41 protein-coding genes (2 of these 41 running past the window's edge) are annotated in these 57,671 nt (G+C 35.7%); 14 read left to right on the top strand and 27 right to left on the bottom strand.

Translation table 11 applies throughout. The annotated features are described in order from the left end of the window. From AACW45_RS12385 to AACW45_RS12335, 11 genes are all read right to left on the bottom strand, one after another. Positions 1 to 666 carry the 5' portion of an acyl-CoA dehydrogenase family protein gene (locus AACW45_RS12385; protein ID WP_190628133.1) on the bottom strand. The gene continues 519 nt to the left of window position 1, outside the view, so only the first 666 of its 1,185 coding nucleotides appear in the window; its start codon is at positions 664 to 666; its stop codon lies beyond the left edge, outside the window. After that, complete coding sequence (locus AACW45_RS12380) at positions 663 to 911, bottom strand: acyl carrier protein (protein WP_190628132.1); 249 nt, start codon at positions 909 to 911, stop codon at positions 663 to 665. Before AACW45_RS12380 ends, AACW45_RS12385 begins: the two co-directional genes overlap by 4 nt. A gap of 22 nt (positions 912 to 933) precedes the next feature. Next, positions 934 to 1,788, bottom strand: coding sequence for a 3-hydroxyacyl-CoA dehydrogenase family protein (locus tag AACW45_RS12375; protein WP_190628131.1), 855 nt, complete (start codon positions 1,786 to 1,788; stop codon positions 934 to 936). A 188-nt stretch (positions 1,789 to 1,976) separates the two neighbouring features. After that, a complete protein-coding gene (locus AACW45_RS12370; RefSeq protein WP_190628130.1) occupies positions 1,977 to 6,227 on the bottom strand; it encodes a type I polyketide synthase in 4,251 nt (1,416 codons plus the stop codon). After that, positions 6,224 to 10,909, bottom strand: a complete 4,686-nt coding sequence (locus tag AACW45_RS12365) for a type I polyketide synthase (protein WP_190628129.1) — start codon at positions 10,907 to 10,909, stop codon at positions 6,224 to 6,226. Before AACW45_RS12365 ends, AACW45_RS12370 begins: the two co-directional genes overlap by 4 nt. Further along, positions 10,902 to 16,250, bottom strand: coding sequence for a non-ribosomal peptide synthetase (locus AACW45_RS12360; RefSeq protein ID WP_190628128.1), 5,349 nt, complete (start codon positions 16,248 to 16,250; stop codon positions 10,902 to 10,904). Before AACW45_RS12360 ends, AACW45_RS12365 begins: the two co-directional genes overlap by 8 nt. A 774-nt stretch (positions 16,251 to 17,024) precedes the next feature. After that, positions 17,025 to 18,365 carry an MFS transporter gene (locus tag AACW45_RS12355; RefSeq protein WP_190628127.1) on the bottom strand — a complete coding sequence of 447 codons (1,341 nt, stop codon included), beginning with the start codon at positions 18,363 to 18,365 and terminating at the stop codon, positions 17,025 to 17,027. 259 nt (positions 18,366 to 18,624) lie between these two features. Further along, a complete protein-coding gene (locus AACW45_RS12350) occupies positions 18,625 to 19,005 on the bottom strand; it encodes a DUF1636 family protein (RefSeq protein WP_190628126.1) in 381 nt (126 codons plus the stop codon). 4 nt (positions 19,006 to 19,009) lie between these two features. Further along, positions 19,010 to 20,056 carry an iron-siderophore ABC transporter substrate-binding protein gene (locus tag AACW45_RS12345; protein ID WP_190628125.1) on the bottom strand — a complete coding sequence of 349 codons (1,047 nt, stop codon included), beginning with the start codon at positions 20,054 to 20,056 and terminating at the stop codon, positions 19,010 to 19,012. Between the two features lie 163 nt (positions 20,057 to 20,219). Next, positions 20,220 to 22,859, bottom strand: a complete 2,640-nt coding sequence (locus AACW45_RS12340; protein WP_190628123.1) for a TonB-dependent siderophore receptor — start codon at positions 22,857 to 22,859, stop codon at positions 20,220 to 20,222. A gap of 821 nt (positions 22,860 to 23,680) precedes the next feature. Next, complete coding sequence (locus AACW45_RS12335; RefSeq protein WP_190628224.1) at positions 23,681 to 26,137, bottom strand: tetratricopeptide repeat protein; 2,457 nt, start codon at positions 26,135 to 26,137, stop codon at positions 23,681 to 23,683. A 27-nt stretch (positions 26,138 to 26,164) separates the two neighbouring features. On the opposite strand from AACW45_RS12335, the gene xisF reads away from it, so the two are divergent. Next, the gene (xisF, locus tag AACW45_RS12330; RefSeq protein ID WP_190628122.1) at positions 26,165 to 27,511 is read left to right on the top strand and encodes a fdxN element excision recombinase XisF; all 1,347 of its coding nucleotides are present in this window, start codon (positions 26,165 to 26,167) and stop codon (positions 27,509 to 27,511) included. A gap of 132 nt (positions 27,512 to 27,643) precedes the next feature. On the opposite strand, the gene AACW45_RS12325 is transcribed toward xisF, so the two are convergent. The 7 genes from AACW45_RS12325 to AACW45_RS12295 form a co-directional block, all read right to left on the bottom strand. Beyond that, positions 27,644 to 28,030, bottom strand: coding sequence for a hypothetical protein (locus AACW45_RS12325; RefSeq protein ID WP_190628121.1), 387 nt, complete (start codon positions 28,028 to 28,030; stop codon positions 27,644 to 27,646). A gap of 7 nt (positions 28,031 to 28,037) precedes the next feature. After that, positions 28,038 to 28,295 (bottom strand): hypothetical protein, encoded by a 258-nt coding sequence (locus tag AACW45_RS12320; protein WP_190628120.1) that lies wholly within the window; start codon positions 28,293 to 28,295, stop codon positions 28,038 to 28,040. Positions 28,296 to 28,299: 4 nt separating this feature from the next. After that, the gene (locus tag AACW45_RS12315; RefSeq protein WP_190628119.1) at positions 28,300 to 29,511 is read right to left on the bottom strand and encodes an AAA family ATPase; all 1,212 of its coding nucleotides are present in this window, start codon (positions 29,509 to 29,511) and stop codon (positions 28,300 to 28,302) included. Next, positions 29,504 to 29,794, bottom strand: coding sequence for a hypothetical protein (locus tag AACW45_RS12310; protein WP_190628117.1), 291 nt, complete (start codon positions 29,792 to 29,794; stop codon positions 29,504 to 29,506). Before AACW45_RS12310 ends, AACW45_RS12315 begins: the two co-directional genes overlap by 8 nt. Positions 29,795 to 29,855: 61 nt before the next feature. Then, positions 29,856 to 30,275, bottom strand: coding sequence for a hypothetical protein (locus AACW45_RS12305; RefSeq protein ID WP_190628115.1), 420 nt, complete (start codon positions 30,273 to 30,275; stop codon positions 29,856 to 29,858). Between the two features lies 1 nt (position 30,276). After that, positions 30,277 to 30,708 (bottom strand): hypothetical protein, encoded by a 432-nt coding sequence (locus AACW45_RS12300; RefSeq protein WP_190628113.1) that lies wholly within the window; start codon positions 30,706 to 30,708, stop codon positions 30,277 to 30,279. Next, positions 30,705 to 31,793, bottom strand: coding sequence for an RNA ligase (locus AACW45_RS12295; RefSeq protein WP_190628111.1), 1,089 nt, complete (start codon positions 31,791 to 31,793; stop codon positions 30,705 to 30,707). The genes AACW45_RS12300 and AACW45_RS12295 overlap by 4 nt, the downstream gene beginning before the upstream one ends. Positions 31,794 to 31,864: 71 nt before the next feature. On the opposite strand from AACW45_RS12295, the gene AACW45_RS12290 reads away from it, so the two are divergent. The 5 genes from AACW45_RS12290 to AACW45_RS12270 are packed head-to-tail and all read left to right on the top strand — an operon-like array spanning position 31,865 to position 40,484. Beyond that, complete coding sequence (locus AACW45_RS12290) at positions 31,865 to 32,308, top strand: hypothetical protein (RefSeq protein WP_190628109.1); 444 nt, start codon at positions 31,865 to 31,867, stop codon at positions 32,306 to 32,308. Position 32,309: 1 nt separating this feature from the next. Then, positions 32,310 to 38,042: a hypothetical protein gene (locus tag AACW45_RS12285; RefSeq protein ID WP_190628107.1), complete on the top strand. Its 5,733-nt coding sequence runs from the start codon at positions 32,310 to 32,312 to the stop codon at positions 38,040 to 38,042. Next, the gene (locus AACW45_RS12280; RefSeq protein ID WP_190628105.1) at positions 38,039 to 39,043 is read left to right on the top strand and encodes a hypothetical protein; all 1,005 of its coding nucleotides are present in this window, start codon (positions 38,039 to 38,041) and stop codon (positions 39,041 to 39,043) included. The genes AACW45_RS12285 and AACW45_RS12280 overlap by 4 nt, the downstream gene beginning before the upstream one ends. Next, positions 39,040 to 39,537, top strand: a complete 498-nt coding sequence (locus tag AACW45_RS12275; protein ID WP_190628103.1) for a hypothetical protein — start codon at positions 39,040 to 39,042, stop codon at positions 39,535 to 39,537. The genes AACW45_RS12280 and AACW45_RS12275 overlap by 4 nt, the downstream gene beginning before the upstream one ends. After that, positions 39,537 to 40,484, top strand: a complete 948-nt coding sequence (locus AACW45_RS12270; protein WP_190628101.1) for a hypothetical protein — start codon at positions 39,537 to 39,539, stop codon at positions 40,482 to 40,484. The genes AACW45_RS12275 and AACW45_RS12270 overlap by 1 nt, the downstream gene beginning before the upstream one ends. On the opposite strand, the gene AACW45_RS12265 is transcribed toward AACW45_RS12270, so the two are convergent. The 9 genes from AACW45_RS12265 to AACW45_RS12225 all read right to left on the bottom strand — a co-directional run bounded on the left by AACW45_RS12265 (position 40,467) and on the right by AACW45_RS12225 (position 45,271). Then, positions 40,467 to 41,018 (bottom strand): hypothetical protein, encoded by a 552-nt coding sequence (locus AACW45_RS12265; RefSeq protein ID WP_190628098.1) that lies wholly within the window; start codon positions 41,016 to 41,018, stop codon positions 40,467 to 40,469. The genes AACW45_RS12270 and AACW45_RS12265 overlap by 18 nt on opposite strands. A gap of 61 nt (positions 41,019 to 41,079) precedes the next feature. Further along, positions 41,080 to 41,487: a hypothetical protein gene (locus tag AACW45_RS12260; RefSeq protein WP_190628096.1), complete on the bottom strand. Its 408-nt coding sequence runs from the start codon at positions 41,485 to 41,487 to the stop codon at positions 41,080 to 41,082. Next, on the bottom strand, positions 41,471 to 41,737 hold the full coding sequence (locus AACW45_RS12255) for a hypothetical protein (RefSeq protein WP_190628094.1): 267 nt from the start codon (positions 41,735 to 41,737) through the stop codon (positions 41,471 to 41,473). Before AACW45_RS12255 ends, AACW45_RS12260 begins: the two co-directional genes overlap by 17 nt. A gap of 48 nt (positions 41,738 to 41,785) precedes the next feature. Continuing rightward, a complete protein-coding gene (locus AACW45_RS12250; protein ID WP_190628092.1) occupies positions 41,786 to 42,868 on the bottom strand; it encodes an RNA ligase family protein in 1,083 nt (360 codons plus the stop codon). Beyond that, complete coding sequence (locus AACW45_RS12245) at positions 42,861 to 43,334, bottom strand: hypothetical protein (RefSeq protein ID WP_190628090.1); 474 nt, start codon at positions 43,332 to 43,334, stop codon at positions 42,861 to 42,863. The genes AACW45_RS12250 and AACW45_RS12245 overlap by 8 nt, the downstream gene beginning before the upstream one ends. Continuing rightward, on the bottom strand, positions 43,327 to 43,884 hold the full coding sequence (locus AACW45_RS12240) for a hypothetical protein (protein ID WP_190628087.1): 558 nt from the start codon (positions 43,882 to 43,884) through the stop codon (positions 43,327 to 43,329). Before AACW45_RS12240 ends, AACW45_RS12245 begins: the two co-directional genes overlap by 8 nt. Before the next feature lie 114 nt (positions 43,885 to 43,998). Continuing rightward, complete coding sequence (locus tag AACW45_RS12235; RefSeq protein ID WP_199330923.1) at positions 43,999 to 44,352, bottom strand: DUF6915 family protein; 354 nt, start codon at positions 44,350 to 44,352, stop codon at positions 43,999 to 44,001. Positions 44,353 to 44,550: 198 nt separating this feature from the next. Beyond that, positions 44,551 to 44,991 (bottom strand): hypothetical protein, encoded by a 441-nt coding sequence (locus AACW45_RS12230; protein WP_190628085.1) that lies wholly within the window; start codon positions 44,989 to 44,991, stop codon positions 44,551 to 44,553. After that, entirely contained in the window at positions 44,984 to 45,271 is a 288-nt protein-coding gene (locus AACW45_RS12225) for a hypothetical protein (RefSeq protein ID WP_190628083.1), read from the bottom strand. The genes AACW45_RS12230 and AACW45_RS12225 overlap by 8 nt, the downstream gene beginning before the upstream one ends. Positions 45,272 to 45,339: 68 nt before the next feature. On the opposite strand from AACW45_RS12225, the gene AACW45_RS12220 reads away from it, so the two are divergent. The 8 genes from AACW45_RS12220 to AACW45_RS12185 all read left to right on the top strand — a co-directional run. Continuing rightward, on the top strand, positions 45,340 to 48,402 hold the full coding sequence (locus tag AACW45_RS12220; RefSeq protein WP_190628081.1) for an LAGLIDADG family homing endonuclease: 3,063 nt from the start codon (positions 45,340 to 45,342) through the stop codon (positions 48,400 to 48,402). Positions 48,403 to 48,475: 73 nt separating this feature from the next. Then, entirely contained in the window at positions 48,476 to 49,222 is a 747-nt protein-coding gene (locus tag AACW45_RS12215) for a LamG domain-containing protein (protein WP_190628079.1), read from the top strand. A 77-nt stretch (positions 49,223 to 49,299) separates the two neighbouring features. Beyond that, positions 49,300 to 50,835, top strand: coding sequence for a hypothetical protein (locus tag AACW45_RS12210; protein ID WP_190628077.1), 1,536 nt, complete (start codon positions 49,300 to 49,302; stop codon positions 50,833 to 50,835). 2 nt (positions 50,836 to 50,837) lie between these two features. After that, complete coding sequence (locus AACW45_RS12205) at positions 50,838 to 52,889, top strand: hypothetical protein (protein ID WP_190628076.1); 2,052 nt, start codon at positions 50,838 to 50,840, stop codon at positions 52,887 to 52,889. A 5-nt stretch (positions 52,890 to 52,894) separates the two neighbouring features. Next, on the top strand, positions 52,895 to 53,470 hold the full coding sequence (locus AACW45_RS12200; RefSeq protein WP_190628074.1) for a hypothetical protein: 576 nt from the start codon (positions 52,895 to 52,897) through the stop codon (positions 53,468 to 53,470). Beyond that, positions 53,471 to 53,971 (top strand): hypothetical protein, encoded by a 501-nt coding sequence (locus AACW45_RS12195; protein ID WP_190628072.1) that lies wholly within the window; start codon positions 53,471 to 53,473, stop codon positions 53,969 to 53,971. Between the two features lie 61 nt (positions 53,972 to 54,032). Beyond that, positions 54,033 to 54,854, top strand: coding sequence for a hypothetical protein (locus AACW45_RS12190; protein ID WP_190628069.1), 822 nt, complete (start codon positions 54,033 to 54,035; stop codon positions 54,852 to 54,854). 14 nt (positions 54,855 to 54,868) lie between these two features. Continuing rightward, positions 54,869 to 57,671: the 5' portion of a phospholipase D family protein gene (locus tag AACW45_RS12185; protein ID WP_190628067.1), read on the top strand. The gene runs 5,954 nt beyond the window's last position; the window shows 2,803 of its 8,757 coding nt (coding positions 1–2,803); its start codon is at positions 54,869 to 54,871; its stop codon lies off the right edge, out of view.

Here is a 57,671-nt window from a genome sequence, read left to right as displayed (position 1 = left end):
TAATTTACCTACTAAATTTTCTGCTGCTACCTCACAGTTATTCAACTGCAATTCTGCTAGCATTGATGCTCTAGTACCTAAAATACCAGACATCGGTTTTATCAAAAGACCTGGATTATTTTTTTCAACTAAAAAAGCAGTTTGTTTACCTTCACACTTAGCAAATACTAAAAATATATCTGCTATTTGTCCATAGGTAATCCATTTTTTTCGCCCATTTAAAATATAAGCATTACCTGTAAATGTTGCTGTTGTTTCTACATTTTTAGCATCGCTACCTACATTCGGCTCGCTTAATGCAAAAGCACCTATAATTTCTCCCAATGCTAGTTTAGGGAGCCAATAATCTTTTTGAGATTTACTTCCCCATTTGCATAAAGCCTGAGAAACCATATTATGAACTGTTAGCAAACTCCGTATAGAAGAACATCCCCGGCCAATTTCTTCGTTGAGAATACCGTAACTAATCATATCCATTCCTTCACCGCCATATTCTTGTGGTAATACAGCCCCAAGAAAACCACGTTGAGCAATTTTTTTGATTAGTTCAGGGGGAGTAAATTCTTTCCTATCCCATTCACCAGCTTCAGGAAATATTTCCTCATTTACCAAAGCTCTAATTTCAGCTTGATAACTTTTTTGTTGCGGAGTTAGTTCTAGTTTCATAAGACTATTTGTGCTGTTTTCCGCTCAACTAGATTGGCGAGAGAATTAATAGTACGAAAATTATCAAATTCCAAGTCTTCGTTTTCAATATTAATTTGAAATTCTTGCTCTATAAATAAAACAAGCTGCATCGCAAACATGGAATTAACAAAGCCTAGCGTAAAAATATCCTCGTCAACTTGCAAATCATGATTACCAAAAAATTTTGAAAGAAATGCTTTAATTTGAGTTTGAATTTTATTCATTTTGCTGATTGATTCCTATTTATTATTGATAGACATAAAAGCCTTTGCCATTTTTTCTTCCATATAGTCCTGCATCTACCATTTTTTTGAGTAAAGGACATGGTCTATATTTACTATCGTTAAAGTTTTCGTACAACACTTCAATAGAAAATAAAATTGTGTCTAAACCAATTAAATCTGCTGTTTCTAAAGGCCCCATTTTATGACCAAAACAGCCTTTAAAGATTTTATCTATATCTGCTGCTGTTGCAACTTGGTCTTGTAATAAGAAAACAGCTTCGTTAATAGTTAACATTAATACACGATTAGAAACAAAGCCGGGTGAATCATTAACAATTACCCATTCTTTACCCATCTGAGCTAGCATTTTTTGGGCTATCTCAATTGTGGTTTCTGAAGTATGGTAGCCGCGAATCATCTCTACCATTGGCTTCATTGGTACGGGGTTCATGAAGTGAATACCAAGCACTTTATCGGCACGTTTTGTAGCCGAAGCAATGCGGGTAATGGGAATTGCGGAGGTATTAGCAGCAAATACACAATCTGCTGGACAGATGGCATCTATTAAGGAATATACTTGTTTTTTATTATCCCATTTTTCGGTGACATTTTCTATAACAAAGTCAGCATTTTCTAAAAGTTTATAGTCGGTTGAAAATTCTATTCTGTTAATGACTTCTTCTAGATTAGTTGTTTTGTCTGTTTTTTGAAATAAAGACTGGAAGCGAATATTGTTTTTAATTTCTTGTTGAGCTTTAGCGAGAATTTCTGCTTTAATATCTACCAAAATTACATCATGGCCTGTTTGCGCAAGGTTTTGGGCGACTCCTATACCCATGACACCTGCACCAACCACACCGACAGTTTGAATTTTCATAATTGTTATCCTGAATAGATTGACATTTTTGGAATTTATTAAATTTAGATAATGCGGTGCGTTATAACGCCTAAAATGTTGCAATATAATTTTCTTGTGGGGTGGACATCTTGTCCGCCCAGGACGGGCGAGACGCCCATCCCACAAGAGTTTTATTAATGCACCATTTTAGCTTTGCGATGCCACTGCTATGTTGACAGTTGCATATCGGATGTTTCTTCTAATTCTTCTAATTCTTCGATGAGAATTTCTTCAATTACTAAGGCGAATTCAGCAATAGTTGGAGCTTCAAACAAAAGGCGTACTGGGAAGTCAATTTGAAAAATTGTGCGCAGTTGCGAAATTAAGACTGTTCCTGTTAGTGAGTCGCCACCTAATGCAAAGAAGCTATCATGAATACCTATTTGTTCAATACCGAGAAACTGTTGATAAACTTCAACTAGTTTTTGCTCTAGTTCGTTGGTAGGTGGAGCATAAGCATTTTTTAATTTTGGTCGGGAATGGTGAGTAGATATATTAGCTTTGGGAATAGTATTTTTCTCGGTAAATGCGGCTGAGGTAGTTGCTTGAGCTAAAATTATATGGTCTGTAAAAGATGCAAATTCTGAGAATGCTATTACTTGTTCAAAACCATGAGATTTGAGTTCTTGTTCCCATTTTTCTTGTGATAAAAAGGGATTGCACATATTACGCTGGCTTTGCGCATCTGCTATTGGATTCATTAGCAGCGCGTCTATAAATTCAAATTCTATCCGGGGTTGAGTTGTTTCCCAAAATAGTAGTAAACCGCCAGGTGCAAGTAAAGAACGAAGTCGTTCGAGAGTTTCGCCAATATTGTTAGAAACATGCAGCACTTGAAAAGCTACGATAATATCAAAGCTGTAACTTGAATATCCTTGTGCTTGTGGCGATCGCTCAATATCTAATAATCCATATTCTACAAATGGATAATCGCTAAATTTCTTTTTGGCTGCGTTGAGAAAAAACCCACTCACATCAGTAAAGGTATATTTTGTTTTCTCTTGTGGCAGCATCGGTAATAATTCAGCAGTCCCCGTACCAGTTCCACCACCAATTTCTAGAATTCGCAAATTGATATCTGCTGGTAGTACTTTTAACAACTGTTTTAAGCATACCCCCATAATGGAGTTATAGTACTGTTGTTGCGGTAATTGTTGAACAGAAAATTCTCCTTCTTTAAATAAGGTGGAAACATGAAACTCTAATGGTTCTTTGTCTCCAGTTAACAACGCCACCATATTTTCACCATAAAGTTGTAGTAGCTCTATTTGTTGTGGCGTATCTGTCCATTTAGCTTTAACTTCTCGCAATAGCTGATTAACAACTTCTGCGGAAATTGGGGATAAATTAGCAAACAATTCTTGGGCTTTATTTAACTTACCTTGCTCTACTAATATTTCCAGCCATCGATTTAATAATTCTTTGTAGGTAGGAACAATTTGAGATTCTGCAATCAATTCCTCTAAAGAATACTGGCGTTCGGGATTTTGGAAAATTCCTAATTGTGATATTGCCAGATGAATATAAGCAATGCAAAGGCGATCGCACCATTGTTTCTTTTCTTGTAAAATTTGCGCATCCAAGTTTGCCGCACCCATAGCAGCTTGGCGTTTCCCTGCTGCTACTAGAGATTCCCAGAGCAATGATGTAGATTGGGTTTGAGGCGTTATTTCTCCAGATGATAATTTTTGTGGTTCAATCCAATATCGTTGTCGCTCAAAGGGATAGGTTGGTAAGGGAAGGCGAGATCGATGCTCATGACGATGAAATTTTGACCAATCTATGTTGACTCCCTCTAGCCATAGTTGCCCTAATGTATTCAATATAAAAGCAATATCTGACTGTTGCTCATAGGCATAGCGGAGGGAAGATAAGACTATCAAATCATCGCCAGCAATATTATCTAAACATTGCTTTGCCAAACTGCTTAATGCTTGTCCTGCGCCTACCTCTAATAAAATCGGGTGGTGCTGTTGCCATAATTGCTGTAATCCATCCGCAAAGCGTACTGGTTGACATAGATGCTGTGTCCAATAGGCGGGATTTGTGGCTTGCTCGGCTGTAATCCAGGTTCCCGTGACGTTGGATAGATAAGGGATTTGCGGTGGTTGGAGATTGATGGTTTGTACTAGTTGGGTGAAAGAATCAGCGATCGCGCTCATCATGAAAGAATGAAAAGCGTGTGATGTTTGCAATTGACGACAAGCTAAACCCTGGGCGCGTAACTTTTGAGATAATTCCTCTACAGCTTGGGTAGTTCCCGCTACTACACATTGAAATTCGCCATTAACTGCTGACAGAGAAAGGTTTTCATTTAAGTAAGGTTGGACTTGTTGCTCTGTTAAGGGAACCGCTAACATCGCGCCCCCTGGTAACTTTTGGATCGCTTGCGCCCTAGCAGCCACCAGAGCGATCGCATTTTCTAAAGATAATACCCCTGCTAAGGTTGCTGCTACATATTCACCAATGCTATAACCAATCATCGCTACGGGACGAATTCCCCAAGACATCCATAATTGAGCTAAAGCATACTCCACCGCAAATAACGCCGGTTGAGTCAAATAAGTTTGATTAAGTTTCTCTGTAGCCGGGTTGATTGCTTGAGTATCGCGCCCCAACATTTGACGTAAATTAATACCCGGCTTCTCATTGCTTGCGGCTTGAGGTGCTGAAGAAGGAGGATAAATAACTTGTTTGAGGTCAACACCTAAAAGAGGTTGGAATAAAGTAAAACAACGGTCAAGATGTTCGCGAAAAGTTGGTTCTACTTGATACAGTTCCCCAGCCATATTAATATACTGAGTTCCTAACCCAGTAAACATAAAAGCGATGGGGCGTTGATTTGGTTCTTGATTGTTCGTCAAGACTCTTTGGGGACTCTGGAGAGCAATTATGGCATCTTCAATATCTCGACAAACAACCGCACGCCGATGGGTAAACGGATGACGACCAACTTGTAATGTATAGGCTACATCTGCAAGGTTCAATTCTGGATGCTGTTGCAGATGCTTAACTAAATTTACAGTCGCCGTCTCTAAAGCCGATTCAGTTTTGGCAGAAAGTACCAATAATTCCTGGTTTCTCCCCTGCTCCCTGCTCCCTGCTCCCTGCTTTAAAAATGGTGCTTCTTCCAAAACCACATGAGCATTAGTCCCCCCAAGACCAAAAGAACTGACTCCAGCACGGCGGGGTGTGTCATTTGTTTCCCATTTACGGAGTTGTGTATTTACGTAAAAAGGGCTATTGGCAAAGTCTATCTCTGGATTGGGTTCCTCAAAATACAAACTTGGTGGTATTTTTTGATACTTAAGAGCTAGAGCAGTTTTCATTAAGCCTGCTACCCCAGCTGCTGTATTTAAATGGCTGACATTCGGTTTAACTGAACCAATCGCACAGTAACTTTTTTGATCAGTTTTGGCACGAAATACCTTTTCTAAGGCGCGAATTTCAATCGGATCGCCAAGGGCTGTACCTGTACCATGAGTTTCAATGTAAGTAATTGTATCAGGTTCAAAAGATGCGATCGCTTGAGCTTCGGCGATTACTTCTGCTTGTCCGGCGACACTTGGAGCTGTATAACTGACTTTTACTGCTCCATCATTATTAATCGCAGAACCTTTAATTACTCCATAAATATAGTCACCATCTGCAACAGCATCTTCTAATCTCTTGAGAACTACAATACCTGCGCCTCTACCAAAAGGGCCACCAGTAGCTTTAGCATCAAAAGCACGAGTGTGTCCATCACAAGAAGCCATTCCTCCAGCTTGATAGAAATAACCCTCTACTTGGGGAAGGTGAATTGCAATACCTCCAGCTAGTGCCATGTCACATTGGTAACTCAGCAATCCCCGACAAGCTAAATGAACAGCGACTAAGGAAGTAGAACAAGCTGTACCAACATTCACGCTGGGCCCTTTTAAATTCAGTTTGTAGGAAACTCGTGTAGGAATAAAATCTTTATCATTACCAAGGGTAACTTGCAGATTTAGCGATTTTAGAAGCTCAGGGTGTGAAGCAAGATTGTTGAATAAGTAAGTACTTAAGTTTCCCCCAGCATATAAACCGGTTAAGTTGTTGTCAGATTTCGGATTATAACCAGCATTTTCTAATGCTTCCCAAGCACATTCTAAAAAAATTCGCTGCTGAGGATCGAGAATTTCAGCTTCTCTAGGAGAAAAACCAAAAAATGCAGCATCAAACATCTCAATATCTTCTAGCACAAACCCAGCTTTTACATAGTGAGGATTTTGCAAATCAGCAGGGTCTACACCTGAAGCTAATAACTCTTCATCATTAAAGTAGGAAATAGACTCAACACCATCACACAAGTTTTGCCAAAATTGAGCGACGTTTTTAGCACCAGGAAATCGGCCAGCCATCCCAATAATAGCTATACCTTTTAATTTATTGTTCATGTATATCTCCTTCTTTGCTTAATTAACTGTGCTTCTTCTTCAATTGCGGCTTCTTGCTTCTTGGCGCGGTCTTGTGCTTGCTCAAAAGCTGGTTGTTTGTTTTGTGTCTGACTGAGATATTCTGCTAAGGCCTGGATGGTGGGATATTCAAATAAGTCAGATGTTGAGATATTGCAGTTTAAAATAGCTTGCAATTTACTGCGTACCTGTACCATGAGCAGCGAATCGCCACCCAACTCAAAAAAGTTATCGTAAATACCAACTTGTTCTGTAGCAATCAATTTTTGCCATACCACTGCTATTTTTTGCTCGGTTTCATTTCTTGGAGCAACATAAGGATTTTGTAAATTAGGTCGAGGATGAAGTGATAAATTAGGTTTTTGGCTAATATTTTCTTCTGGGACATTAGCTAAATTTACCCATTGATTAATTCTAGTTTGTAGGTCTGCGGTAGATACAACAACTTGATTGATTTTTTGACTACAATGCAAAATTCTGGGAAAAGCTTCTACACCTTCATTTGGTTTAATAGCTAAATTTGCTAGTCCAGTAGCAAAGTATGATTGATTTTCTGACTCTGTTTTGACAGTTTGCCAAGCATCCCAATTAACAGTTATCCACGAGTTAGGATGACTTTGATTATATTGATGTACAAAAGCATCCATATAACTATTAGCAGCAGAGTAGGCAATATATCCTAATCCTCCTAATACTGAAGATAAGGAAGACATTAATACACAAAAATCAAGTTTTTTATCGCTACAGATTTTTTTTAATACTAATAATCCATATACTTTGGGGATAAATTGCCGTTCGCAGTCGATTTTCTGGGTCTGTTCAATAAATGAAAATGATTTTTCTTCAGTGATACCGGCAGCATGAATTACACCATTAATTTGACCATATAGTAATTCTGCTTTCACCCATGCTGCTTGCATTTGTTCCAGGTTCGCAACATCAGCAGCGATTGTCAAAACCTCAGCACCTAGCTTTTCTAATTCCTGCAATTTCTGAATCTTGCAGCTAGTTAAATTTTGTGCATCATGATTCTCTAGCCATGCAGACCAATCATCTTTAGGAGGAATGACTGTACGTCCTATTAATATTAGTTTAGCTTGGAAATTTTTGGCTAAATATTCTGCTAATATTAGTCCAATTCCTCCCAAACCACCTGTAATTAGATAAACTCCTTTTTCTCTTAATTTTGGTGCTTCTTTTGGCGATTGTTGTAATCGGATTGGTGCAAAGGTTTGTACCCATCGATGATTACCGCGATAAGCAATGATTGAATCAGTACCAGGACTAATAATTTCTGCTAAAAGTAGATTTGTCAGCTTATCTTCTTGTAAACTTCCTGGTAAGGGAATGACAATATCAATGTGCCGACATTGGATTTGGGAATACTCTTGAGGGATAACTTTAATTGCTCCGCATAAAGTAGCTTTTTCTGGAGAGATATTTTCCTCTCCGGTTACTGCTTGGATGCTATGAGAAATTATTGTGATTTGTAATGGCTGTGAAATATTGAGTTTATTGATAGCCTGGACTATAAATAGTAAACTATAAAATCCTTGGTATTGGCTTTCTTTGAGTAATGCTAATTCGTCATCTGTGGAATTAGTCGTATTAATGTTCCACAAATGCACAATTTTTGTAGGTAGCTTATTTTCTGCTTTTAGTTGTTGAAATAAAATATCGTAGTCACTGCTATGTTGAGGATTGATACTGTATTGGTTAGCATTCAATTTAGCAAATTTTGTACCCGCTTGCACCAAAATCACATCTTGATTGTGAATTTCTAGTTGCTTGATTAATTGAAAACTTAAGCTTAACTCGTTTGTAAATACTAAAATGCTAGATTTTTGTAACTTTAATTCAAATTGTGATATGGGAGGTGGAGATTGTTGCCATAAAGGTAGATAAAACCAATCTGTAATATCTGACTTTTTACTAATAGAGGAAGGTGCATATTTATGTTTATAGTCTTCCAACCAATAACGCTGGCGTTCAAAGGGATATGTTGGTAGGGGAAGACGATAACGTTGCTCGTTAGCATAAAATCCCGACCAATTTATCTTTACTCCATAGAGCCAAAGTTTACCTAATGTATTTAGTAAGAATGCTACATCTGATTGCTTTTCTTGAGGATGGCGTAGGGAACACAGCCCAAGAAAATCGGCATGTTTTTTCGCCAAGGTACACAAACTACGTCCCGGCCCTACTTCTAATAAGATAGGATTTGCTTGTTGTTGTAATGTAGAGATACCTAATGCAAACTGCACGGTTTGTAGTAGATGTTTTGCCCAGTATTGAGGATCTGTGGCTTGCTGTGGAGTTATCCAAGTTCCTGTGACATTGGAAATAAAAGGAATTGCTGGCGGATTGAGTTTAACTTTTTTAACTTCTTGGATAAATGGCTCGATCATCGGTTCCATCATTGCTGAATGGAAAGCATGGGAAGTATGCAGACGGCGAGATTCGACACCTAATGCTGTAAGTTTTTGATGAATTGCATCTATAGCTTCGTGAGTCCCAGAAACAACGCATAAAGAAGGTGCATTATTAGCAGCTAGAGATATATTTTCCTTGAGTATTTCTTCATTGAGTAAAGTTTTTATTTCTGCTTGCGATCGCGAAATCGAAAGCATTGCACCTGGGGGAAGTTGTTGCATCAGTCGCCCACGCATAGCAACTACAGCCAAAGCATCTTTCAGGGAAAATACACCAGCAAGACAAGCGGCGACATATTCGCCAATACTATGACCAATCATGGCGCTGGGTGAAATTCCCCAAGACAGCCATAATTTAGCTAAAGCATATTCAACTACAAATAATGCAGGTTGGGTAATAGCAGTTTGTTGTAATTTTTCAGATGCGGTTTTAGCTTCAGATTCCTGGGGATAAATAATTGTGCGCAAATCTAGCCCTAAATGAGGTTGCAGCAATTGACAACATAAATCAACCTGTTGCTGAAAGATTAGCTCAGTTTGGTAAAGTTCTTTACCCATATCTACATACTGAGCGCCTTGTCCGGGGAACATAAAGACGATAGAGGAATCGCTATTTTCAACTAAGCTCGTAGCAATTCTTTCGGGATCTCGGAGTTGCAAGGCTTTAGCTGCATCCTCGATATTTTGACAAAATAATAGGCGACGATGATTAAATTCAGCACGCCCAACTTGTAGGGTATAGGCAATATCTCCTAAGTTCTCATCGGGATGTAGTTGCAGGTAATTAGCTAAATTTTCTGTCGCCGTTTCAAGCGCTGATGCGGTTTTGGCAGAAAGTACCAATAATTTATGCTTTCTCCCCTGCTCCCTGCTCCCGTTCGGCTGACGCTCACGGCGGAAGCCTGCTCCCTGCTTGAAAAAGGGTGCTTCTTCTAAAATCACATGAGCATTAGTCCCACCAATCCCCAAAGAACTCACACCGGCGCGTCGGGGTGTATTCCCAGATTTCCATTCTCTGAGCTTGGTATTTACCTCAAAGGGGCTATTGGCAAAATCAATTTGCGGATTGGGTTGGTTAAAATTTAAGCTGGGTGGTATTTGCTTGTGTTTCAAAGACAAAACTGTTTTGATCAATCCCGCAACCCCAGCTGCTGCATCTAAATGACCGATATTTGTCTTGACTGAACCGATCGCACAAAAGCCTTTTTTCTGGGTACTGCTACGAAATACTTGCGAAAGTGCGGCGATTTCAATGGGATCACCTAAGGTTGTACCAGTACCATGAGCTTCGATATAGTTGATTGTCTCTGGTTCCACAGCTGCAAGCATCATCGCCTCGGCTATTACTTGAGCTTGACCATTGACGCTAGGCGCTGTGTAGCCCACTTTCAGGGAACCATCATTATTAATGGCGCAACCTTTAATTACTGCATAAATGCGATCGCCATCTGCTAAAGCCTCGCTCAATCGTTTGAGAAGCACAACTCCCACACCGTTACCAATAGTTGTACCTTGGGCTTGAGCATCAAAAGCACGACAGCGACCATCCGGTGAAAGGGTTCCTCCCTGTTCGTACAAGTAACCTGTTTTTTGGGGTATGCGAATAGATACCCCACCAGCCAAAGCCATATCGCATTGATAGTTTAACAAGCTTTGACAAGCCAATGTCACGGCTACTAATGAGGTGGAACAAGCTGTTTGAACTGTAATACTAGGGCCTGTGAGATTTAATTTATAGGAAACACGAGTTGTTAGGAAATCTTTATCGTTACCTATGAGAGTCTGATAACACTGTGCCGAGCCGATGCGATCGCGGTTTAAATCTACAGCATAATAGTTATTTAGGCTAGCACCAGCATAAACTCCAATCCGACCTTTATATCGATGGGAATCATAGCCAGCATTTTCTAAGGCTTCCCAAGCACATTCTAAAAAAAGACGGTGCTGGGGGTCAGTAACCTCTGCTTCGCGATGGGAAAAATTAAAAAATGCGGCGTCAAATAAATCAATATCTTCTAATATGGCACTGGCTTTGACATAATCGCGATCGCCAATAGCTTCCGGATTTATCCCCTCTGCTACCATCTCTTCATCGCTGAAGGTGGAAATTGACTCTATTCCATTGGATAAATTCTGCCAAAATTCTGCGAGATTTTTCGCTCCTGGAAAACGCCCTGACATCCCAACTATGGCAATTCCTTCGAGAGCATCATTATCTATATTGCTAACCATGATTTTTTCTACCTTGTTTGCTCAATAATTGCTTTTGGCGATTGATAGCCTCAATTTGCTTTTGAGCGCGATCGCTAGTTCCGCTAAAAGAAATTTGTTGTTCTTGGCTTAAATATTGCGCTAGCGAGTAAATAGTTGGGTTTTGAAACATTGTCACTACTGATAAATCGCGCTGCAAAATCGCGCTGAGTTTTTGATTAACTTTCAACATCAGTAGAGAATGTCCGCCTAAATCAAAAAAGTTATCATGAATACCCACTTGTTCAATATGGAGTAATTCTTGCCAAACTTTGGCTATTTTTTGTTCTATTTGTGACTGGGGTAGTTGATAATTAGTTGTTAATTGTGGACGCAAGCTCTGAGGAACAGGTAAAGCCCGACGATCTACTTTTCCGTTAGCTGTCAAAGGTAAAGCATCTAATAAAATAAAGCTGTGAGGAAGCATATAGTCGGGTAGTTTGGCTTGGATAAATCCCCGTAGTTCATTAATAGAAGGTTGAGTATTTCCCCGAACTACTAGATATGCAACTAAACGCCAATCATCTAATATATCTTCTCTCGCTATAACTACCGCCTCTCTTACCTGGGGATGCTGCATTAATACAGCTTCAATTTCTCCTAGCTCAAGGCGATTTCCCCGAATTTTTACTTGATAATCTATTCTGCCTAAAAACTCAATGTTACCATTTGAACGGTAGCGGGCTAAATCTCCCGTTTTGTAAAGTCGGTCAAATCTATTATTAGATTGTAACTCTTTAAATGGATGATTAATAAACTTTTCTTGAGTTAATTCTGCTCTATTTAAATAACCTCGCGCCAATCCTAAACCACCAATATATAATTCCCCCGGAACGCCAACGGGAACGGGTTGTAAATGTCGATCTAAAATAAATATTTGTGTATTGGCAATGGGACGACCTATGGGTACAATCTTTTCATCATTCACAGATTCACATCGCCATGCTGTCACATCAATAGATGCTTCTGTCGGGCCGTAAAGATTATGTAATTCCGCAGCAAAACTCTGAAAAAATCTTTGCTGTAAATCGTAATTTAAAGCTTCGCCGCTACAAATTACATGTTTGATACTTTGACATTTTTGATGTTCTGTTTCTTCAAGAAAAACTTGCAGCATGGAAGGTACAAAATGCAGTACAGTTACTTGCTGCTGTGATATCAATTCAACTAAATAGCGTGGCTGTTGATGACCGCCTGGTTTAGCAATAACTAAGGTAGCACCAGTTAGCAAAGTCCAGAAAAATTCCCAAACGGAAACATCAAAACTAAAGGGGGTTTTTTGTAAGACTCGGTCGGTTGATGTTAATTGATAAGTATCTTGCATCCACAATAAACGATTACACAAACCCCGATGAATATTCATTACACCTTTAGGTTTGCCTGTAGAACCAGATGTATAAATTACATATACTAAATTTTCTGGTTTAACATCGCTATGGGGATTGTTGTAACTATAATTTTTATCTCCTAAATCTTTAATATCTACAGATATAAATTGGGCTGGATGTTGTGGTAATTGATTGCTTAAATCTGCTTGAGTTAATACTAATGAAACTTGCGCATCTTCTAGCATAAAAGCTAACCGCTCTTTGGGGTAGGATGGCTCAAGGGGTAAATAAGCTCCACCAGCTTTCAGGACTGCGATTAACGCTACCACCATCAAGAGCGATCGCTCCATGTAAATACCCACAATCGTCTCTGGTTTAACACCTAATTCTTGTAGGTAATGTGCTAGCTGATTTGCTTGGCTGTTTAACTCTCTATAGGTTAATTGTTGATTTTCAAAAATTACTGCAATTGCATCTGGTGTTTTCTCTACCTGTTCCTCAAATAACTGATGAATGCATTTATCTTCAGGGTAATCAGTCTGGGTATTATTCCATTCCACTAATAACTGCTGAGTTTCCGGTGGCGTTAATAGTTGTAATTGAGAAATACTTTGTTTGGGATTGCTAACTATACTTTCTATCAACGTCTGGAAATGTCCCAGCATCCGGTTAATAGTATCTGCATGAAATAAATCTCTGTTGTATTCACAAGTTGCAACTAAGCCTGCTGGAGAATCCTCCATAAATAATGTCAAATCAAACTTAGATGTACCATTATCACCCTCTTCATAACTTACAGCTACATCAGATAAACTTAAATTTGGTTTGGGAATATTTTGCAGCACAAACATCACTTGAAATAGTGGATTGTAACTTAAATCTCTGCTGGGCTGTAGTTCTTCTACTAATTTTTCTAAGGGTAAATCTTGATGAACATAAGCTTCTAAAGTTGTTGATTTGACTCGCATTAACAAATCCTGAAAACTCAGGTTATCAGCAAGCTCTGTACGCAAGACCAAAACATTGACAAAAAATCCTATTAATGATTGAGTTTCTGCTCTATGGCGATTAGCAATGGGTGAACCAACTAAAATATCAGTTTGACCAGTGTATCGATAGAGTAATATTTTGAAGGCTGTCAACAAGGTCATAAATAAAGTGACTTCCTGCTGACTGCTAAAATGCTTCAGTTGTTGTGTCAAGGCTGGAGAAATCACTAATTTAGCTTGACTACCTTGGAAAGTTTGCACTGGCGGGCGTGGATAGTCTGTAGGTAAATTGAGTACAGGTAGCTCACCCTGCAACTTTTGTTTCCAATAAGTCAATAATGGTTGAATGCGTTGAGAATCGAGCCATTTTCGTTGCCAATTGACAAAATCTCCATACTGAATTGGTAATTCAAGCAGTGGTGAAGCTTTGCCAGTAGAAAATGCTGCGTATATTGCAGTTAGCTCTTGGATCAGGACACCTACAGACCAACCATCTGCAATTATATGATGGATAGTCAGAGCTAAATAATAATTTTTGTCATTAATTTGCCAAATTTTAGCCCGTAATAGTGAATGATTAGAGAGGTCAAAAGGCTGCTGTGCAAACTCTCTAGCTAAACTTTGCAAAGTGCGATCGCGTTCTGTTTCTGGTAGCTCTCGCAAATCCTCAACTATCAAATTTATCGGTTGAGCTTGGTGGATGACTTGCACTGGTTGTTCATCTACTACTGTCAAACTTGTGCGTAATACTTGGTGTCGTTGAATAATCTCGTTCAGACTGTCCTCTAAGGCTATTAAGTTAACCCAACCTTGGAGGCGAATAATTAGGGGAATATTATATGTAGGACTATTGGGATTTAGCTGATTGATAAACCATAATCCCTGTTGAGCAAAAGATAAGGGATAAGTAGATGTATGAGATCTATTTATCTGTTGTTGGGTAAGGGATGGGGAACTAATTTGAGCCAATATCTGAGTCACGAGCGATCGCAAGCTCATTCCTGCAAAAAAATCGGCTATAGATATATCTACTTCTAAGTCAACTTCAATCCGATTCTTGATTTCAAATACTTTTAACGAATCAAGCCCCAGCCTACTCAATGGTTCTTGAGGTGCGATCGCATCTGATGAAATGAACAATACTCTTGCTAAGAGTTCAATTAAATATGCTTCTAGAGCCGTTTGACATTCCTTGGGAGAGAGCGCCAACAGTTGAGAACGTTGTAAGTTAGTTTCTGTACTGACGCGATCGCTAATTTTGAGAATATCACTGGCAATTATATTCAGTTCGCCATTCTGGAATTGAGAGCTTGTTGCCCGTCGTTGAATTTTACCACTAGAAGTTTTGGGTATACTTCCCGGTTTAATTAAAACCACTGCATAAACTTGTACTTCATGTTCTTCAGTCACTCCTTGACGAATAGCATTGACTACCTCTGCTAAATTCGGTTTGGCGCGAAATTCTAATTCTTGGACGATGACTAGCTTTTCTTCATTGTCAATTTCAACTGTAAATGCAGCGCTAGCACCAGCACGTAAGGATGGATGACTGCGTTCGCAGGTTAATTCTATATCTTGTGGGTAAAGATTGCGACCTCTAATAATAATTAAATCTTTAGCTCTACCTGTAATAAACAGCTCTCCATCCTGCAAAAAACCTAAATCTCCCGTTCGCAGAAAAGGCCCTTCTCCTGTATCTGCTAAATAAGCTTGGAATGTCTCTTTTGTCTCTTGCTCTCGATCCCAATAACCTTGCCCTACACTTAAACCAGATACCCAAATTTCCCCAATTTCATCGGGTTGACAAGTTTTCAGCGTCTCCGGATTGGTAATGACTACTTTCTGTTGTGGGATCACTCGACCACAACTAACAAATTGAGAGAAATTCTCATCTGTAACAGATGCTTCGACGAAGCGATTACATTCTAATGCAGATTTCTCAAGCGCTTTGACTAATGGTGCGGTAGCCTTATCTACACCTGACACCATGAGGGTAGTTTCCGCCATACCGTAACATGGATAAAACGCCTCTTTCCGGAACCTACATTCTGCAAACGCCTCTGCAAAACGTTGTAAGGTATCGTAACGAATAGGTTCCGCACCATTAAAAGCTACATTCCAACTACTCAAATCGAGAGTTGCTTTTTGTTCGGGAGTGATTTTCTGGACGCATAAATCATAAGCAAAATTAGGGCCGCCACTGGTTGTCCCTTGATATTGCGAAATTGCTTGCAACCAACGATATGGACGTTGAAGAAAGGCAGCAGGAGCCATGATAATGCAAGGAAAACCGCCATATAAAGGTTGCAATATCCCACCGATGAGACCCATATCATGATACATAGGCAACCAGGTAACAAATTTACTGTCTGCGGAATGCTCCATAAATTGACAAGTTGTCTGGGCATTGTGCAGCAGGTTACCATGACTAATCATCACACCCTTGGGCGTACCTGTAGAACCAGAAGTATATTGCAGAAAAGCGAGGGTATCTCTATCAATATGTGGTTTTTGCCAATTATCTTCTAAACCCTCCGTCAGATTATCAGTAGTTAGCCATTGCAATGATTTACTGTCAGTCTTTGCTGTCATTAGAGACTGGACTGTTGAGAAAAGTTCTTTTGTTGTCAGTGCGATCGCAGCTTGTGCATCATTAGCTATTGCGGTGATTCTGGGTGTATTGCGTTGATTTCGCGGAGGATATGCAGTTACCGCCACAACTCCTGCATATAAGCACCCAAAAAAGGCAATTAAAAAATCTAAACCCGCCGGATACAGCAGTAAAGCCCGTTCGCCTGTTAAGCCTAACCCTTGTAACCGAGCCGCAACTCTACGCGCTAGCCGATCTAATTCTTGATAGCTGAGGGTTGCTTGTTCTGTTTCCCCATCTAACAGAAATGTAAAAGCATCTCGATTTGGTTGTGTAGAACTTCTCAAACCTAATAGTTCTACAACAGTAGAACAGTTAGGTTGGTAGGAAACAGAGGAACGATCGTATTTACTCATGTTGATTAGGGGTTAGGGGTTAGGTACTTCCATACTTTTAGAACTTAGGCACAATCTAGTGCTTTGTCTGATTAATTATGTAGGGTAAGTTTCTTCTTCTTTTCTCTTCCTTCGCGCACTTCGCGTCTTCGCGGTTCGTTTTTTACCCCTTAAAATTAATGGGACAGACCACTAGTAATTCTTCTCCTAAGGGGAGACGCTGCGCGAAAGCGTTCTTGGCGTTCTTGGCGTCTTCTCTGCGAGACGCTACGCGAAGGCGGTTCAATAAATAAAGCTTTTTGGCAATGCGTAAGTCCATACTTTGTCTGGCGTTGCTTATTGGTGGGTTTGTCTCACGCAGAGGAGGCAGCGCGTTGTGGGGGTTTCCCCTGTTGTAGCGACTGCCGTCGCGCAGAGGCGCAGAGAAGAAAGTGAGAATAAAGATTTTTGCCAGAGACTCCATAAAAATCAATCTTTCTATGCCCAATGCCCAATGCCCATTTGTCTATTATTAGTTGAGCTAACTACCGATTTGGCGACAGTTAAGATAGTGAAGCTTCTCTATGCAAGTTATTCTCATTATTATTGAGAGTTATTTTTAATAAGCTGAAATTACTTTACCGAGAATTAATACACTGAAGCAATAGCTAATACATTAGTAGATGTTATGAATTAAATTTAGTGAAATAGGATATACATATACTAAATATAAGCAATGTATTATATTTGACGCTAATTATAATGGCGATTCATTAATGTTGTATTCGGGTTTAACAAGAAGCGATCGCTAAATTTCTATTTTTCACCCGTAATCGCTGCATATTCAGTATCATGATCGGGCAAAATTCTCTCAATATCCCGCAATTGGCGAATATAAAATCCAGCACACCCAATCACTAGCATACATACAGCACAGATGACATAAAGTAGGGCTATCCCCGCACCTGCTCCCGTACCAAATATTGTTGTCAGAGTTCCCGCACGACTATTACTTGCGGTTAATGCAGGAGCAAATATTTTATCTGCTAAAGGCCCGGCAATTAAATAAGCTACTGCCGACCCAGATTGTAAAATTAATGTATGGGCAGCAAATACCCTTCCTTGAATATTAGGAGCAACTTTAGCTAACCAAATGGCGCTCTCAGAGCTACCGTTGAACGGGAAATTGAAAGAAGAACAAAACTGTGTAGGTATCCAAATCCAAGGCGTTCGAGCCAAACCAAAGATAATTTTGCTCAATCCTGCGCCAATCATTCCCAATAAAACACCGTTGATTTTCTTTTTAAAACCACCCCAGGTACTAATAATGATGGCTCCAGTCACACCGCCAAAACCAGCCGCAGCCGCTAAACTGCCCAAAATCACGGTATTATTATCGGTTCGAGCTAAAATCATCGGTGTATAGAGAGAATCCCCAACGTCATGGGCAAACCAAAACACAGATGTGACGATTAAAAGCGCGATTAAGCTTTTGCGTTCCAGAATGTAGCGAAAACCAAAGCCTAAATCTTGCCAAATCTTGGTGGGAGTTTCATCTACATCGCTTGGGGATAGTTGAGGAATGCGAGTCAATAGTAAACTAGTCATGGCGATCGCAAAAGTAGAAATATCAATCAGCCAAATTCCTAATAAACCAATAACTTGATAAAGATATCCGGCTAAAGCGGGAGCAACAATATTACTGCCATAACTTGATAAAAATTCGAGACTGCTAGCACGGGTATAATGTTGCTTAGGGACTAATAACGATACTGTTGCCGAATAAGCTAAAGATTGAAACTGGTTAAATGTCCCAACTAAAGCACTAGCTATATACAAATGCCAGATTTCTAGGTGATTTGTGAGATACAGTAGCATCATCGTTATCGTCGTTAGCACTGCAACAGTATCGCCCACCATCATCAGTAATTTACGATTAAAGCGGTCTATAATTACACCACTGATAGCCGCGATCGCAATTCCTGGTAACAAGCTAAAAAAACCAACAAGGGTGAGAGTTGTAGCTTTACCTGTAATTTCCCAAGCCCAAATTGCGATCGCAAAGTTACTCATATTACTACCAATGGTAGAAACCAATTTACCTACCCAAATCGTCAAAAAATTACCCATACTGCTGGGATTTGGTGATTGTGTCATTTAACTTCCTATTACCGAAATTTTTAGCTTAAAAATGAGTATGGGCATGGGGCATTGGGCATGGGGCATGGGAAAGACAGCTTTTCGGTTGTGTCAAAACCTGGCGTGAATAGTTAAGGATAAACGTAGGTTGGGTTGAGGAACGAAACCCAACATTTTCGGCGATTTGTTGGGTTTACACACGGTAAGCCCAACCTACGCGGTTTAAGGTTTTTGACGCTAACTGAACGGTATTGATCTATAATCAAGACTCCAGAATTTATTGATTAATTACCGAAGGAATACAGCCAGAAAATGCAGAGTCTAACTCTTGCGGAAGCTCATCCCAGTTAACTGCTCCTAGAGGATCGTTAATATACATTTTTGTAAATTCTAATAATGCAGAGGCATTTTCTTCATCAGCAGGTAAATTGATTAACATATATGTCGGTTTATCTGGGTGCGCAATAGCAACAACACAACCACGACAATTCCACAAACATTCTACAGGCTGAATTTTTAATTCTTCTAAAGCGTATTTTTCAGCAGATAAAGCGGTAATTTTGTCAAGTAAAATATTACCGTCATTAGGCTGATTTTCTGCTAATTCTGTTGAGGAATGGTTACAGGATTCGCAAACGAATAGCGTATATTTATTCATTGGTTTATGTGTGTGACAGTAATAAAGAAGGCAATTGTTTTAATATCAAAGAATTCGCTATAGGTGCGCCGATTACGTCGCTCCAGAGGGTGTAGTCTACAAAGTAAACTTTTCCTTCTTTCCATGCTTTTGAATTGTGTAAAATAGGACTTTCAGCCCATTTTTGCCTAAGTTCTTTAAAGGGAACAGTATAATTAGATTCACCATTCCAATTGTCTAACCAGGTATTAATAAGGATAATATCTGCATCTATTTGACCAAGGGTTTCTAGATTAATTTGTGGTCTTAACCCTAGTTTTTGGACTAAATCGGCAAGAAATACAGGCTGAAAACCTATTTTTTTCAGAAGTTCATTTGTATTTCCTTGGGATATCACCTCTATGTAATTCATCGAGAGGCTGCAAGCAATATTTAGCACTCGCGGATGAGTGCTGGCGAGTTGGGCTAATTGAGTCCGAACTTGAGCTATTTGTTGCTGTTGGGAAGTAATGATTGGGGAAATATTTTTCTGAGTATTTAGTGCTTTGGCAACAATTTTAATGTTGTCCTGCCACTTCTGCTCGCTATCTATGAAAACAGACGGTGCGATCGCCGATAATAATTGATTGTCCTGATAATTTAAGCCCAAAATTAAATCGGGTTTCATCAGAGTCAGAGTTTCCAAAGAAGGGCTAGAGCGATCGCCTAAATTAATCGGCTGACTAGTGACAAATTTACCCAGGTAGGGAATCTGTTGGCTAGGGTTGTCAAATTGGCGCGATCGCACTAAAAAAGCATCAGCGTAAGCCGCAGGTTGCACATCCAGCGCTAACATCAGACTCAACATCTTCGGATCGAGAACCGCGATTTTTTCAGGTTTACCGCAAATCTTGGTTTTTCCGGTTGCATGTTCCACAATGCGACAATCAGCAGATAGCGATCGCCCATTTTCTAGCTTAGGGTTTTGCGGACTCCCACTATGACAAGCTGTAATGACAATAGCTGTCAACAAAACCAAAGCCATGTATTTATATAAAATAGCGATCGCTTTGCAGCAAGTTTCCAAAAACATAATTGTGGATTCCCCAAAAATCAAGATGAGCAATCAAAAGGCTTTTATGGCAAACCCATAAGTAAATTTAGGGGCTAAAAACTGCTGGAAAACAAGGTAATACATGGCAAAAATATATTTTATTCCTTCTGCCTTCTGCCTTCTGCCCCCTGCCTTTCTTCATCTAGAACTGAATTGAAAACGAGCCAATAACAGTAAAAGGTGCGCCAGGATAGATGATGTTTCTGCTTTGCGCCGTCTCATAATAAGTCTCGTTGAAAAGATTGCGGAAATTCAGTGCTAACTTCCAGTTATCCTGTTTGTAATAAATGGCTGAGTCTGTGCGGAAATAGCTAGGTAAAACGCTGGTATTGTCCAAATCGGCGTATCTATCGCCCACATAATAAAGCCCTAAACCAAAGCCTAACCCTTTTAAATTACCGCTTTGCAGTTCATAGGTTGTCCAAAAACTAGCTGCATGTTCGGGAACATTAATTAAGCGATTACCCACAGCAATACTGTTGTCTTTCGAGGTAATTGCATCGGTATAGGTGTAGGAGGCAATGATATTCCAACCAGGGAGAATTTCGCCGCCAATATCGAATTCAATACCTCTGCTTCTCTGTTCTCCTACCTGGATGGAGAGATCCGGATCGTTGGGATCGGAGGTGATCACGTTAGTTTTGGTAATCTCGAAGGCGGCTAGGGTAGCCGAAAGTTTTTCACTAATATCTGCTTTGATACCTACTTCATATTGTGTTCCTTGTGTTGGTTTAAAAGGTTCGTTTGTTGCTGCTGAACGACTGAAAAATCTATCAGGTTGAAACGATTGAGTGTAACTGGCGTAGAGGGAAATCGGTTTAATTGGCTGGTAAACAATCCCAACACGAGGACTAAACGCAGTGAGGGATTCTTCATTCGTTGTTTGTGCGATAAAATCTTCTTCTTTTCGTTGGAAGGCATCAAAGCGCCCACCAACCAAGACTTTGAGATTATCTGCAAAAGTAATTTGATCCTGGATATAAATCCCTAGAGTATCTCTTTGAGTTGTGTAAGCAGTGGTGCTTTCATCAGGTGTAGCCGGGAGTTCCACATCATAATTGGGATTAAAAATATCTAGCAGTATGGGATCTGCCACCTCGAATGAAGTATATTTCCAGGTGTTGCGTCTTAACTCCACCCCAATTAAAGGTTGATGGACAATCGAGCCTGTTGTGAACCGTCCAACTAATTCTGTTTGCAGGGTATAGATGTCTCGTTTGAATTCCTCACGACTCACATAGATTGGCGCAAACCTATCGTCAACTAAATCATAGCCACCAATAGCAGAAGTACCAGATGATTTACCAGAGACAAAGGAAAACGCATTACGTATTTGCCAATCATTGCTAAATTTATGCTCTAGTCTATAGCCAACCCGAAGATTACTATCGTTATAAACGTGAGGTAAACCAATAAAGCGACTAATAGGGACAGGCGCAGGGCGATCGCCAATTGAAGGAATCCCGCGATCAAACAGATAATCATTGTCCTGGTATTCCAAGTCAATACTTAAGGTAGTGCGATCGCTAATATTCCAGGTAAAGACAGGCGCAATAAATGTACGTTCTAGAAAGTTATAGTCTCGAAAACTGCCAGAATTTTGATAAGCCACGTTCAACCGATACAACACCGAACCATCATCGCTAACAGGCCCTGATAAATCAACGCTGGAGCGATAAAAGGAATAATTGCCAACATTAAATTCTGCTGAATAATATGGGCTACTCAGGGGTTGTTTTGTGACAACATTGATGATTCCTCCCGGTTCAGACTGACCAAATAGAACAGAAGCCGGCCCTTTGAGAACTTCAATGCGATCGATATTTGCTGTATCTACCGAAGAGTAAAAGTCATTGTCAGAAAATCCATTGCGAAAATTTCCATCCTGACCAAAGCCACGAATATTATATCCACCAGCATCTGTACCCCCATAGTTACCCTCTTTGCGTACACCACTGATATTCTCTAAGGCTTCTTGTATGCGCGTCGTCTTTTGATCTTCTAGAATTCGACGCGGGATTACTTGAATTGAACCCGGAATATCGCGCAAAGGTGTATCAGTTTTCGTCGCAGTAGTTGCACTCGGTACCCGATATCCGTCTTCTTCTCCCGTCACCACCAATTCAATCGGCTCATCCTGCTGCGCTGCGGGTTGTTCTGGGGTTGTTTGAGTTACTGGTGGTTCCTCTGTTTGTGGCGTTTGTGGTGTTTGAGGTGTTTCTGGATCTTGTGCGGCTGTTGTTGCTGATGCTACTTCAAAAATCAATCCTGCATTATCATCAAATAACTCAACCACAGGTAAAGATTTCTCACCTACCACCGTTAAACGCACAGTGTTTGCGTCACTATTCGCGACTGTTATCTCAGTAATTCCCGATACTGGGTTTTCTGAACGATAGGTGAAACTATCACCATTAGGCAACTTTAACTGCCCACCAGTAATATCTGCAATAAAATTATTACCCGTACTGCGATTGTTAACTTGCAGTTGCTCCCCTTGATTGGTTTCTAAAATTACTTCCACCCCTTTTTCGGTGGCCTTGGCTTTTACTCCTGTAATGATGACAGTATTCCCTGGAGTGGGTAGCTGTACTAAATGACTGGCATTTGTCGTCGGACTTTCAATATCGCTCAGTTGAGAAAGACTTTTAGTAACTTCTTCCTTTCCCAATTCCTCAGCTGTTGCCGGAGTAGAGAGTAAACAGGCGAGACTAGCAAAGCTAACTGCTAAAGGTATCGTACTTTTGGGCAACAAGCTTTGAAATAATTTATATGGCTTCATTGTTGACTTTTAGCTTCTTACCAATTGCGACGGCAATTGTTGATTGTTTCCAGGTATCGATCAGTTTGATAGGTCGATGGTGATATTTGCACCCATAAACCATTTTCATCTACTTATGAAAAATAGATGAAATATATTTTTGATTATCACGATAGGTTACGTTTTTATTAATACAAGTTAGTATCAGTAAAATCGCCGTTTCCTATTTGAGATTATATTCTGGATGATGAAACTCCAAGCAATGCCAGTAAAGTTTGCACCATCAATTTTTCCTTGCAAGTATAATTATTTACTTTTTACATGCAATGAACTTTATTGCTAACTATTCTCAGGATGATTATTACACGATCGCAACTTTTAAATCAATCATCAGACAAAGATAATAGTATTTATTGTCAATAAATTTCTACTTAGCGATCGCCTCAAATCGTAGAGAATCTATAAGAGCGAGGCTTTAGAGCCAGATTTTTGGTAACTGGGGAAGTTTTGGCTTTCGATAAAACTGGGGTGGGGTAAGGTGGATGTTGATGGTAGGTAATTTGATTGCAAATCAAGTCCTGATAAGGTTTTCACCCTAAGTTGAGCGAATGTCCCCTTGGCTTGAGCATATTAAATATTGGTAAATTTGTCTTCATCCCCAAAAACTCTACCCACGAGGGGATGAAGTTTGTCTCAGGGAACTCCAAAAAATAAATTATGCCAATTTGTAGGGGCGGGGTTAGCCATTGGTGTCAACTTAAGCTAAAAGCTATATACGGCGCGTGTTGTACAAAAACCCTCGCCCTCATCCCCTCTCCCCTTCTCCTGAGCGAGAAGGGGAATTAAATCTCTTGCTCCCCTCTCCCGGTGGGAGAGGGGTTGGGGGTGAGGGCAAAAACCTGGCTACAAAGCGGGTTTCGCGTTAAGTTGACACCATTAGCAGTTATCAAAATTTTGGCAACTTGTTTTGGAGCATTGATTTCTGTGAATAACTGAATTGCTTGCTGAAAATAAATTTGACTAGCACTATCTTTAGCTAATTTTTGATCAGTCAAGCCCAATTGAAAATAAGCTTCTGCTAAGTCACATTTAGCGCCTATCTTATCAAAAAGCTCGATAGCTTCTGTATGATGCGCCAAAGCTAATTGATAATCTGCTTGCTGGCGATAAATTTCTGCTAGCCCATTTAATGTTTTAGCTTTTACCTGCATGTAATGACTTGCTTCTGCAAAAGTCAATACTTGATGAAACATTTGCGTAGCTTTAGAAAAGTCACCTAAATTCACATAAGTTTGTCCCAAAATTTGCATAAAATAAGCAAAGCTGCCATTATCTAGCAGTTTTTCATTTTTCATATTTTCATATGCTGCATTTGCTAAATCCTTGGCAGCATCAAACAACCCTAAATAGGAATTAACTAACGCTAAACATACAGAAGCTTTTTCTGCCCAGCGATGATGTGCGGTATTTTGAGCCAGGTAAATTACTTGTTGAAATAACTCGCCAGCCGTTTCTAATTCCCACAAATCTATTTTGTAAAGACCTATACTTAAAAGGGAATCTACCTCTAACATTCGCAGATAGTAGACTTTATGCTTATTTTCTGGCTGAGGTACCAGTGATTTAAGTGCTTGCTTGGCTAAAGCGATCGTTTTCTCTTGACAAGTTAACGCCTGCTCAATATTCCCGGCAATCCAATATAAATCACCCAAAATATTGTATATTTCAATAATGTTTTGTTCAGATTCAACATGATTTAATACTCGCTCAATGGCTGTGAGTATGGGCTGAATTAAACCCATGCGATATAAGGTACTACCAAGAGGTAAAAACTGCTGCCATTGATTATGACGACTCTGAAGAATAACTTTACCCGCTAACTCAAATTCATTAATTTCTATGTAGTGATAATATGCTTCTAGAGCTTGTAAAGCATCTTGAAAAGTGGCAATTTGGGTAACGCTAGCTGTCCAAAATTCTGCGGTTTTGTGGTTAGTAATTTGCCATTCATCACTCATGCGTAAACGCGCGATCGCTTCAGCTTGAATTACCGGATGCAGCCAATATTCACCGCGATCGCATTCTACTAAGGAGCGGTTTCTCAAAGAAGCGACAATCTGCCGATGTTCAGCCGGGGGAACATCCCATAATAAACAAAATACTCCTGATGCTGGAATAGTCGGTATATCTTGATAACGATAGCAACCCAAACGGCAAAGCAGACGATAAGCTTGGGGATCGAGAGTTTGCAGCCGATTAATTTGACTCACAGCTAAATTTTTTAAATCCGTGGCGGCTAAAGGATCGCCATGATTTTGTTGCCAATATAACGCCATATCACCGCCAAAATCTGCTTGCATTGCACCGCAGAGAATACCCATCGCTTTAGCATTACCGCCGTAGGTATGATGTATTTGTTGCAAGGTAGGAAGGTTAATAGTTAACCCCCGCATACTAAAAAACTTCAGCCATGCATCTCGATCTAAACCTGGAAGGCGATAATGATGTACATTCAGTTCTGGTTCACACAGGCGATCGCGACTAGTAATCAGGGTGACAGATTTTACCCTAACATCAGCCAAAATCCGCAACAATTCTAAATAGTTACGGTGGGGAGCAATTAACCTTCCTTGTTGATCTAAAGCAGGTTCCAGATTATCAATTAATACCCCAATCCGCCGATGATGGAGTAGGCGCTTGAGTCGTCCCAAAGTTACACCAAATTCTACCCCTGGTTCCTCACCAAAGTCTTGTTTGAGCCATTCTTCTATCACCCGTTGCGCTGAGGTGATGTTGTGAGTTTCTTTCGCCATCAACAATTCTAAAACCAAATCAAAACCTTGAGTTTGGAGATATTGCTGTGCGAGAGTAGTTTTCCCTAAACCCCCTTCGCCTTGGATGACAATTACTTTCGATCCCTGATTTACCAAAGTATTCAGGTGTGCGATCGCTTCTTCTCTACCCAAAAAATTGCTATCCTCTAGTTGATGTGGGGAAACTTGAGGTATTTTTGGGTAATCAATTAGACTAGAGATAACCGCAGTTTTTCTGAGAACCCGTTCTAAAGTAGCGCGACAATTACTTTTAGTAATCTTCTGTCGCAGGACTCGCGATAGCAACTTCCACAACTGCGAACCTACATCCTTAACGTGTCCTTCCGTACAACCGTAAGCATAGGCAATATCTAAGTACTTTCTACCCAACCAAACCTGCACAAGAATAACTTTTTGCAAATCGCTCAACCGTTCCCCGGTTTGAGCAGGAATTATGGTATCTAACCATGCTAAAGTATGATATATAAAGTGGACATAGTAAGGGAGAGATATATGAAGGTAGGGTATGTAAGAGTTTCTAATAGAGAGCAAGCTTTAACTGATGCGCTTAATCAGCAAACTAATAGAGTGGAGAAAGAAGGAGTAATAGAGATATTCTCTGATATAGAATCAGGTAAATCTTCTGATAGAAAGAATTTTAATAGGATGATTAATTTAGTTAAGAAAAGGAAGATAACTGAAGTAGTAGTAACTAGAATAGATAGATTAGGTAGAAGTGTTATTGGTATTAATAAGGTTATAAGTTTATTTGAAACTTACGGAGTTAAATTAACTATAATAGATGCACCTGTAGATCCTTCTTCTCCCTTTGGTTGGTTCCAGGTTAATCAGATGGCAGGATTAGCTGAGTTTGAATCTAGATTATTAAGCGATAGAATAAAGCATGGACTAGATTACTTCAGAGAACAACATAAAGCTTGTCCTCAAATCCCTTTTGGTTATATGAGAGTAGATGAGAAATACTCACCTGATAGGAACAATTGGGAAATAGCAATAGATATAATTAACTATTTTATATATGAAAATGTTTCTCTTAGAAAGGCAGCAATATACTCTTTAGAGAAACATAATAAAAAGTGGACTCCTACTGGATTAAGAAAATGGATGACTAATCCAGTATTAAGAGGACATACGGTATATTACAGACGTAGTCGATCTGATAATCCTGATGATTGGAAAGTTATATCTAATACACATACTCCTTTAATATCTGAAGCTAATTACAAACTCATACTAGATAAACTAAAAGATAATAAGCATAAGTATGCGTATGGAAATAATAAATCTAATAAAGATCCGCTTCCACTATCAGGATTAATATTGTGTGGAGATTGTGGATTCCATTGTAGATTTAAAACTCCTCATGGTAATACCTATAGACTTAGATGTATTAAGAGAGATACTCTAGGAGAGTTAAATTGTTCTAATGGTAGAAGTACTAGATTAGCTTATGTTATTCAGAAAGTAGACGAAGCACTTGTATCTAGATATGAAAAGTTAATAGCATATACTCTAGATAATATAGAAGTTAAGATTCAAAGCCATCCAGAGATTATTAAAAATGAAGCTACCCTAGCTGGTCTTAGAAATCTTCAAGGAAATCCTTTTGTAGATGAAGCTATCCAAGGAATTCTAGAAAGTATTGAGCAAATAAAACATTCTATTATTAAAGAAACTCAAGTAGATAAAGAACTATTTAATATCCTGGAATCTTCTTATAGTAATATAGAATTCTTCCAGGATATTAGTTGGTTAGATAAGGTAGTTATCTATAAACAACTTGTTAGAGAAGTTAGAGTACTTAATGGTGAAGTATTAGAAGTTAAGCTACTAGTTTAGTTAATTTATCTATCTCTAATCTAAACTCATCTTCTGATAATCTCATTAATCTTTTTCTATCTTCTTTATTAAGATGCTTAATCTTATTCCATCTTATGGCGCATCTTAATAAAACTTGTGCGGCGGTCTCTGTCATCTTTCTAATACTTCTTTATAACTATTGTTTAATGCCTTATTCACTTCTTCTTCTCCATACATCCTTTCTAAATCATGTTGAGAGAATATATCTAAATGTATTGCTTCTTCTAGAGGAACTACGCATTTAATTTTATTTAGAGCATTCATCTCTAACTCATTCCTTTTATTCTCTCTTGTAGCTATTCTTCTTAGAAGAATCTCTACTGTTTCATAATCTTTCTCAGAAGATGTTAGTTGTAATTCACTAGTTTCTAAAGCAGTAGAGTAATACTTAAATAGAAATCTAACTTTAATATTACTCCCAGTAGTAATAACTCTAGTTGTTACAGTAGCTTCTTCTGCTAGAGCTAAAAGGAATAGTAATCTTTCAGCATTAGTCATACTCTATTCACCTATTGAATTTCTTTAGCACCATTTCAGCTTTTAGTTTCTCTTTTGAGATAATCTCTTTTAGAGCAAAACTTACTTCTTTTATATCTTCAGGACTGCTATCTATATCTAAATGCATAGATGACAATCTTATATCTACTTCAGTAAATAGAAAATCTATTGAGATATCTATACCTCTAGTAGTAACAGATGTTCTTACGCCTGCTTCTTGTGCAATTGCTATTAGAAACAGTAATTCGTAATAGATGTTATTCATGTATTTATACCTGAATAGTCTGATTAGTTACTGGTAAATAACCAGTTAATAAGCCGCCGTCATTACCGCATTCACTATCTATAATCTTCACCCAATCAGTAGAATAGTAAGTATGATAATGACCTGATATCTGGACGGCTCCCTCAATTCTATTAGTCTCATCTAACCACCAATGTATTCTAGGATCTTTACCCCCTGGAACATATTTGATGTTCTTATCTACAGGCCCATATAAAGCATTCTGTATCTCATTACCTGTAGGAATATATTGCTTCATTCCCACTGTATACTTTGCATGAGTACAGATAAATAACTTTCTACCACAATAGAATTTATAGAAGTAAGGTTGATTAGATAACCAATCTGCTATTCCTCTATAAGGAACATAATCTACCAGATCTTCTTCCCTCATCTCTTCCATAGTATATTCCAATCCATAGGAATATCTAGTCCTCTCTCCTCTAATAGCTTGTATTAGGTTCTTCTGGTGATTACTCTGTATTAGAGTAGCCCATCCTAAATCTACTAGCTTCTTAACTATATAGATACATCTAAGAGAAGAAGAGTAAGGTGGCAGATTAAGTTTAGGATCACTTAATCTAGGATCATTTAAATCTCCTAGAAATACACAGTAATAATTATTACTATTAACCCACTCAAAAGAGTCTATGTAGATACCTACTCTAAGTAATAGATTAGTTAACTTTTCATGTTGACCATGAATATCGCCTATAACTATTACATTATCTAATCCACTAGGATGGTTTCCATACTTCCCGAATTTATAGATAGGATCATCTGGTCTTAGGTATTGGTTATAGAATCTTCTAATAACTGCTTCACCTACTGATCTATCCCTAGCACTATCTCTTCTAATACATTCTTCTAAAGAAACATCAGTTAGAGATATATATTCAACAGTTGATCTACTTTGGGCGGCTATCTCTTCTAGTCTCTTAGTAGTATCTTGTTTCAGATTAGTGTCACTTGATATAACTATCTTTCCATCTTTTAGATACTTTCTAATTCTAGAATCTCTTATCTGTTTAACCTGGGTCTCTTTCTCTTTATTAAAAGGGAGATTAAGAATTCCCATCTCTTTTCTAATTTCATCCATCTCTACTACCACACTATTAATAAGAGAGGCGGCTAACTCCGCCGCCTTTGTACTCTTACCACTAGCAGGTAGACCTTGAATAATAATCAGTCTACTCAACTACATACTCCTTTAAACTAAGTTCCCATTTATTAGTATCGATACCCACTAGTTCTAATTCCTCTTGAGTAGCAATATCAGTAATCTTCTTAATCACTTCTAGCTTTCTCTTAATAAAAGGTATCATTAGAGAATTGTATACTTCTACATATTTCTCGTAAGTGTCGCTAGAACTGATAATACAATCTACTGCTGGCTTTATTGTCATTAAGCAGAAGGCTATATGATGTTCTCCATCTATTGTCTTACTAACACAATTAAAGACTCCGTTACTCTGAGCCATAGATAATAAGTCTAATAAAGCAGTTGCTCTATTAGATTCATAATCACTCTTACTTAATAAACTAATATTCTCCTTCATCTTTAGACTCCTTTCTTAAATAGTTATAGATTGTTTGTTGTATTGGAATAATTTCATTCAGAGCCTTTAACTCTTCAGGAGAAAGATTATCTCTAATAGTTCCTAAGGCGCTAAGTAATTGTTCATATTTTAATTCCTTCTCTATCCTTTCATCTCTTATCCTTTCTAATTGCCTCTTAATATCTACTGGATAAGCTAGTGTAGTATGGCTACTAATTATACCTAAATTCTTTCCTTCATGTTCAAATCTCACACATATAATGTCTTTATCTTCTTTCTTATATGGATTCTCTTCTTTGCTATTCATAACAATAGCTTTTACATCTTCTTTCTGAGCCATAGCTATTAGATCTAACATCGCCGCCAATCTTAGATCTAAGTCTTGATATCTTTCTAATGCCATACTAATTAATTACTCCTGTTTCTTTTACATATCTAACTAAGGCTTCTAATTGATCTTCAGTTAGCGCCTCCTTTGCTTTCTGTCTAGCTTCTTTAGATATCTCTTTTAGATAATTATCCCTTTCCAACTCTCTCTTGTAGGACTGAACCTTATCTACTACATTTTGTAACTCCCATTCCTCACTAGCAGTATTTAAGTAGTACTTCTGAGTAGTATTAGATAAGTCATACCACTTAAACTCAATTTCTATCTCACTTGATTTAGTTAGCTCATGGAAATCTATAGAAGTAACTTTATAAGAGCCTCCTATACTTTCCACTTCCAACATTAACTCTAGTAGCTTTCTAGGTAAGCTATTCAAGAACATTCTTCTATTCTGTGTTCTAGTTAATTCTTCTCTCTCTTGGATAATTCTCTTACTTTCTCTACTCATTCTTTAACTCCTAACCAAGAGGCTAATTTATCTATATGAGTGGTTCTTAAGCCTTCTCTAATAGAAGATGTATGTCCATCTACTAGAGCAAATATTATTCCACTATAAGGTAAATGTTTTATCTCCATAGCTAATTCCTTTCTGCCCTTTATATCTTTAACTTTCTGATAGACGATATCTATATCTTCTACTAGCTGTTTGTATTTATCTAGATAATCTATATAGATATCTTTGAAGGCGGGGAAATAAGCTAGAAACTCAGACCCCTCATTAGTTCTAACTATCTCTAATATTCTTCTAGAAGTAATACCCTCTTTAAGATGAGAGAGGGCTACATATTGAGGACTCTTTACTTTTACTCTTCTGAATTCTTTATCTACTACTACATATCCTTCTGATTTACTACCATCTATATCTACTATGGCGGCTTGAATATCCGCCCATGTAGTAAATGGATATGTCTTTATAGGTTCCCAGCCTATTTCTTTAGCTATCTTTAAGGGATCTAATTCTTCCAGAGTATCTAATCTACGCGCTCCATGTAAAATTAATCTACTAGTATCATGTCTAACTATGACTTGATTATATGGAGTTAATAACTCAAACATAAAACATACCTGCTCATTTAAATTTAATAAACAAGATATGTCGTATAGTTCATCAAAAGTCTTCCAGAATAAATCCTCAAAGGTAAAGTTAAAATCTCCTACTGAACCACTAGCATCTGGAGATCCACTAGTAGAAACAAACCATCTATTCTTATATTTAGCAATTGTACAAAGAGAGCCGTCTAGTTTCTCATAGCAAGTAGCATTACTCCAATCTATTTCATCAGCTCCATATTCTTCTGCATTATAAAAGCGTTTATAAGGATAGCTAATTACTTTCCAATTATCTTCTTCATCTAAAATAATACCTCTACATTGTTTTACTACTTCATGAGTTCTTGGAGAATCAATTTGAGAATATTTCAATAGGACTAGATTAGGAAATAATTTATGTCTCTTAGAACTAATAGCTAACTCTTTCTCTAAAGATTCTAAAGAACCTTTATCTCTTAAATATTTCTGAACTTCTAATTCCATTTATATTTCTCCTACATATCTGCATTAGATATCTCTTTAAATTAATTAATTAATAAATTGCCTCATCTCTTATGGATGAACTATTACAATCATTCCTATCTAAATTACCTACTGAAGATTATGGGCACCCTTTAGAATTAAGGGGCTCTAGAGTAAACACTAAATTAAAAGAGCTTAGACTTAGAAGCTTAAATGTAGAAAGCTCTAAACTAATAGGTCTAGCTATTCTTTTACAGAATATTAATTCTTCCTTATTTACCAATGAGGAATTAGAAATGGTTTCTAGATTAAGATTAGATTACTTTGATACTCTTCAATTACCTTCTGCATCAATAGTCTATAATCTATCTCCTTATAAATCCTTTCATGATACTGGCAGCTATAGAATTTATTCTCTATTAGATCCTCAAGATATATCTACTGCAAGTCTTCAATTAGGATTTGCTTCTTTTAATCAATATAATGTTACTTCTCTTAGAGAGATAGTAATAGCACTTATCAATAGAGGAGTTTAATATGACTGATACTAGAGAATCACTAATTAATGAAGCTAAGAAATGGGATGCTTACACTAATAAAGAAGGAATAATAGGAAGAATAAGAAAACTATATGAAGGTTCAATAGATAACACTTCTTTAGATTATCAAAGATATGGGAATCTTCCTACAGCTTTAGACTCTGTTTACTCAGCTTTGTTAAATAGCCTATCATACTTCCCTTTAGCTAATACTCTAGGAGAAAGCGAGGTATCAGATAATTTATTTGATATAAATAATATTCTAAATACCTATAATAATTTCAACTTAGTATATGCAAGAGTTAAAGGTAATCAGGATTTTAATTCTTCACTATTTCAGAAAGATATAGCTGTATTACCTAAAGCTATATCAGAGTTGCAGTCTATTACTAGTAGATGGTTAAAGTTAAATAAGGCTTCAACTAAACCTTTACTTAATGTAGATACTAAGAGAACTCCTTCTATTGATTTAGGTCAGAGCGGCAATCCTAATAAACCAGATAAATCTGAACTTCCTAAAGAAGTAAAAGATACACCAGAAAAACCTAGAGATACTTGGGGTGTTAGATTTAGAACTCTAAAGAAAGCTGATGATCCTAATTTTAATAACCCAAGTGCGGGCCCAGTTAATAATACTCAAATAACTGATAAAGAGTTTTACTTAACTTTACTACCAGCTATTAACTCTACCTTACCTATGCAAGGTAGTAGAGATGTTCCTAATGTAATGCCTGGATTATCTTTTAAAATAATTCCTAATCTAGCTAAGTTTAAAACTGTAGGCTTCCAACCTGTATTTCAGAATCTAGGTATGGATACTTTATTAGTTACTATGGTCGGCGCTTTTGCTGGTGGAGATGGAGCTAAACCATATGCAGATCCAGATAAAGCTCCTTGGGAACAGGTTGGTAATAGAAGTATATTTGATAATACTGCATCTTCTTTAGCTGAATTAAATAGTCTAGCTACTTTAGTAGATTCTTATAGAGATTTACAAGAGTTTTATAACTTTGCAATTCTACAAGGTGTAGAAATGGAAGTAGAAATCAACTCAAGTAAATATAGAACATTAACTAGTCCTAGTAAAGAAGATTCAGTAATAAGAGCTGCTAATGGTAATCCTAAATTCAAAGCCATAGTCAAATCTATGGAAGTATATCAACAACGTTCTGATAGAACTTGGTATACACTTCAATTAGAAGTATCTGATATGGGATTAGTTAGTAAGATTCCTATTAATCTAAATAATGATCTAACTGCTGCTATTCAGTTACAGAAAGAAGAGAATGCGGCATTAGATAAAAAGAATAGGATTAAAGCTGATGTAGCTTTAATGAAAAGATTAGGTGAGATTATAGCTTTAGCTGAAGGAAAAGATGGTAACGGTAAAGCTTTAGGTAAGGTAGAAGAGTTTGCTGCTGTTGATGCTAATGGTAGAGAAGTATTAGTTAATAAAATTACTTATGTAGATCCTAATACTGGACAAACTATAACAGAGTATTTTGTTAGGGGTACTTCTGATGGTTCTACTTATATAGATAGGATTAGTGAAAAGGAATTTAAGAATCTATCTGGAAGAAAGTATGGTGATGCGGCCACTGCTATTAAAAATCATGTAGTACTTGTTGGATCAGCAATAGGTTGCGCTACTACAATAGGAGCTAGTGGAGCCACTTTAGGTTTAACTGCTGGTTTAGCTGCTCTTATTTGTTTTGACACTGGGACTAGAATTAAACGCCTTATAGATCAAGGTCAAGGAAATGATCTAGGTAATAATGCTAGCGACCTAGAGTTACTATTAACTGTTCTTCCTGCTGCTAGTTTAGCTAAGTATCCTGCTAGAGCTTTAGGTATAAGTAAAGCTCTAACGACTGCTGCTCAAGGGACTGGTGCTTCTGCTAAGTTAGCTAGTGGTGTGTTAAAAGTTGGGGGCTTTGTAGCAGACCCTATATCAGGAGTATTAAAAGCTGTTGGTACTGTAGGTAAAGCTCCAGGAGCCGAATTAAATGCTTTAGGTGGAGCTGTTAAAGCTTTTGATGAATCTTTCTTTAGTCCCCTTACTACAGGTATAGTTAATAAAGTTACTTTAGGAAGATTATATAAAAATAGACCAGCTCCTATAACTTTTGGACAAGCTCTTAGTAAATATACTTCTGTTAAAGTATCTGGATCAGGAGTTAGTCAGGCAGCTAAGTTTGCAGATATAGAAGCAGATGTATCTACTGATGTTAGTTTTGATAAAGATATAAGTATTAAAGGAGTAGATGGAGTTGAGTATACTATTCCAGCTAATAATAACATTAAGGTTTCTAGAAACAGTGAAGGTAAAGCTGTCATTAAATTTGAAGATTATGCACCTGCTACTCCTGAATCAGTAGAAATAGTTCTACCTCCTGATGATGAATCTATTAAAGAGATTATAGAAAAGGTAGTAGCTATTAGAACACCACCCCCTCCAACTCCAGTAGAAAGAACTACTACTCCAGACCCAGAAGTTAAATCTCCCTCTACTTCTACACCTTCATCTCCTCCTAAAACATCTACCACTAGTTCTACTAGTAGTAGTACAAGTACTATTCCTAAAGGAACTAGTAGTAGGGCTATTACTGAAGTTGATACTGGTGGTAATTTCAAATATACTTTCGAGGGTACTCTACAAGAAGATATGGCTTCCTCAGTTGGAAGGATAGATAAGTTTCCTGCTGGTACTAAATTCACATATGAGGTATCTGGTAATAATTCAGGTGGTTCTATTTCAGGAAGTTCTGTTAAGAGAAAGATTACTTACCAAACCCCTGATAATAAAACTGGTTCTATCAATACTATAAAACCTGATTCACAAGAGAAAGACTTTCTTGATAACTTCTTCTATCAGAATAGTGAATCTACAGATGTTGTTGGTAGTTTTAAGAATAGTCTTTATTCACAGAGTCCTCCTGCTCCATATAAACCAGGTACAGCTAAACCAACTAACCCTACACCTCCTAGTGCAACTCTTAAATCAGATATTCCAGAAGGAGTAGGAAAAGCTTCAGGAACTCCTGCTAGAACTTATGAGTTTGAATTACAGAAAGATTCAACTGGTGTTATATCCGGTAAGAAAGGAGATATAGTTCAGATTCAATATGAAGATAGTGTTAATGGTATAAATGTATTTAATAAAAGAACTAATACTAATACTAGCTATCCTAATTATAAAACTGGAGGATCTACTTCTAATAAAGCAGAAGTAGATTTTATAGATAGTTTTGTAGCTAAGAATACAACTTCGAGTTCAAGTGCTCCTAAACCTCCATCTACACCTCCGCCAGATCCAGTAAAGGAAATTGTAGCCACTATTCCTCCAGATGTAGTACCCGATGTTGCTGTTGTACCATCAACAGCATCAACTACACCTACTTATAGATATTCTTATAAAGATACCTCTGGTAATTTAAAAGCAGTAGATCTAAGTGCAGAAGAGTCTGTAAGGATAAATAAAGTACTTCAATCAGGAGAGTTAGATTTCATTCCATCTGACTCAGATATAGTAGGCTTTTCTACTAGTTCTGATGATAATGTACTAATTACATATAAAAACTCTGCTGGTAAAGAATTTAAGCAGTCTATTACTAATGCGGAATTTCAGGAAATAGTAGAACAAGGAACTACTACTAGATATGCTTCTAGAAGAACTATAGAGAATGAAGTAGATTCTAGAACTTCTGATCTAGAACAATCTTTAGATGAAGCATTAGCTAAGAAACAAGCCAGGGAAGAAAGATTAGAGCAGTTTAAATTACAAGATCTTAATTATAGAAAGACTATACAAGAAAAAGCTGGTACACCTTATCAACCATCTGAAGCTAACTTTAGAGAAGTTAGGGTAGTTAAGAAAAAGGGTAAAGAAGTTAAAGAGTATGTTCCTATTAATAATAAAGTTAAAGAAGAAATACTAGCAATTAATGAAGATATATCTATAATAAATGATGCCATTAATCCAACAAAGATAGTTCCAGACAGAAAGGTTATAGCGAGAAATGCTATAGGGAGTCCTATAAAATATGAAGCAACAGGTAAATATAGAGTAACTTATACAAATAATAAAGGAGACGTAGTTGAGAAGATAGTTAGTAAACAAGTAGCAGATGGATTAGATAATGTTCTTGCAGAAAGAAGATTATTATTAGAGACTGGACAGATTGATGGCGATGGTCTATATACTCTTACTCCTACTAACTCTTCATTAGATATAGATCCTGTTATACAGACAGATGAGTTCCAGAAAGCTATAGATGAATTTATAATTCAACCAGAAGAAGTACCTAAACCTTCTGAGTTATTGCCTCCTGCTCCTAAACCACCCTGGGAAATAAATCCCGAAGCGCCTAATCCTAATCCAATTGATACTTCTGTTCCTGTAGAAGAACCTCCTATCCCTGTAGTAAATGAAGATGCAGTACCTAAAGTAATCGATGAACCACCTAAAGTTAATTCAGAAGAAGTATTAGCTGAGTATAAACAAGAATCAGATGCTATACAGGAGACTACTCCAGTAATTAATGAGACGGAAGCTTCAGTAGCAGTTCAAGAAACACCTACTACTACAACATTTGAGGATTTTACTCCACCTGAAGTTACACCTGTAATAGAGGAACCTATTGTTATACAGCAGCCAGTAGTTGCTCAAGATCCAGAACTAGTAGAGTTAGGAAATATTTCTGATGACTTAGATAATATCTATGAGGCGGCTAAGGAGGCAAATGGTATTAAACCTACACCTGCTATTGATCAGCCAGCAGAATTAGATATATGGAACTCTCCTATTGAAGAAGCTGCTCCTGATGTTAATCCTGACCCCACTCCCATAGAGACTACTAATACTACAGTTAACAAAGTTGAGCCACCTCTCCCACCTCCTATTCCACCTCCAGCTCCACCTCCTTCTATAGTAGTTCCTAATAAAACTTATGATTTAACTAACTCAGTTAATAGTACTAGTGAAAAAGTAGTAGGAGGATTAGTTTCTAATAGGGTTCAATTAAATCCAATTAGGTTATTAAGTAATCCTTTACTTCAATTAGCAGGAGCAGCTTCTCTTTCATTAGGTGTAGGATATGGATCTTTTCAATATGTTAGATCAGTTATCCTTTATGATAAGAAAGAGGAAGAAGAAAAGAAAAAGAATCCTAATACAACATATATACCTCCATCTCCTAAGAGTTCTCCTGGGCCTACTCCATTACAAAAAGCTATATCTGCTATTAGAGTTTCTAAACCTAATACTGTAGATCAAGTAGTAATAAGAACTGGATTTGCAGAAGAGTTTAGTAAAACAGTTAAATTAGAATTGCAGTTAATAGAGAACAAAAGAAGAATAGCAGAAGTTCATGCTAGATTTGCTGGGTTCAGTGGAATTCCTTTTCCCTCTGAAGGTAGAGCAGCTTTTAATAATAGTTCTTTTACTGGACAAGCACAAACTAACCAAACTATTAATAGTATAAATAATCTTCATCCGGTAACTAACTTTATATTAGAATCTGGTTACGCTGGTATTTTCATACCTAGAGGTCAATTTAATATAACTACTAATACTGAAACTATTATTGCTAAGGCTATTAACGTTAATATCCATGATCCTACTCTTACTTTTAGACCTTTTGATGATAGATTAGATGATAGAGAAATACCTTTAGATTCTATAGAAGAGATTAGATTACCTAATGGTAAATTCTGGAGAAAACCTAAATGACATATGATATAGCTACTGAGTTACAACTTAATATAGATGACTTAGCTAGTAGGGGGATAAATAACTTTATTCCTATTGAGTTAGATAATCTGACTCCTTATCTAAGAATAGTAAGAAAACAGAATCTTAAATATTTAGAGTATCCTAAAAGGGATAGATTTACTTTTGTAGAGCCTGTTAAGTTATTTCTTGGGGAGAAAGCTATTGAAATAATATTGAATGAGGATTATAGATATGTAGGTATCGTTCCTTTAGAGGGCCAATTAAACTATGAGTTCTATAAATCTATTACTGGTAAGAATACTATTACAGATAGTAAATTTCTATATGTGCCAGTTAATATAGGAACTACTACTAAACTAAGTTCTAAATTACCTAAAGTATATTCCTGGGATGTTAATACTAATTCTATTAATATTAATTATCCAGATAAGTTTTATATATATAACAGTCGAATAGAAGAATGGAATACTAATTTAGTAGTGATATCTGATAGATATACTCATAATTTTCTACCGGGTTTTTATTTTACTGGTAGATTAGTCACTCGCAAGGAACTAATTTTATATGAGTACCAGGACTTATTAGGATTATATGGGCCCTATACTAAGCTCTATACATCTCCTTTGCCTCCTATGCAATTAGATTTCCCTTTGGGATTTCCTTTAGAAGGGGAAATAGAGATAGAAGAATGTATATTAGATTCTATAGGTTATTATCCTGCTAGTGGATATCTCCATCAGATAGGAACCTTTACTGGATATAAGACTAATAATAATTACTTTCCATATCTTACTTTTTATATGTATGAGAGAAGTAATGGTACTGCTTTTCTATCTCCTATAAAGCCTCATGAATATGGACTGTCGTTAATTCAGCAGTTAATTCCCTATGCTAAATTATTAGATCCTTCTATAACTCTAATAGGATATAGAGGAGTACAAACATATACTATTAATACTTCAACAAGTAGTACAGAAGAAACAATTCACATATCATGATAAGTATATATACAAATCAATTTAGAACTAGATTAGTAGAAGATTATATAAAGATAAATCTAGTATCTTTTCTAATTCAGATGCCTTCTTTAGGCATTACTGATAGTCCTACTCCTACTGAACTGAATAATAGATTAAGTCTTACTATGAGTAATGCAGTTGCTCAGGAAATAGGAGCCACTAATTTATATGGATATAAAAGAAATATCATTACTACTTCTACTTCTAGTGAAGATCTTATAAATAGAGTTATTACTGTTACAGTAACTAGTACATTTACAGCAAATGGTGGAAGTATAGGGCCCGCCTCACATATTTGTTATGCAAGAGGAGCAGATGTATTAGGAGCTAGTGCATCTAATGGTAATAATAGAGGTTCTACTATAGGCACACTTATTAAAGTAGAACCTTTAGTACTTGCTCCTTATACAATTGCTAATGGGGTTACATTTACCCACAATACTAGCTTCATTGTTTCTACTAGGATTCTCTAATGACAGATTTATATGACAAAGTAGGTTTTACTTTAAGTAAAAGATTTCCTAACCTAATACAATCTTTTGGTAATTTAAATAATTTCTTATCTTTAGTTATATATAAAGAATTAGATCCTTCTATATATATACATAGAATATTAAATCATCCAGATAAGATAGTAGTAATAACTCCAACTGATTTATCATTTAATATTACTGAAGGAGATAATTCATTTAGGGAATCTTCTTCTATTAACTTAGACCATCCTTACTCTGTATATGATAAGGATGGGTTGTTGTTATATAAAGTATCTAATCATTCAGGGGTGTATGGTAATTCTATTCTAGATAGAACTTTAGTATTGCAATCTAAAGTATTAGATTATTATTATTTACAATATGATACTTACTCTTCTACTAAGACATTACTAATATTGATAGGTTTATATAGTGTTGGCATTAATAAACTTTTATTTAATAAAGATAAAGATTATAGTGCTAATAGAGTATCTACTTTAGAAGATCAGTCTTTAATTACTATTAATGTTAGTTCTCTAGAAAGAGATGTATCTAAAGAAGGAACTCCTTTCTATCCTCTTAGGGTTCATACTTTAAGATCATCTCCTTCATTAATCCCTAATAGAGAGCAGTTATTAATAAATGGAGCCACTTCAGAAGAAGACTATGATTTAGATATAACTGACTATTTCTTTCTCTATCCAATTAGTTCAGGATTCTATTCATTTTCTCAAGTAAAGGGAAACTTAATAATTCCTGTTGCTCCTAGTCTTATAGATGGAGAAGGATCTAATAGATTTATACTTTCAAGTCCATATGTTTATTATTTAGGAATGCACAAAGATATAAATATAGATATACTTAGACAAGCTTTTAATCTATTAGATATAGAAGATTTACCTGGTGTAGAACTAGATAAGAGAATTAATTTAACTCTTACTTTCTAATAAACTATCAGCCACTACTACTTTGACAATAGCTATTAGAGCATTAGGATAAATATCATATTGACCTTTAGGTAAAGATAATATTCTTTCTACTTGATAAACAGTACTATAGATACGAATAATATCTCCTTTACTATATCTGGCTTTACTTTTTATTTCTCCTTTTAATATCTTAGCTATATTAGGGGCCCCATCAGAATGATCATTATAGCTACCTAGAAGATCATTAGTGACATCTAATGGTTTTAAATAATAAACCGCTTCTATATCTCTAATAATCGTATCTTCTACTTTTACCACCTGACATTCTTCAATGTTAATAAACTTACTGTGCTGGGGATATTCTTTAGTAGATGATAAATAAACTGGACTTTCTAATAAACTTCTATAAGCTATTTCAAAAGTGTCAACTCGATATAGCTCATAATCTTTATTAGTAGAGAATATATAACCTCCTCCGTATTGCTTTTCTATAGTAAGAAGAGAACCTTTATATTCAATAGAGTAATATGTCTTTTTAATAGTCTCACTCATATTAGTTAATTAAACTATTGTCTTTAAATTAATTAGGCGGCTAGTTAAGCCGCCTATACTTTTATCTATCTAATATAAATCTATAGTTATATCCACCTTTTACAGGCTTACACTTCTCTATCTTTCCTACTACCTTATGAGTCTCTCTTCTAGAAGTAATAGTAATCGTTATAGGTTCGTAATTACTTATTAATTTATTAACTCCTGATAGATAAAGATAATTACCTTGTAGTTTAAATGAATTAGCTTTAAATTCTTCTTCTAAGAGAAAGACAGATATATCTTCTGTATTATTAATATCTAATCCTTTATTAAAAGTAGAATCATATTCTGCTAATACTTCTCCAAATAAATCTAGATTCTCTAATGCTAAATATAGAGTTTCTAAGTAGCCGCCACCTTCTTCATTTAATTTATCTAGCAAACAATTAAAGAGAAACTTAGCTTGTTCTCTATTCTCCTTCTTCATTTAGTCCATGCTCCTCTGCGTAGATTTCTATATATAGTTCGTATTCTTCCTGTGTCTGTTGCAATACATTATCAGGGTCAAAGTATGGTTCAGGAGGACTTACTCTATGTAATTCGTCTTGTTCTAGCCAATCATCAATACATTCTAATAAATCAGTTCTTTTGTTAAATAATGTTAATAGTCCAGTATCCTGAGGATGATCAAAGAAATAAGAATACCAGCCATTAACCCATCTTAATACCCATTTCATTTATCTATCTCCTAACTAATTAGGCGGCTAGTTAAGCCGCCTATCCAATTAATGTAGTTCAGTGCCTTCTTTTCTTAGAGAATATCTATCAGAGATAGACTTCAGACACACTCTACCTATCTCTAAACTACTTCTCTCTTCCTTAGGAACTATTACTACTCCTTCCTGTATCTGCCCTGGACATAGATAACTATCAGCATTATTAAAAGACTGAACTATCTCATCTGAATAAGGCCCCTCATATAGAACTGGTACCATTGGTAGTTCCCATTGTCTACATAAATCAGATACCTCATTCATATTTAGTATCTTTCTTTTATATGCGATCGCAAAGACAGCAATCCTAATCTGTCCATTCTTTAGTCCGTACTTTAAATCTTGTACCCCACTACCATATACCTCTCCATAGAGACAGTATCCTTTAGGTACTTTAGCTAGATTAGGATTCTCCTTATAAGCTCTCACATATATATTGTTAGTATTCTCTTCTGCATCTATCTTCCAGAAGTAATTGTGACTGCCTATATGTGGTATTCCTTCTTCGTCTAGTACATAAAGAAGGTGGCTACCATGAACTTTTTCGGTTAGGAATATATACTCACCTTTCTCTAATAGATGACTATATCTCTTATAGTTCTCAGGACTAGGGAATTTATATTGACCTACAGGCATCTCTGCTATCCCACCCATTTGAGTTGGTAAGGGATATTCATACTTAGTAATTCCTAAAGAATGAGATAGATCTGTTCCTATGCTAAGTTCATAAGCAGTATTATCGCTATTTAAGTAATACTCTTTTTCATCAGGAGTAGATACTAATCTTCCTTTGCTAGATAATATAGCTTTGATTATATCAATAGGAATTAGTAATCCTTCTGAGAATATACCTCTTAACTTAGCCGCCCTAATTTTCCCATTATAGTAGGCTCTAATACCAAAGACTTCAACTAAGTCGTCAGGTATTACTGAATCAATAGGAAAGTAAATAGCTAAGTCGCCACTTTTGTAATTACCCATCTTACTGATTACTTGATATCCCATATTCTTTATAGAGATAATCTCTAATGAATCAGCATCAGGATGTTTAACTACTTGATCTATCTCTACTATCTCTACTAGAAATTTACTCATGGTCGTATCTCTCTACTCTCAAGTTATCTGCTGTTATTGATACTCTTGCATGATCTCCAAATACTATCTGGAAATAACTTTCATTCTTATGGAGAAGTTCTTGTAATAACTTAAGGCGGCTCTCTAATTCAGCATCCTTATGTTCATCATCAGTAATAGGATTAGGATTAAACCTAGGATTAAAATCATCTATTCCTATATTCTCATAGCCACCATATTCATTTCTCAATAGATAATAAACATCTCCTATTGAGAATACACATTCTTCTCCGTCGTTAAAGTAAGGAGTATATTGAGTCCAAGTGATACCTTCTATACTTGTTTCATCATTAACTTCGAGGAAATAAAGCTTTAGTAAATTAGCTACTTCTGTCCTAACTTTTGCTAAAAGCTCACTCCAATTCTTATCTATAACTCCACAGAGTTCTTCATGGTACTCTTCAATTGAATTAAATCCTTCAATCATGATTAAGATATTCCTCTACTACTATCTTGTCTTTGAATATGTAAATTTCCGAATGCCCGCCCATCTCATCTTCTAGATAGCTTTCTATTCTAGATAAAGCAGCTTCTATATCTTGGAGAATATTAAATAACTGTTCTTTATCTGGAGAGAAGAACATCCTTTCGTTATTTAAGTATTGATAGAAACAGCTCCAGGTATCAAGAAGTATATATTGCTCTACTATTCCTTCTACTTGGATAACATCTTCTCCATATTTATCTATAGTTTCTAGTACCCATTCATTGAAGATATTATTTATATTCTCTTCAGCTTTAGTAATCCATTGAGGATCATTAACTCTAAAAGTGCATGGATCTCCATCATTAAAGAATGGGGTATATTGTGTCCATGTAATACCTACTATTGAGTCAGGCAAATACTCTATTACATCTCTAACTTGTTTTACTACTAACTCAAGAACTGATTTACCTATTGCTTCTTGAGCTAACTTAATTTCATTTAAAGACTTGTCTATTGTGTTGTCTAACTCATGTCTCAATACTCTTTGCATTCTATTCTCCTAATTTATACTCAAAAGTAATTTTAGTTGGGGCACCATGCCAACTACTTTGTTTCATTTCATTTAACCAATCACTTAAAGTGGGTATCTTTCCTAGATCTTCTATTACTCTCCCAACTTATATTCGTAAACAACTTTAGTAGGTTGACCCATCCAAGGCTTAAGTTCCATTTCTTTCATCCAATCATCTAGAGAAGGAATTTTTCCTAAGTCACTTAAAACGTGAAGCTCTGCTATTTCTCTTACAGAAACTAACTTTCCATTGCTATTAGTTATGTTAATCCCAAATATTCTTTCAATAAGATATATGCCAAATGAATTATGAAATACACATCTATGTTTCATAGTTGCATGAGCTGATTTAGAGCTATCTATCATTTGATGAATCTCAAAATAATCCTCTGGTTTGCCTCCAAATTTGCGAGAGGATTCTATTGCATGATCCCAAGGTTTAGCCATTAATATCTACTCCTTTCTACGCTTAAGTAATCAGTTAATTTTTTCTTTTTACGATCTAGATACAAGGTGCAGTCATTATATAAATGCTCTGCTAATTTAATGCCGTATAGGAGTAAATTCTTTAATTAGATCTAAGTATATTTCGTAATTCATTTTATTTCTCCTAACTAAATAGGCGGCTAGTTAGGCCGCCTATTCTTAAATTTCTTTGACAATAATATAACTGTCCCCATTCTCTGAATCATTTAAGAATACTCTTATTATTTCTGCTTCTAGAGAACATAGTTCACCTTCACTATTACTTATTTCAATACTTACTTTATCTCCCTCTAAAAGAGAATCATTATAAGTATCTCTATAATAGATACCGAATATGTTTCCAGTAAGGTCTTTAAATTTACTTCTTTTAATCCATTGAGTACAATCAAGAGGTTGATTATTGATTGCAGCCTTGTAAGTTACTTTAACTCTTTCAGGTTTTCCTTCTCTATCTACTTCAAATAGAACTTCGAGAAACTTTTCTTTATCCATAACTATGCCAGCTATAACTAAGTTTAGTATCTCTTCCTCTTTAAGAAAATTTGCTACTTCCTTGTAATGTTCTCTATATAACTGGATTAATGTCTTAGGTTTATTCATCTTCTAACTCCTTCCATTTAAACATTTCTTGTTCCCACTCTAAATTCTCTTCATAAGTTCTATCTACAAACTCTTCATATGGATATACATTATCTGGATATATATTAGATGCATATCCTTCAGGATTATTGTCTATATACTCATACCATTCTTCTACTGCCTCATGCTCTTCTTTTGGTTTAGTAGACATCCCTGTAGGATCATTGTATCTTCTCCAAGTTATGAAGTACCAAAGAGCATTACCTAATGCACCTAAACTATTAATTATCAATCTCGCCATATATTTCGCTTACCTTTACTAACTACTAAATTCATATAAATAGATAGCAGCTATCTAACTACTATCTAATGGCAAATTATAAGAAAGACTTTTCTCTAGACTCATTATTTAATGACCTTATTAGTGAAGGCATATCTTCATTAGAAAGCTCCGCAGATATATCAATAGTAGAGTTTGCAGAAGAGATACTATTCAACAGTAAAGTAAAACTCTATCCTACTCAAAGAGCTATATTGAAGGCTTTCTATGGAGAACCTTTAGAAGAAGATGAAATATTAATATTAAATAGCTGGGGAGATAATGATAGAACTACTTGGCTTCCTGGTAGAAAATATAGAAATCTAGTGCTAGAAGCAGGCAGAAGAAGCGGGAAGACGGTATTGGTATCTATCATAGTATTATTAGAATTTTATAAGCTAATTACGTTAAATAATCCAGCAGAATACTATAAACTTTTACCTGGTTCTCCTATAGCTGTATTTGTAATATCTCAATCAGCCGAGCAAGTTAAAGAAACTCTATTTGCTTCTATTAGAGGGTATGCAGAAGGTTCTGATTATTTCAAATCTCTAGAGAAAGCTGGCAAGATAGAAATATTAACTGACGAAATAAGATGCCGCCATAAGAATATTGGTATATATGCAAAGCATACTAACTCTAAATCTCTAGTAGGTTATTCTCTTAAATGTTTAATACTAGATGAGGTGGCTCGTTTTGAATATGATGAGTTTGGTAATAGTAAAGCTGACCACCTTTGGGAAAATATTGGCCGTGGGTGTCAGTATAAAGATGACCTTATTTATACTTCTATATGCTCTATTACCCATAAAGAGCTATTAGAAAGATATGGAGAAGGAATAGATATATTAACTTTAGACCCTAATACATATACTCCTTATTTTACTAGTAATTATTCTATAAAGAGTAATGGAATACAAGATATATATACCCTTAAAACTAGAACGGGTTTAGAAGGTAATTATACAGATAATCACCCTTTCTTAGTTTGGAGACAAGATAATAATCAACCTCAATGGATAGAACTTAAAGATATACAAATAGGAGATAGGTTAGCTATTTTAACTACTGTTCCTTATCAAGGAACAAATAATTCTATTTCTAAAGAGAAAGCTAGATTATTGGGATATTTAATAGGAGACGGGGGAATATCTCAGAACCATATTAAATTTACTAATGTATCTAAAGAAATAATAGATGATTTTCAATCTATCTTAGATAAAGAATATCCGGGATATAAATTAGTAAATTACTCTAAGTCTAAGAGCTATGATTATACAGTTAAATCATTAGGTACTTCTCAACCTAACCTTCTCAAACAATGGCTTAGAGAATTAGGATTAATGGGAAAGACTTCCTATACAAAGTTTATTCCCCCTGATATAATTTCTTCTTCTAATGACGTATTAGCAGAATTTATAAAAGGATTATTTGCTACTGATGGTTATATAACTAATTCCAAGAATATTGGTATTGGACTTACTAATAAAAATTTAATAATCTCTCTACAAAGAGAACTATTAAGATTTAATGTTTTCTCTAATGTTAGACTAAAGAATAATAAATACTTTAGTACTAATACTTTTAATGGAAAAGTTAGTTACGTATTAGAAATTAGAGATAAAGAGAATATACTTAACTTTTATACAAATATAGGATTAATACCTTCTAAAGAACAGAGACAGCTTGATTTACTTGAGATTGTATTAGAGAGAAAAGATAAATCTAAGAATGGATTATCTTTATTACCTTTAGGATTAACTAAAAGATTTAAAGAATATAAAATTAATAATGATTTATCTTGGTCTGATTTATTAGGTAGAGGTTATGGAGGCATAAGAGATAATCATTGTATGTCTTTATCTTTATTAAAGGGTATAGATATAAAAGATGATCTTATAAAATATTTAGTTAATTCATCTATAAGATGGGATGAAGTTAAATCTGTAGACTATTTTAAACAAGATGAAACTATAGCTTTATCTATCCCAGATACTAACATCATAGGTAATCCCATAATCTCTCATAATACAATTACATTTGGAGCAGAAGGGCATAAGATAGCTATTTCCTCTGCATGGGAACCAGGAGATTATATAGAGAAATTATATGAAGAAGTTGCTATTAGAGATTCTTCTACTCTAGGTTTAAGACTACGTACTTGGGATGTTAATTTAAATCCTAATATGTCTGAAGAATCTATTAAGTCTTCAGAAGATTATATTAAAGATCCTATTAGTGCTGCTACTGAATATGAAGGTATTAGGGTTCTTAAACAAGGAACCTTTATGGTAATACCTAATGTTAAAGAATCATTTAAAGGTATCTCTTCAGTAGATGGAAGACAAGTTCCAATAGATACTACTAATGAATTAGGAGAGACTAGATATTATGTAGGTGTTAAGTTATCTAGAGTAGAACCACTTACTATAGGTAACTCATTTGCTCATGTAGATTATGGTGTAAAGAAAGATAGCGCCGCCCTTGCTATATGTAATCCAATACTTATAGATAATACTTGGGGAATAATAGTATCTACTCTTCTAGTATGGAAACCTTATATAGATAGAGATAAGAATAATAAAGGTATCCAAAGAATAGTCTCTTTCTTAGATATGGAAGAGAAGCTAATAGAATTATGTAAAGCACGTAGAGTAATGACATGTTCCTTTGATTCTTATAATAGCCAACATGCTATTCAGAAGCTTCATTTAGAAGGTATCAATACAGTAGAGATGTCTACTTCTAATGCTAACCAATTACTTTATTACTCAACTACTAAAACCTTAATAGACCAAAGATTACTTATCCTTCCTAGAGATAGTCAATGGTCACCTACTCTTGAATATGAATTATGTAATTTAGTTCAATTACCTAATGGTAGAGTAGATCACCCCAAAGGATCTGAACATGGTAAAGATACTGCTGATGCTATAGCTAACGCAATATATAATTGTTACCTATATATGATTCAAAGCGGTCTCACTTCTAATATTCATGTTCCAGTTAACGCCGTCCACTCTAATCATCTAGTAGGTACTAGTTCTTCTAATAGAAAACATATATCTAGAAGAGAAGGTATTAATAAACTAAAACAATTTAAATCTATTTAAAGATCTAGATATTGAATACACTTTATTTAAAGTAATATATTATCTTTAATCTAATATTTTATTAATATAAATAATGCTAGTAAATATTACTAACGCAGTTTCATTGAATTATCTGTCTTCTCTTCCAGATTCTTCAATAGATAACGTAGTATTCTTAAGTTATTTCAATGGAAGTAATGGAAGTACATCAATAGTTGATGAAAAACTACATAATGTTTCTTCTTTTAATGGAGCTTCTCTTACTACTTCTGACTTTAAATTTGGTAGTGCTAGTTTAAATTTAGATGGTATAGATGATTATATAAGAATAACTGCTAACTCAAATGACGAATTTAAATTTTTACATGATGGGAGTAACTTTACTTTAGAAGCTTTTATTAAATGCAATCTATCTGCAAATACAGAACATGTTATATTTGATAATACTGGATATAGAAGTTCTAATACTGGATTAGTATTAAGTATTAATAATAATGGTTCTATAAGACTGTTTATTACTAGGTCTTCAAATACTAATCCTACAATTGATCTACTTACTTCTACTGGATTAATTACTAATAATACTTGGCAGCATATAGCTGTAGTATGTTCTGATAGTACTCTTACAATATATGTAGATGGTGTAAATGTAGGTAGTCAAGTAGGTTTTAGTTTTGGTACCCAGAATCCAAGTCATCCAGACCTTTTAATAGGTGCTTGGAATAACAATTTTAATGATTTATTTTTTTCTGGAAAGATAGATAATGTAAGAATTACTAAAGATATTGCTAGATATACTAGTAATTTCACCCCTCCTACTTCAACCTTTCCTAATTTCTAAATAGTTATATTGAATACTATTAATCCTTAAAATACATCTATGTTTATAAACATAGATGTATTTTATTATTTGTAATAATGACTACAAGAAAGATACCTTTGGGGACTGCTCCTAATGTTACATGGGCAGAGCCAGTAGTTCTCATTGATGAGAACGGTAATTTAGGTTCAGTAACTATTCAAGCTTCAGGCGATGGAGCTAAAGAAACAACTCTTCAAGGATTAAGTGATAAGATACCTGATGGTCTAACAGTTATTGCAGGTAAGCTACAAGTAGAAACTATTTCTTCTTCTGATGCTACTGCTGCTAATCAGGTTATAGCAAATAACTATTTAGAAACTATAGATGGAAAACTACCAGATTTAATTAGTGGTAGGATTCCTGTAGATATTAGTTCTATGAGTGTTACTGTTTCTAATACACAATTAGAAATTAGTAATGATGAAGGTAATCCAGTTCCTATTAGTGCTTTGGATTTACCCTTACCAATTGGAGCCGCAACTAGTTCTTTACAGGAAGTTGGCAACTTACTTCTTACCGATGTTAATAGTAATTTAAATACTATTCACTCAGATTTAACTTTAATAGATACTTCACTAAATTCTATAGATGGTAAACTACCTAGCGGTTTAACAGTTATTGCAGGTAAGTTACAAGTAGATGCTAATACTAGTTCAGATGCCACTGCTGCTAATCAAGAAGAAGAAATTAATTTATTAGATGAAATTAATACTAAACTTCCTTTTCAGATTACTCCTGGTTATCTTCCTGTTAGTGGAACAGTAACAGCTAATTTAGGGACTCTTAATGGGAGCGCTACAGAAGCTAAACAAGATGATGCTAATACATTATTAGATAGCATTGATACTAAGTTACCCGCACTTGTTAATAACGCTATACCAGTTCAGATAAGTGATGTAACTTCTCTTAATCCATTGCCAGTAACAGGCAATATTAATGTTGTAGAACTATCTGGAACTACAGCAGAAGTAGGACAAGCTACTCTTGCAGCTATAACTGTTCAAGGTTTTAAAACCTTATCAAGTATTGATGAGAATGGTTTTAATCTAGCTGATAGAGCAGTTATTACTTGTAACTTCCCTTATGGAACACAAGATGTTAGTGCTACATCATTACCTCTCCCAACAGGTGCCGCTACTGAAGCCACCTTATTAGATGTTAAAACAGGTATTAATGCTTTAGTATCAGGCCCAATTGATGTAGATATCAATAATACAGTTGATGTTACTGGAGATATTGTAGTTGAAGGTAAAGCTGGTGGAGTTCCTCTCTATGTAGCTGGTAGTGAAGTAGGTGTTCTATTAGGTAATACTGATACTCCTACAACAGGAGCAGGTTATGACTTAGGTAGATGTTTATCTAATCTATGTATTCAATTAGAAGTAGTTAGCGGTTCTCTATCAACTATTAATGCAGAGATACAAGTTTCTTTAAGGGATGGTGGATATCAAACTATCCTAACTTCTACTGATGCTACTGATGGAGCTATTAGCTTTATTAAGAACTCTACTGTTAAATGGGTTAGAGTTAATCTAGTTTCTATTACTGGTACTACTCCAGTAATTAAATATCATATTGGAGCCGCTATTTAATAATGGGCATTAACTCTAACGAAACCAATCCAGTTAATGAGCCAAAAGTTAGTGTTAATTTAGGCTCATTAAGTGAAGAAGATACTACTGATTTATTAGTAAGTATTAGTAATGACATTCTTACTAATACTCAATTAAGGGCTACTCCTATAGATGTTACTAGTAATAATGGTTCTCCTATTACAGGACAATCCTTAGAATCTGGAGGTAGTGGGTTAATTGGTTGGCTTAGTAGTATTAGTAAAAAGTTAGCTGATTATCTAGTTAATCTAACTAATGGTAATCAGCTAACTAAGATTACTGATGGGACTAATACTACTCAAATAACTAACACTACTCCAGGTAGTAGTGACTATGCACTAATTACTAGAAATATACCTAGTGGTACACAAGCAGTTAGTCAGTCAGGTACATGGAATATTACTAATGTTTCAGGAACAGTTTCATTACCTACTGGAGCAGCAACAGAATCAACTGTATCTGCAATTAATAATAAGCTTTCTACTAATTCTGTAGGACTAATAATATCTGGTGGGGATACTGCTGGTATTACCAACTCAGGTAGAGTTTTAACTGTTCAATCAGCAGGTATTGGTTCTCCTTCCCAACCCATTACAGGAAGTGTATCTGCAACACAATCGGGTACTTGGAATACTGATAGTGTTCTTAAGGATTCTACAGGTAATGAATTATTTAGTGTTGATTTAGATAATACAGGAGGAACCTCTAAGGTATTAGGAGTTACTCTTAGACAATTATCTAATGGTACTCCAGTAGAAGTAGGATCTAGTGCTAATCCTATGAGAGTAGATCCAACAGGAACTACTACTCAACCCGTTAGTATTAATTCATTACCCTTATCTCAAGGATTAAGTACTTCTGATTTCAGAGAGCTTCTAACTGCTGAGAAACAAATAGTATTCTCCTGTCCTTCTTGTTATGGAACTTCTTCTATTAGAGATATAGTAAGTATTACTGGTAATCCATCTGCTTCTGTTACTGAAATAAATGGAGAAATTGTATTAACAACCACTACTACTGGTACAGATAGAATTATTTTAGAAACAGTTCAATCTTCTGTTTATGTATGCGGTAAAGAAGCAGAGTTTAGTGTATCTGTTAGAGTACCTGCATTACCAGTAGGTAATCAAGTATTTGAGTGGGGCTTACTCAATTCTCAGAATGGAATGTACTTTGGAGTTGATTCAACTTCTTATTATGTTGGTACTAGAAAGAATAGTATTAGTACTATTGTTAGAAGATCTAGTTGGAATATAGATACATTAGATGGTAATGGCTCTAGTGGAATTAATTTAGACGATTATACTAATATAGGATTAATATGGATTGGTCAATTTAGTTGGCAAGCTTCTGGTGGAGTTTTATATATTATTTCTATTCCAACTTCTACTGGTTTAGTTAATGTACCTGTACATTACACTCAACCTTCTACTGGAGGAGGATTAATATCTACTTGTGAATTACCTATTACAGTAGATATAAGAAATGGTAGTACTACTACTGCTGGTAGTTTAGCTGTAATAGGTAGACAGTTCTGTGTCTATGGTCAACATGATACTAACTTTAGAATCACTAGTGAATTTAGAACTACAGCAGCTACTACTACTAACCAGTACTTACCTCTCATAGCTTGGAGAAAGAAATCTACTTTTAGAGGTAGAGCTAATACTGTAACTGCCCATCCATATAATATAAGCATAAGTGCAGTCACTAGAGTCCATGAGATAATGCTTATATTAGAAACATTAAATACTATTACTCAAACATTTGGTACTCCAACTAATGTGCCCGCTTCTGAGACTTCTCTAGAAGTAGCAAAGAACTCTACTATAAACTATGTTCCTAGTGCTAATGCTTTAGTTTTATTTAGAACTAATATTCCTATAGGAACTACAAATAACATAATAGATTTTCTTCCTACTGAATCATTCTTATTTAACTTACCTACTAACAGAGAGATAGTTCTAGTAGTCAGACCTATAGGAGGAACTGGATCTGTTGATTGCACCTTTAATATGAAAGAACTTTGGTAAAAACTATGCCCATTAAATCTAATAGTCTTGATGTGAATGTAACTAACAATCCTAGAGGGTTTAAGTTATTCACTGGATTCTCTAGACCTTCTGATACAACTCAATACTCAATAGGAGATGCTATTACACATAGAACTCCTAGTGGTGGTGGCCCTCAAGAACTTATGGGTTTCTTACCCAATCCTACTAATACTACTCCTATAGCAATAGACCTTAGTACCTTTGGAGCTCAACCTGGAGACTTCTTTAGTATTACTAATGTCAAAGTAATATTTGGTACTGCTCAAAGCATATTACCTATTGTAAATGTGTTTATGTTTAATGAGCCATTTACAGTTACAGAAGATAATGCTCCTCTAGCAGTTCCAGATGAAGTATCTATTACAGGAGCAGTTATTGTTCCCTGTGGAGATCCTTATACTCTAATTGATAATAGTGTTGCTGCTTCTGAACATGGTGAATGGAGTGGACAGTTATCTGAAACTTATACTGAGTTGTTTATTATTCTTCAAGCGGCTAGTAATTATGCTCCTGCTAGTGCAGAAGATATTGGAATTGTAGTAGAAGGATATATTAGATAAATGAAATACTCTCCTATCCTAAGCTTTAAAGCTAAAGCTGGAAAACATAAACGTAAACATAAAGAAGATAAAATTATGCCTGGAATTATTACTTTGGATATGGCCTATCCAGAAGATACTAATTATGATCTATTACAGACCTATCCTAATGTAGATAATTACTATGCTTTATTCAAGATAAATGGTAATTACTATGCACAGAAGTTTACTCTGTTTGCATTATTTAAATCTATTTATCAGAACGTAGATGATGGTTTATTTATCTTACCTGTTACTAGTAAACTGATGTCTCTTATGCAAGATGTTGGATCAGTTATAGATTTAACTGATTACTTTGTAATCTATGTAGGGTATGCTCATGTAGATGCTTTATCTAATCTAGCTGAAGGCGCTACTATTACTATAGTAGATGATGTACAACAATCAGCTTTGATATCTACACAAGAAGCAGAAGATTTCCTAGATTTATTTATTAATAAACTTCCAGAACCTACTCCTTAAATAGATTACTAATCTACTAAGTAAATAGTCTATAGAATATATATTCTATAGACTATTTTTTATGTTATCTAGCCCTCTCTTAATAGATCTAGATTTAGATATTCTTCCTATTGAACCTATAGTAGATATACCTAATTCTAATGAAGAGATAGAACTTCTAGAAGAACCTATTATAAGTAATACATACTATTATCTAATAATCTATCCTCCTCAAACCAATAACAGTCTCACTAACTTACCTGCCCCTTCTATTAAAGTTCACATTCCTACTAATTCTTTAGTTAAAGGTAAGGTTAGATTAAAATTACCTCCTTCTATAGGATTTGGTATTAATGCTTGTTACAAGATTGAGTATTGGCAATGGAATAAGACTGTTGTTCCTACCGATTATATTAAATTTGCACCTAAGATATTTCCTAAGTTAATCCACATAGAATATTGGCATATACCTACTGTGGATAGATATAGATTACTTAGTTATAGAAGTTATGTAGAGTATAAATCTCTTAATAATAATAGACTAACAGTTAATTTATTAAGAAGCGGCTCACCTAATGACTCATTAATTAATAATTTAGATGTTATAGATATAGTTTCTATATATAACACTGATGATTCTAGTCAGATATATCAAGGATGGTCTTTGATAGATACTACTATTCCTACTTCTTTACCTAATGAGGATACTCCTCAGCTATTAATTAATTGGGTTAATTCTTTAGCCGCTCCTTCTACTAATACTTCCTATACAGTTCTATATAACAAACCTCTTTCTAGAGGAGATGTTTTATGGAGAGATAAGTCTGATAATAGTACCCAGATTAGAGAGGGTACTTATTTACCAGGAAGTATTAATATCTATAGTCCCTTTGGTATTTATTAATTAGGATAATTCCTGTGCTAAATCAACAATCTAGGTTAGTAAAACAAGAAAGTACTTTATATAGTCCTTCAGAAGTTAGCTCTGGTACCAGAGCTTTCTTTGAGGGCGTAGATCAAGGTAGTATGACATCTACCCTATTTGAGTTACCTAGTACTTCTATAACACCATCTTTTACTAGAGCCTCTAACAGAGTAATACTTAACACAGGATATCTTATAGATGATAATTTTAATATAGATATAGAAGAGGTAGAACATAGAAATAGATTTTCTACTTCCCTTCAGAAAAGAGGAATATCAATAATTAAATATTCTGAACCTGGAGAGAAAGCTAGATTACATATAAAAAGTTATGTAGGTACTGAAGATTCTTTACCTACAGCTCTTATATCCACAGCCAATTTAACTAACTCTTCTCATCAACAAGTTCCACAATCAAGATTAGCTAGGCAATCTCTTAGTATATTAAATAGTCTCACTAAACATTTCTCTAATAGTTCAAGTCTTTATCAAATAAACTTAGCAGTAAAGATAGGGAATAAGAACGATATAAAAGATCTTACAGGTATTCAAGAAGATGTTATTAAAGGAATTAATCCTCAAAGTAGAGGTAATTTCTTTATAGGACAAGACGCTACTGCTTCTATTATTGGTGACATTAAAAGAGCTTCTAATAATGCAGAGATAGTTATAGCTTCTCCTTATATAGATGATCCAGCAATAGTCAATGCTTTACAGGATGCTAGTGATAGAGGCGCTAAAGTTACTCTTATATCTTCTAATCCAGATAGTACAGCTAGAGGAGCTACTGGTGGTAGCAAGCAAGGGTTATCTAGAGCGATTCAAGATTTAAGATCATCAGGAGTAGATGTATTTGTACCAGATAAAGCTGATCCTTTATTACCTCACCTTAAAGCTTTTGCTCTTCATGATAAAGGTAAAACTATAGGTTATATAGGTTCTCATAATATAACTGGTGCCGCTAATAGAAGAGAAAGTCTAGACTTATTATATAGAACTGATGGTAATCTAGCTAATTCACTTTTAAGTAATCTTAAAGATATCAGTGGTAAATATGAACTTCAAAGATTGGCTGGGAATCAGGCTAATAAATATGGATATAACAATGCTCAATTAGCCCCTTTCTTTGATACTTCTGGTTCTAGTGGCACTTATATTCTTCCTTCTAGACATGGTGTATCTCATTTCTATGAACTAGCTTTATATAATTCTGCTAGAGATATGGCAGGTAAAGATCATCTAGACATAATCAATAAGGAAGGATATGCTACTGCTGCATATAGAATGAAATATGTAGCTACACATGGCGGTCAATTACCAACTTCTATTCCAGATTATGTTCTTAACTATGATAGAGAGATGAATACTCCTGGATTGGGGTATTACTTTAATGTCTGGTCTATCTCTCATGGTTATGGAAGATTATATAAAGATGAATCTGGTACTCTACCTTCCATAGCAGGAGCATTAGGAGCAGTCCTAGATAAATCATTAGGCTATTACTTTGGAGCCAATGCCTATACTAGTGATTACATAGAACTTCTAGAAGAAATGAACCCTATGAAAGACCCTACTTCCTTAACTCAAGGAAGTAATAAAGGAGTCTTTGAAAGTTTATTAACTTTCTCTACTAGTTTCTTGTTAACTACTTCAATAGCAACTCTTACTTACTTCACATTAGGAGTCCCATTCTCATATATATCTTCAGAAGCCTTTAAGAGTAGTATTCAAGGGATGATAGATATAGCTCTTATGCAAGGCACTAGTGGATTTCAGGATGTGAAATTTATTAGAGCCGCCTCTACTATTCTTTCTATAGGCCCAGAATTCTTAGATCCTAAATATGCCACATCTAAAACTCCTACTGGAGAAACTATTAGTAGACAACAAAAGATACATGAAGAGTTAACTAAAAGAAGAATAGACGGTAAGGTTCATTTATATGAAACTATTAATGGTACAGTTCCTTCTCTTACTAATATTATGTATAGGAAGAGAGCTGGATATCTCTTTCAGAATATAGTTGATCCCTTCATAATGGATGTGATTAACCCATATCCTGTATCTTTAGGAACTGATGGTCTTCTTTGGAAAAAGATGAGAACTTCTCTAGATAAATATAGAGAAGCCCTCTATGCTTCTCCTTACTTAGAATATACTGGAGACCCAGAAAAGAAAGATGGTAAATGGATTATTAAGAATATGGGTTATGAAAGAGCCCAGAACGTGGCTCAGGCTTTAGATGAATTAGGTTATTATTTACCAGCTAATCCCCTTAATTGGGGATGGTTTGGTAGGAATAGATCATCTACTAGAGATTTTATAACTCTTGCGGAAGTGTTCTCTTTTACTGATCTTCTATCTACCTTTGAGAGTATTTATTTTAATAATGGATTCAATTCTATCCTAGCTAGAAATGAGATAGTAGATATGGGTTCGAGAAAAGCTGCCGCCGCAGGTAGATTCATATCTACTATTACTCTACCCTTCACTATTATGAGAGAAGGATTATCTCAGTTAGGTAATATTATTTCTACCTATTCAGTAGATGGTGATGTTTTAAATGAATATAAAAAACTAAAACAGATACAAACCCAAATGGTGAGAAATGGTTCTCTTGTTTGGGATGGAAGTACTATGACTAGAAAGATAAATCCTAACAATCTAGATGATCTAGAAGTATTCTTTACACAAATATTAGAATATCAATCTCATATATCTCCAGAGATTAGTCATAGTAAGTTATCACCTGAAGAAGCTCTTAAGAGACAGAGTAGAGAAGACGCTTTATTAGATA

Source organism: Calothrix sp. FACHB-168, assembly GCF_963889195.1.
GTDB classification, from domain to species: Bacteria; Cyanobacteriota; Cyanobacteriia; order Cyanobacteriales; family Nostocaceae; genus Aulosira; species Aulosira anomala_A.
Note: the sequence above shows the minus strand (reverse complement) of the source record. Positions and strands in the feature narration are given on the sequence as shown.

What these genes read in the sequence shown, in the direction of transcription:
- AACW45_RS12355 (WP_190628127.1), bottom strand. Translation starts at nt 18,365, where the DNA reads ATGACACAATCACCAAATCCCAGCAGTATGGGTAATTTTTTGACGATT.
- AACW45_RS12190 (WP_190628069.1), top strand. Translation starts at nt 54,033, where the DNA reads ATGTTATCTAGCCCTCTCTTAATAGATCTAGATTTAGATATTCTTCCT.
- AACW45_RS12250 (WP_190628092.1), bottom strand. Translation starts at nt 42,868, where the DNA reads ATGAGTAAATTTCTAGTAGAGATAGTAGAGATAGATCAAGTAGTTAAA.
- AACW45_RS12380 (WP_190628132.1), bottom strand. Translation starts at nt 911, where the DNA reads ATGAATAAAATTCAAACTCAAATTAAAGCATTTCTTTCAAAATTTTTT.
- AACW45_RS12285 (WP_190628107.1), top strand. Translation starts at nt 32,310, where the DNA reads ATGACTGATACTAGAGAATCACTAATTAATGAAGCTAAGAAATGGGAT.
- AACW45_RS12235 (WP_199330923.1), bottom strand. Translation starts at nt 44,352, where the DNA reads ATGGCTAAACCTTGGGATCATGCAATAGAATCCTCTCGCAAATTTGGA.
- AACW45_RS12220 (WP_190628081.1), top strand. Translation starts at nt 45,340, where the DNA reads ATGGCAAATTATAAGAAAGACTTTTCTCTAGACTCATTATTTAATGAC.
- AACW45_RS12240 (WP_190628087.1), bottom strand. Translation starts at nt 43,884, where the DNA reads ATGCAAAGAGTATTGAGACATGAGTTAGACAACACAATAGACAAGTCT.
- AACW45_RS12370 (WP_190628130.1), bottom strand. Translation starts at nt 6,227, where the DNA reads ATGAACAATAAATTAAAAGGTATAGCTATTATTGGGATGGCTGGCCGA.
- AACW45_RS12280 (WP_190628105.1), top strand. Translation starts at nt 38,039, where the DNA reads ATGACATATGATATAGCTACTGAGTTACAACTTAATATAGATGACTTA.
- AACW45_RS12225 (WP_190628083.1), bottom strand. Translation starts at nt 45,271, where the DNA reads ATGGCGAGATTGATAATTAATAGTTTAGGTGCATTAGGTAATGCTCTT.
- AACW45_RS12310 (WP_190628117.1), bottom strand. Translation starts at nt 29,794, where the DNA reads ATGGCTCAGAGTAACGGAGTCTTTAATTGTGTTAGTAAGACAATAGAT.
- AACW45_RS12325 (WP_190628121.1), bottom strand. Translation starts at nt 28,030, where the DNA reads ATGACTAATGCTGAAAGATTACTATTCCTTTTAGCTCTAGCAGAAGAA.
- AACW45_RS12205 (WP_190628076.1), top strand. Translation starts at nt 50,838, where the DNA reads ATGGGCATTAACTCTAACGAAACCAATCCAGTTAATGAGCCAAAAGTT.
- AACW45_RS12230 (WP_190628085.1), bottom strand. Translation starts at nt 44,991, where the DNA reads ATGAATAAACCTAAGACATTAATCCAGTTATATAGAGAACATTACAAG.
- AACW45_RS12320 (WP_190628120.1), bottom strand. Translation starts at nt 28,295, where the DNA reads ATGAATAACATCTATTACGAATTACTGTTTCTAATAGCAATTGCACAA.
- AACW45_RS12255 (WP_190628094.1), bottom strand. Translation starts at nt 41,737, where the DNA reads ATGAAATGGGTATTAAGATGGGTTAATGGCTGGTATTCTTATTTCTTT.
- AACW45_RS12305 (WP_190628115.1), bottom strand. Translation starts at nt 30,275, where the DNA reads ATGGCATTAGAAAGATATCAAGACTTAGATCTAAGATTGGCGGCGATG.
- AACW45_RS12350 (WP_190628126.1), bottom strand. Translation starts at nt 19,005, where the DNA reads ATGAATAAATATACGCTATTCGTTTGCGAATCCTGTAACCATTCCTCA.
- AACW45_RS12265 (WP_190628098.1), bottom strand. Translation starts at nt 41,018, where the DNA reads ATGAGTGAGACTATTAAAAAGACATATTACTCTATTGAATATAAAGGT.
- AACW45_RS12365 (WP_190628129.1), bottom strand. Translation starts at nt 10,909, where the DNA reads ATGGTTAGCAATATAGATAATGATGCTCTCGAAGGAATTGCCATAGTT.
- AACW45_RS12290 (WP_190628109.1), top strand. Translation starts at nt 31,865, where the DNA reads ATGGATGAACTATTACAATCATTCCTATCTAAATTACCTACTGAAGAT.
- AACW45_RS12260 (WP_190628096.1), bottom strand. Translation starts at nt 41,487, where the DNA reads ATGAAGAAGGAGAATAGAGAACAAGCTAAGTTTCTCTTTAATTGTTTG.
- AACW45_RS12270 (WP_190628101.1), top strand. Translation starts at nt 39,537, where the DNA reads ATGACAGATTTATATGACAAAGTAGGTTTTACTTTAAGTAAAAGATTT.
- AACW45_RS12200 (WP_190628074.1), top strand. Translation starts at nt 52,895, where the DNA reads ATGCCCATTAAATCTAATAGTCTTGATGTGAATGTAACTAACAATCCT.
- AACW45_RS12215 (WP_190628079.1), top strand. Translation starts at nt 48,476, where the DNA reads ATGCTAGTAAATATTACTAACGCAGTTTCATTGAATTATCTGTCTTCT.
- AACW45_RS12295 (WP_190628111.1), bottom strand. Translation starts at nt 31,793, where the DNA reads ATGGAATTAGAAGTTCAGAAATATTTAAGAGATAAAGGTTCTTTAGAA.
- AACW45_RS12345 (WP_190628125.1), bottom strand. Translation starts at nt 20,056, where the DNA reads ATGTTTTTGGAAACTTGCTGCAAAGCGATCGCTATTTTATATAAATAC.
- AACW45_RS12300 (WP_190628113.1), bottom strand. Translation starts at nt 30,708, where the DNA reads ATGAGTAGAGAAAGTAAGAGAATTATCCAAGAGAGAGAAGAATTAACT.
- AACW45_RS12210 (WP_190628077.1), top strand. Translation starts at nt 49,300, where the DNA reads ATGACTACAAGAAAGATACCTTTGGGGACTGCTCCTAATGTTACATGG.
- AACW45_RS12340 (WP_190628123.1), bottom strand. Translation starts at nt 22,859, where the DNA reads ATGAAGCCATATAAATTATTTCAAAGCTTGTTGCCCAAAAGTACGATA.
- AACW45_RS12195 (WP_190628072.1), top strand. Translation starts at nt 53,471, where the DNA reads ATGAAATACTCTCCTATCCTAAGCTTTAAAGCTAAAGCTGGAAAACAT.
- xisF (WP_190628122.1), top strand. Translation starts at nt 26,165, where the DNA reads ATGAAGGTAGGGTATGTAAGAGTTTCTAATAGAGAGCAAGCTTTAACT.
- AACW45_RS12360 (WP_190628128.1), bottom strand. Translation starts at nt 16,250, where the DNA reads ATGAGTAAATACGATCGTTCCTCTGTTTCCTACCAACCTAACTGTTCT.
- AACW45_RS12245 (WP_190628090.1), bottom strand. Translation starts at nt 43,334, where the DNA reads ATGATTGAAGGATTTAATTCAATTGAAGAGTACCATGAAGAACTCTGT.
- AACW45_RS12375 (WP_190628131.1), bottom strand. Translation starts at nt 1,788, where the DNA reads ATGAAAATTCAAACTGTCGGTGTGGTTGGTGCAGGTGTCATGGGTATA.
- AACW45_RS12275 (WP_190628103.1), top strand. Translation starts at nt 39,040, where the DNA reads ATGATAAGTATATATACAAATCAATTTAGAACTAGATTAGTAGAAGAT.